Source organism: Prevotella sp. FD3004 (assembly GCF_000746155.1).
Taxonomy (GTDB): domain Bacteria; phylum Bacteroidota; class Bacteroidia; order Bacteroidales; family Bacteroidaceae; genus Prevotella.
Genome location: NZ_JQKR01000012.1, coordinates 115343 through 173013 on the forward strand (window position 1 = coordinate 115343; position 57671 = coordinate 173013).

The 57671-nt window shown below is 47.5% G+C and carries 44 protein-coding genes and 1 tRNA gene (2 of these 45 running past the window's edge); 29 read left to right on the forward strand and 16 right to left on the reverse strand.

Features of this window, described 5'->3' with window-relative positions:
- The 5 genes from argS to T325_RS04010 form a co-directional block, all read left to right on the forward strand.
- Nucleotides 1-1743, forward strand: the 3' portion of a protein-coding gene (gene argS / locus T325_RS03985) for an arginine--tRNA ligase (protein WP_036910619.1). It extends 39 nt beyond the left edge of the window; the window shows 1743 of its 1782 coding nt (coding positions 40-1782); its start codon lies off the left edge, out of view; the stop codon is at nt 1741-1743.
- Nucleotides 1743-2201: an RNase H family protein gene (locus T325_RS03990; RefSeq protein ID WP_036910621.1), complete on the forward strand. Its 459-nt coding sequence runs from the start codon at nt 1743-1745 to the stop codon at nt 2199-2201. Before argS ends, T325_RS03990 begins: the two co-directional genes overlap by 1 nt.
- A gap of 22 nt (nt 2202-2223) precedes the next feature.
- Nucleotides 2224-4038, forward strand: coding sequence for an ATP synthase subunit B family protein (locus T325_RS03995; protein ID WP_036910624.1), 1815 nt, complete (start codon nt 2224-2226; stop codon nt 4036-4038).
- Nucleotides 4039-4505: 467 nt separating this feature from the next.
- Entirely contained in the window at nt 4506-5834 is a 1329-nt protein-coding gene (locus T325_RS04005) for a serpin family protein (RefSeq protein WP_051949687.1), read from the forward strand.
- Between the two features lie 203 nt (nt 5835-6037).
- Nucleotides 6038-6685, forward strand: coding sequence for a porin family protein (locus tag T325_RS04010; RefSeq protein WP_036910628.1), 648 nt, complete (start codon nt 6038-6040; stop codon nt 6683-6685).
- A 345-nt stretch (nt 6686-7030) separates the two neighbouring features.
- On the opposite strand, the gene T325_RS04015 is transcribed toward T325_RS04010, so the two are convergent.
- Nucleotides 7031-8278, reverse strand: a complete 1248-nt coding sequence (locus T325_RS04015; RefSeq protein ID WP_036910630.1) for a VapE domain-containing protein — start codon at nt 8276-8278, stop codon at nt 7031-7033.
- Between the two features lie 430 nt (nt 8279-8708).
- The gene (gene ribD / locus T325_RS04020; RefSeq protein WP_036910631.1) at nt 8709-9629 is read right to left on the reverse strand and encodes a bifunctional diaminohydroxyphosphoribosylaminopyrimidine deaminase/5-amino-6-(5-phosphoribosylamino)uracil reductase RibD; all 921 of its coding nucleotides are present in this window, start codon (nt 9627-9629) and stop codon (nt 8709-8711) included.
- A 37-nt stretch (nt 9630-9666) separates the two neighbouring features.
- Between ribD and prmC the strand changes: the two genes are divergently transcribed.
- From prmC to T325_RS04075, 11 genes are all read left to right on the forward strand, one after another.
- Nucleotides 9667-10497 carry a peptide chain release factor N(5)-glutamine methyltransferase gene (prmC, locus tag T325_RS04025; protein ID WP_036910634.1) on the forward strand — a complete coding sequence of 277 codons (831 nt, stop codon included), beginning with the start codon at nt 9667-9669 and terminating at the stop codon, nt 10495-10497.
- Nucleotides 10494-10994 (forward strand): regulatory protein RecX, encoded by a 501-nt coding sequence (locus T325_RS04030; protein ID WP_036910636.1) that lies wholly within the window; start codon nt 10494-10496, stop codon nt 10992-10994. The genes prmC and T325_RS04030 overlap by 4 nt, the downstream gene beginning before the upstream one ends.
- The gene (locus T325_RS04035; protein ID WP_036910638.1) at nt 10981-11682 is read left to right on the forward strand and encodes a ComF family protein; all 702 of its coding nucleotides are present in this window, start codon (nt 10981-10983) and stop codon (nt 11680-11682) included. The genes T325_RS04030 and T325_RS04035 overlap by 14 nt, the downstream gene beginning before the upstream one ends.
- A gap of 79 nt (nt 11683-11761) precedes the next feature.
- Nucleotides 11762-12391, forward strand: a complete 630-nt coding sequence (gene pyrE, locus T325_RS04040; RefSeq protein WP_036910640.1) for an orotate phosphoribosyltransferase — start codon at nt 11762-11764, stop codon at nt 12389-12391.
- Nucleotides 12392-12413: 22 nt separating this feature from the next.
- Complete coding sequence (locus T325_RS04045) at nt 12414-12845, forward strand: SRPBCC family protein (protein ID WP_036910641.1); 432 nt, start codon at nt 12414-12416, stop codon at nt 12843-12845.
- A gap of 40 nt (nt 12846-12885) precedes the next feature.
- Entirely contained in the window at nt 12886-14217 is a 1332-nt protein-coding gene (gene argH, locus T325_RS04050) for an argininosuccinate lyase (RefSeq protein WP_036910642.1), read from the forward strand.
- 6 nt (nt 14218-14223) lie between these two features.
- Nucleotides 14224-14772 (forward strand): hypothetical protein, encoded by a 549-nt coding sequence (locus T325_RS12320; RefSeq protein ID WP_156097631.1) that lies wholly within the window; start codon nt 14224-14226, stop codon nt 14770-14772.
- 82 nt (nt 14773-14854) lie between these two features.
- Nucleotides 14855-14940 (forward strand) — tRNA-Leu (locus tag T325_RS04060).
- Nucleotides 14941-15012: 72 nt separating this feature from the next.
- Nucleotides 15013-16674, forward strand: a complete 1662-nt coding sequence (locus T325_RS04065) for a tetratricopeptide repeat protein (protein ID WP_036910643.1) — start codon at nt 15013-15015, stop codon at nt 16672-16674.
- 17 nt (nt 16675-16691) lie between these two features.
- Entirely contained in the window at nt 16692-17726 is a 1035-nt protein-coding gene (locus T325_RS04070; RefSeq protein ID WP_051949689.1) for a DUF4369 domain-containing protein, read from the forward strand.
- A gap of 39 nt (nt 17727-17765) precedes the next feature.
- Entirely contained in the window at nt 17766-19313 is a 1548-nt protein-coding gene (locus tag T325_RS04075) for a YifB family Mg chelatase-like AAA ATPase (RefSeq protein ID WP_036910644.1), read from the forward strand.
- Nucleotides 19314-19316: 3 nt separating this feature from the next.
- On the opposite strand, the gene T325_RS04080 is transcribed toward T325_RS04075, so the two are convergent.
- Nucleotides 19317-21230: an AsmA family protein gene (locus tag T325_RS04080; protein ID WP_036910645.1), complete on the reverse strand. Its 1914-nt coding sequence runs from the start codon at nt 21228-21230 to the stop codon at nt 19317-19319.
- A gap of 119 nt (nt 21231-21349) precedes the next feature.
- Between T325_RS04080 and T325_RS04085 the strand changes: the two genes are divergently transcribed.
- From T325_RS04085 to T325_RS04095, 3 genes are read left to right on the forward strand one after another with little or no spacing between them, the layout of a single operon-like run.
- Nucleotides 21350-21769, forward strand: coding sequence for a Fur family transcriptional regulator (locus tag T325_RS04085; RefSeq protein WP_036910646.1), 420 nt, complete (start codon nt 21350-21352; stop codon nt 21767-21769).
- Entirely contained in the window at nt 21766-22455 is a 690-nt protein-coding gene (locus T325_RS04090) for an HAD family hydrolase (RefSeq protein WP_036910648.1), read from the forward strand. The genes T325_RS04085 and T325_RS04090 overlap by 4 nt, the downstream gene beginning before the upstream one ends.
- Nucleotides 22452-22850 (forward strand): acyl-CoA thioesterase, encoded by a 399-nt coding sequence (locus T325_RS04095; protein ID WP_036910650.1) that lies wholly within the window; start codon nt 22452-22454, stop codon nt 22848-22850. Before T325_RS04090 ends, T325_RS04095 begins: the two co-directional genes overlap by 4 nt.
- On the opposite strand, the gene T325_RS04100 is transcribed toward T325_RS04095, so the two are convergent.
- Complete coding sequence (locus T325_RS04100) at nt 22847-25726, reverse strand: two-component regulator propeller domain-containing protein (RefSeq protein ID WP_036910652.1); 2880 nt, start codon at nt 25724-25726, stop codon at nt 22847-22849. The genes T325_RS04095 and T325_RS04100 overlap by 4 nt on opposite strands.
- A gap of 199 nt (nt 25727-25925) precedes the next feature.
- Here T325_RS04100 and T325_RS04105 point away from each other — a divergent pair, with 199 nt between their 5' ends.
- The 6 genes from T325_RS04105 to T325_RS04130 all read left to right on the forward strand — a co-directional run bounded on the left by T325_RS04105 (nt 25926) and on the right by T325_RS04130 (nt 36129).
- Nucleotides 25926-27038: a glycoside hydrolase family 43 protein gene (locus T325_RS04105; protein WP_036910654.1), complete on the forward strand. Its 1113-nt coding sequence runs from the start codon at nt 25926-25928 to the stop codon at nt 27036-27038.
- Nucleotides 27039-27083: 45 nt separating this feature from the next.
- Nucleotides 27084-30137, forward strand: coding sequence for a SusC/RagA family TonB-linked outer membrane protein (locus T325_RS04110; RefSeq protein WP_036910656.1), 3054 nt, complete (start codon nt 27084-27086; stop codon nt 30135-30137).
- A gap of 18 nt (nt 30138-30155) precedes the next feature.
- Entirely contained in the window at nt 30156-31829 is a 1674-nt protein-coding gene (locus T325_RS04115; RefSeq protein ID WP_036910658.1) for a RagB/SusD family nutrient uptake outer membrane protein, read from the forward strand.
- A gap of 168 nt (nt 31830-31997) precedes the next feature.
- Complete coding sequence (locus T325_RS04120; RefSeq protein WP_081911036.1) at nt 31998-33113, forward strand: glycoside hydrolase family 88/105 protein; 1116 nt, start codon at nt 31998-32000, stop codon at nt 33111-33113.
- Nucleotides 33110-34846 carry a heparinase II/III domain-containing protein gene (locus tag T325_RS04125; RefSeq protein ID WP_036910662.1) on the forward strand — a complete coding sequence of 579 codons (1737 nt, stop codon included), beginning with the start codon at nt 33110-33112 and terminating at the stop codon, nt 34844-34846. Before T325_RS04120 ends, T325_RS04125 begins: the two co-directional genes overlap by 4 nt.
- Nucleotides 34843-36129 (forward strand): DUF2264 domain-containing protein, encoded by a 1287-nt coding sequence (locus T325_RS04130; RefSeq protein ID WP_036910664.1) that lies wholly within the window; start codon nt 34843-34845, stop codon nt 36127-36129. The genes T325_RS04125 and T325_RS04130 overlap by 4 nt, the downstream gene beginning before the upstream one ends.
- 198 nt (nt 36130-36327) lie before the next feature.
- On the opposite strand, the gene T325_RS04135 is transcribed toward T325_RS04130, so the two are convergent.
- The 8 genes from T325_RS04135 to T325_RS04170 form a co-directional block, all read right to left on the reverse strand.
- Nucleotides 36328-38277, reverse strand: a complete 1950-nt coding sequence (locus T325_RS04135) for a RagB/SusD family nutrient uptake outer membrane protein (RefSeq protein ID WP_036910666.1) — start codon at nt 38275-38277, stop codon at nt 36328-36330.
- A gap of 24 nt (nt 38278-38301) precedes the next feature.
- On the reverse strand, nt 38302-41343 hold the full coding sequence (locus T325_RS04140; RefSeq protein ID WP_369794034.1) for a SusC/RagA family TonB-linked outer membrane protein: 3042 nt from the start codon (nt 41341-41343) through the stop codon (nt 38302-38304).
- Nucleotides 41344-41513: 170 nt separating this feature from the next.
- A complete protein-coding gene (locus T325_RS04145) occupies nt 41514-45425 on the reverse strand; it encodes a two-component regulator propeller domain-containing protein (RefSeq protein ID WP_036910671.1) in 3912 nt (1303 codons plus the stop codon).
- A gap of 95 nt (nt 45426-45520) precedes the next feature.
- On the reverse strand, nt 45521-46123 hold the full coding sequence (locus tag T325_RS04150; RefSeq protein ID WP_036910673.1) for a WbqC family protein: 603 nt from the start codon (nt 46121-46123) through the stop codon (nt 45521-45523).
- A gap of 10 nt (nt 46124-46133) precedes the next feature.
- The gene (gene lepB, locus T325_RS04155; protein WP_036910675.1) at nt 46134-47564 is read right to left on the reverse strand and encodes a signal peptidase I; all 1431 of its coding nucleotides are present in this window, start codon (nt 47562-47564) and stop codon (nt 46134-46136) included.
- 80 nt (nt 47565-47644) lie between these two features.
- The gene (dapB, locus tag T325_RS04160) at nt 47645-48358 is read right to left on the reverse strand and encodes a 4-hydroxy-tetrahydrodipicolinate reductase (protein WP_036910677.1); all 714 of its coding nucleotides are present in this window, start codon (nt 48356-48358) and stop codon (nt 47645-47647) included.
- A gap of 80 nt (nt 48359-48438) precedes the next feature.
- Nucleotides 48439-49563, reverse strand: a complete 1125-nt coding sequence (dprA, locus tag T325_RS04165) for a DNA-processing protein DprA (protein WP_036910679.1) — start codon at nt 49561-49563, stop codon at nt 48439-48441.
- A 2-nt stretch (nt 49564-49565) separates the two neighbouring features.
- Nucleotides 49566-50861 carry a DUF2851 family protein gene (locus T325_RS04170; RefSeq protein ID WP_036910681.1) on the reverse strand — a complete coding sequence of 432 codons (1296 nt, stop codon included), beginning with the start codon at nt 50859-50861 and terminating at the stop codon, nt 49566-49568.
- Nucleotides 50862-51041: 180 nt separating this feature from the next.
- On the opposite strand from T325_RS04170, the gene T325_RS04175 reads away from it, so the two are divergent.
- Nucleotides 51042-51623: a hypothetical protein gene (locus T325_RS04175; RefSeq protein WP_156097632.1), complete on the forward strand. Its 582-nt coding sequence runs from the start codon at nt 51042-51044 to the stop codon at nt 51621-51623.
- A 13-nt stretch (nt 51624-51636) separates the two neighbouring features.
- A complete protein-coding gene (locus tag T325_RS04180; protein WP_143058311.1) occupies nt 51637-52182 on the forward strand; it encodes a hypothetical protein in 546 nt (181 codons plus the stop codon).
- An 81-nt stretch (nt 52183-52263) separates the two neighbouring features.
- Here the strand turns inward: T325_RS04180 and T325_RS04185 are convergent, their stop codons facing one another.
- The 4 genes from T325_RS04185 to T325_RS04200 all read right to left on the reverse strand — a co-directional run bounded on the left by T325_RS04185 (nt 52264) and on the right by T325_RS04200 (nt 56333).
- Nucleotides 52264-53526, reverse strand: coding sequence for a porin family protein (locus T325_RS04185; RefSeq protein WP_036910687.1), 1263 nt, complete (start codon nt 53524-53526; stop codon nt 52264-52266).
- Nucleotides 53523-54068, reverse strand: a complete 546-nt coding sequence (locus tag T325_RS04190; RefSeq protein ID WP_036910689.1) for an RNA polymerase sigma factor — start codon at nt 54066-54068, stop codon at nt 53523-53525. The genes T325_RS04185 and T325_RS04190 overlap by 4 nt, the downstream gene beginning before the upstream one ends.
- 9 nt (nt 54069-54077) lie before the next feature.
- Nucleotides 54078-54713, reverse strand: coding sequence for a hypothetical protein (locus T325_RS04195; RefSeq protein ID WP_036910691.1), 636 nt, complete (start codon nt 54711-54713; stop codon nt 54078-54080).
- Between the two features lie 129 nt (nt 54714-54842).
- Nucleotides 54843-56333, reverse strand: coding sequence for a vWA domain-containing protein (locus T325_RS04200; RefSeq protein WP_036910693.1), 1491 nt, complete (start codon nt 56331-56333; stop codon nt 54843-54845).
- A gap of 143 nt (nt 56334-56476) precedes the next feature.
- On the opposite strand from T325_RS04200, the gene dusB reads away from it, so the two are divergent.
- Together dusB and T325_RS04210 are read left to right on the forward strand one after the other, a co-directional pair.
- The gene (dusB, locus tag T325_RS04205) at nt 56477-57433 is read left to right on the forward strand and encodes a tRNA dihydrouridine synthase DusB (protein ID WP_036910695.1); all 957 of its coding nucleotides are present in this window, start codon (nt 56477-56479) and stop codon (nt 57431-57433) included.
- Nucleotides 57434-57454: 21 nt separating this feature from the next.
- Nucleotides 57455-57671 carry the start of a DUF3332 domain-containing protein gene (locus tag T325_RS04210; RefSeq protein WP_036910697.1) on the forward strand. 338 nt of this gene lie beyond the right edge of the window, so only the first 217 of its 555 coding nucleotides appear in the window; its start codon is at nt 57455-57457; the stop codon falls past the right edge of the window.

Here is a 57671-nt window from a genome sequence, read left to right on the forward strand (position 1 = left end):
GCCGTGAAGGCGCTCTATGGCATGGATGCCACAGAAAAGATGCTGCAGCTGCAGAAGACGAGAAGTGAGTTTGAGGGTAACCTGACACTGGTAGTATTCCCATTTGTAAAGGCCGCTCGAAAGAGCCCTGAGCAGACCGCTCAGGAGATTGGCGAGTATCTGAGTGCCCACTGTTCGGCCGTAGAGAAGTTCAACGTTGTAAAGGGCTTCCTCAACCTGAGCATTGGCGACGGCGCATGGGTAGAGCTGCTTGGCGCCATCGATAAGGACGAGCACTTCGGCATGAAGCAGGCCACCGACGATTCACCCCTCGTGATGATCGAGTATTCTTCACCCAATACCAACAAGCCCCTCCACCTCGGCCATGTGCGCAACAACCTGTTGGGCTGGTCGCTGGCCCAGATTATGGAAGCCAACGGCAACAAGGTGGTAAAGACCAACATCGTGAACGATCGCGGCATCCACATCTGTAAGTCGATGCTTGCCTGGCTGAAGTACGGCAACGGCGAGACACCAGAGAGCTCTGGCAAGAAGGGCGACCATCTGATTGGCGACTACTACGTAGCCTTCGACAAGCACTACCGCGAGGAAGTGAAAGAGCTCGTGGCTCAGGGCATGGACGAAGAGAAGGCCAAGCAGGAAGCCCCCCTCATCAAGGAGGCTCATGAGATGCTGGTAAAGTGGGAGCAGAACGACCCAGAGGTGCGCGCCTTGTGGGAGAAGATGAACAACTGGGTATATGCCGGCTTCGACGAGACCTACAAGAAGATGGGCGTAGGCTTCGATAAGATCTATTACGAGAGCCAGACCTACCTCAAGGGTAAGGCAAAGGTAGAAGAAGGCCTTGCCAAGGGCCTCTTCGAGCGCCACGACGACAACTCCGTATGGGCCGACCTCACCAACGAGGGCCTCGACCAGAAGCTGCTGCTCCGTAGCGATGGCACCAGCGTTTATATGACTCAGGACATCGGTACGGCTGAGATGCGCTTCCAGGACTACCCCATCGACAAGATGATCTACGTAGTGGGCAACGAGCAGAACTACCATTTCCAGGTGCTCTCTATCCTCCTCGACCGTCTCGGCTTCAAGTGGGGCAAAGAGCTCGTCCACTTCTCTTACGGCATGGTAGAGCTGCCCAACGGTAAGATGAAGAGCCGCGAGGGAACCGTAGTCGACGCCGACGACCTGATGCAGCTCATGGTAGAAGATGCCTACAAGACCTCGATGGAACTGGGCAAATTCGACGATATGACCGAGGAAGAGCGCCGCGAGATAGCCCGCATCGTAGGTATGGGCGCCCTGAAGTACTTCATCCTGAAGGTCGATGCCCGTAAGAACATGCTCTTCAATCCAGAAGAAAGTATCGATTTCAACGGCAATACAGGCCCCTTCATCCAGTACACCTATGCCCGTATCCGCTCCATCCTCCGCAAGGCAGGCGACCAGGCCAACATGGGCACAGCAGCCATCAGCCTCAACGAGAAGGAGGTAGAACTCATCCAGAAGATGAACGAGTTCGGCGCCGCCGTCGAGCAGGCCGGCAAGGACTACTCGCCCTCAGGCATTGCCAACTACTGCTACGAGCTCACCAAGGTGTTCAACCAGTTCTACCACGACTACTCCATCCTCAACGAGGCCGACGAGCAGAAGAAGCTCTTCCGTCTGGTTCTGGCCAAGAACGTAGCCAAGATCATCAAGAACGCCATGAGTCTGCTTGGCATCGAAGTTCCTGAGCGAATGTAATGCAGAACCCTCCAGACTATAGACACGACACCGTACTGCCCTTACCTCCCGAGGTAAAGGCAGACGCGTGGGCTGTCGACGCCGCCTGTTCAGGCAACCCCGGCCCCATGGAGTATCAGGCCATCGACCTCCAGACGGGCTATCAGGTGTTCCACTACGGCCCCGTCCACGGCACCAACAACATCGGCGAGTTTCTCGCCATTGTCCATGCTTTGGCATTAGCATGGCAGCAAGGTCTTCACGACAAGACCATCTATTCCGACTCCTACAATGCCATCCTCTGGGTTCAGAAGCGTAAGTGTAAGACCAAGCTGGAGCGTACGCCCCAGACAGAGCCCCTGTTCCAGATCATCGCCCGCGCCGAGCGATGGCTTCAGACCCACAACTACCGCAACCCCATCATCAAGTGGGAAACCCAGAAATGGGGCGAAGTCCCCGCCGACTTCGGCAGAAAGTAGCATCGCTTTTTGTATCCGAGATATGAAAACAACCAAGACCATCATCATCGTCATCCTCTTTGCGGCAGGCCTGCTGGCAGGATGTGGAGACAAGAAGACAGACCAAGCGTTGTCTTATATCGACACATTGATGAGCCATCAGCCAGACTCTGCCCTTCACGTGCTCGACTCTCTGATGGTCGAGAAGCCCCACTGGGTCAGAAGCCAACGTATGCGCTACGACCTGTTGCGACTCAAGGCCGAGAATAAGGCCTACGTTCCTTTTTCTTCCGATTCCATCGCCCAAGCCCTCGTCAGCTATTACAACTTCTGGGGCAATGCCAACGAGCGCATGATGGCCAACTATCTTCTCGGTTGCGTCTACCGCGACCTTGGCGATTCCCCTCGCGCCATCGACGCCTATCAAACCGCCATCAGCAAAGCAGACACCACCAACAGCAACTGCGATTTCTATACTTTGAGTAGTATCTATGGGCAAATGGCAGATGTGTTCTATAATGAACTATTGTTGTCAAAGAGTATAGAAGCCCGAAAACATTCCAGTCACTACGCATACTTAGCAAAAGACACTTTCAATGCAATCTTTAGTCTAGACAAATCAACATCAGCATACATTTTACTAGATAAAAGAGATAGCGCAGAAATAATTCTTAAAAATGTTCGGTGTTGGTATTTACAAAACAACTATATTCAGAATGCCCTGCAATCTTCAACAAAGATGATGTTGATTTATGCGCAAGACACAAGTAAATTGTCTGACACAAAACAGCTAATAGAAGAATATGAGGCAAAATCTGATTTCCTGAGAAATAATCACGAACTTCCACCTGTAAAGCGACAATTCTACTATTATAAGGGAGAATATTATGATCAAATCAATAATTTGGATTCAGCAGAATATTATTATCGGAAAGTGTATAGACCAGATATGTCTTTTGCAGAACAAGACCCAATGTTTAGAGGGCTTTTAAGTATCTTCCAAAAACGCCATCAAGCCGATTCTATCGCAAAATATGCCCAGCTCTATTGTGAAGTAAATGATTCTTCTATTGCAAAGAAAGATCAGGAGATTACTGCCAAAATGGCTGCTACATACAACTATGGCCATTACCAAAAAGAAGCATTGGAGAGCGAGTCAAAGGCCAACATCACTCGGATAATTCTGCTTTCTTTTATCTTTCTTGTAATTATTGTCACTCTTTTCTTATGGAACAAATACCAAAAAGTCAAGAAACAGCGGCAACAGGAATTAGAGAATCTTAAGGCCGAGCATGTTCGTGCCACAGATGAATATAGCCGCAATCTCTATACCATGCAACTATTAGACAAGACCCGCCAACAGGACATTGCATTAATGCAAAAAGATAACATCGAGTACGAAGAACAAATGGCTGAGCTCAAAGAAGAGAATCGCAGATTGGCGAAACTTATTAAAAACATAGAACAGCAAAACGGTATATTGAGATATTTAGAGAACACGAACGAGTTTATGCAAACGCGGATTGTTAAGCGGCTAAAGATGCTGGAACTCAATCCCCTCTCAAGTATGAAAGAGGCAGACTGGGCAGAACTTGACGCAGAAATCAGGAAGTTCTTCCCTGATCTGATAATCGATATTCATAACGCTCCAAACATTTCAAAGCAGAAAACCCGAGTATGCTTCCTTGTGATTCTACAAATATCCGACAGTTGTATTGCAAACTGGCTCAACCTGAAGCCCAGCCGAATCAGCAACATCAAATCAGAACTGAACGAAGTCTTTTTCGCAGAAACGTCTGCCCGCACATTATACAACAATTTAAGACAGAAATACAATATCATCTCTAGCAGAAAATAGCTCATCAGGGATTAAAATCCCCAAAAGTGAATTCGAGTGAATTATTTTTTGGAGAAGAACTGCTTAAGTCCAAGAAAACCAGTATATAAAGGACAATACAGAATTAACATTTCTGCTTTAACATTCCAAAGTGAATTGGAGTGAATTAATAAAGCATCCTCTGTTTTAAGGAGTTTTTCATATCGTCTATTTTTGCAATCGCAAATAACTTTAAATTGCAAAAATATGACAAAGAAAAAACTATTAGTAATTTCGTTAATGACTGCACTGCTTTCATTATCAAGCGTACACGTAAATGCGCAAACCCCTAGTATTATTGACTTAGAAGTTGGGTATTATAATGAAATATGTATTTTTCATACGTTTTCTTTTGTCAAACTGCAAAAAAACATTAACTTTGCACAGAATCATGCAAGATTTTGGCATTCACGCAGTTCTATATAAAAAACCATTAAAATTATAAAATAATGAAAAAAGCTATTATAAAACTCGGAGTATTTCTGTTGGCCGTTCTTCTTCCAATAGGATGCAGCAGCGATGATGAGCCGATTAATGAGAAGCCAGAAGTAGAGACTCCGACAGATCCCGATCCTGAGGAGCCTGAGAATCCAACAACTCCGTCCGACAGTATGGTGGTTGAGATGCTGCCCCAGACTCGTGCCATAGAGCTGACACAGGAGCAGAAGGCGTTTGTGGCTATGAACAACGACTTCTCGTTTAACCTCTATCGAGCCATTCAGGCGGCAGACAACAAGAAAAGCAACATCACCTCGCCCCTCAGCGTAGCCTATGTATTGGGGATGCTCAACAACGGCGCTACCAGCATCACAGCCAAGGAGATTGCAAAGGTGCTGGGCTTTGGCGATGGCGATAAACAGGCCATCAACAACTATTGCAAGACCTTGATAGAGCAGGCTCCCATAACCGACCCGTCAGTGACGCTTCAAATAGCGAATATCGTCGCCGCTAACCAGAATGTGAATCTGGAGGACACCTATAAAAAGAATGTCACGGACTATTATTCTGCAGAAGTGGCATCGCTCGACTTCTCACAGAAATCATCCGTAGACTATCTGAACGGTTGGTGCAACGAGAAAAGCATGGGTATGATTCCTGAGATTATAGAAAACCTGAATCCTCAAGACCTGCTGGTACTGATGAATGCGGTGTATTTCAAAGCCACATGGACTAAGAAGTTTGACGAGAAGGAGACTAAAGACGAGGCCTTCACATTGGCTGACGGCACCAGCACGAAACTGCCCATGATGCACTGCAAGGCCCTAATCCGATATTGCAGCAACGACATTTATTCTGGCATCAGTCTGTCTTTTGGCAGTGGTGACAAGTGGGACATGAAGGTTCTCCTGCCTGAGAAGGGAAAGACGGTTGACGATATTATCAACAGTCTCACAAGCAACTCCTGGGGGCTGAACTTCGGAGGGATTGCCATCGTAGACATCAAGATTCCGCGCTTCACCACCAAGAGCGACGTCACGCTCAATGACATGATTGCTAAACTGGGAGCGCCATCGATATTCGATCCCCAAAAGGCAGACTTCTCACTGATTAGTAAGAATCAGAAACAGTTCTTCGTGAGCCAGATAAAGCAGAAGGCGGCCATAGAGGTTTCCGAAGAAGGCACTAAAACAACAACTGTTACTGTAGAAAGAGGCAATGGATTTGCTCCTTTGGAGCTATTAGAATGTGACTTCCACGCCAACCGTCCGTTTGTCTACGTCATACAGGAGGCCAGCAGCAATGTCGTCTTCTTCATCGGTACATTCCAAGGCAACTAGTTGTATAATATAATTCTATTGTCCACATGACAGGACACGAAGCTATTCAGCTAAAGGCGCCATCCTTCATTCAAACAGGATGGCACCTTTTTATACATATTCTTCCCGAAGCATACGCTAAAGAATCTTAAATTCACAACAGAATCATGCAAGATTTTGGCATTCACGCAGTTCTATATAAAAACCATTAAAATTATAAACTAATGAAAAGAGTATTTATTACATTATTACTTTTGTCTGCGACTATTGGTATAGAAGCACAGCACAATCACAATAGGTGGTCCTTGATTCCTCGAATAGGTATAAACTCGTCAAAGACAACAGACAATCAGTATTGGGTAGTCATTCCCGAGATAACAGAAGAAGAAATGGCTAAAGTACGAGATACGGATAAAAAAGCAGGAATTGTTGTTGGACTTGATGCGGATTACATGATCACTAAATGGTTGGGGGGCACTCTTGGAGTGACTTATTCAAACGAAGGTTTTAAGAAATACAACGTAACCCAGAACCTGAATTACCTAAATATATCTGTATTGGCAAACATCTACACCTTCAAGGGATTAGCCTTGAAAAGTGGCATACAATACGGTATTCTGCTTGGCGCCCGAAACGATGTTGAATATTCAGAAAAGATAAGAACCTTAGTTGGTTATGACTTAAATGATAATAAAAGGGACTATCGCAATGAGAACTGGTCTATTCCCATCGCCATCAGCTATGAGTATAAAAACATTGTTCTTGACTTGCGTTATAACATCGGCATAAAGAATATATACGGTTATAAAGTTGACGATGACTATAAAACCAAGTCGCTATGGCTGACGTTAGGATATAGATTAAAGATGTAATATGATATTTTGCTAAAGAATCTTAATCTTTTATGCTGATAGTGCAGTATTTTGCACTTTCTGCAGTATATATAACAGAGCAGTACATATATAATAGAATTGAGTCTTTAGTTAATTAGTAGTAACATAAGTAGAATAATTTTCCCCATGACAGAACACGTTGATTATTAATTTTAGAGCATGTGCCATCCTGAAGAAAATAGGATGGCACTTTTTTGCTGTCCATAGAGCCCAGACCTAACCCATTCGCTGGGAATGCCTTTGCAGAAAGGACATTGGGCGGGTTAGGTGTGTGGAAAAGAGGTAACCCAGACCTAACCTACACCTAACCCAACACCTAACCCTTTAGGCCGACTTCAGCGGAACGGCCTTATAGCTGACAACGTTCTTTGGAGCCGTGTGTTCGTAACCCAGCTCTTTCATCGCCATACCGATATGTACTTTCGTGCTGTGATCGCTCTTTACTGAGGGATATTCACGCTGAATGAGTTTCAGCATCTGACCGCTGCTCAGACCCTTTACCACCTCTCCCTCCTCGGGCTTGCGAAAACATGCCTGGATAATCTCTGCTATATCCTTCTGTTCTACATAGTTCTCATTCAGCTGCTGAATGCGGGCCACCTCGTCGTTGTTGAACCAGTAGGGAGCTCTCATCTCACGCAGTTCGTAGAGCACCTGAGCATAGAGCTGCTTATAGTCTATCTCGCCCGTGTTGTCGATATACTGTCCCTTGGGAATGGTAAGACAGATATAACGGCGACTGCCTGTGGCGTCTGACAGCGGATGGGGATTGTTGGTCGTTGCTACAAACGAGGCAAAACGAGGGCGGTCGTCCTGCGAGCAGCCATAGATGGGGCGCCCGTTCACCTTACTCTTTGAAAGTGTCTGCTTCAAGGCGGCATGCTGACTGGGGCGGATGGCTTCGAGCTCATCGAGGTTCACCAGCAGATTGTTTGTCAGCGCCATCTCCTTGTCGAACTTATTCGAGAGGTTCAGATGGTCCAGAAAATACTGACGAAGCTCAGGAGGCAGCATACGCACCACAAAAGTGGTCTTTCCGCATCCCTGGGCGCCAATCAGCGTAGGCACGCACTCATTGCCGTGAAGCGTATCCATCTGCAGCCAATGGGCTACAGCAGCACGCAACCAGATGGACAGGTAGTTAAGATGCTCTGTGCTGATACCAGGAAGGCGACTGAAGAGCTTTGCCACATGGTTCTGTCCATCCCATGCGGGCAGACGATCGAAGAAGTCCTGAATAGGATTGAACTCAGCCACCTCCTCAGAGTGCACAAACTCCATGATTTCCGTTTTGGGAGAGCCCTTCTCTATCACATGTTCGCGCTTGGCACGGATGATGATGCTGTTAAGGGCCTCTTGCGACAGAGGACGGTAGTTGAAATTTTTAAGGTCAACAGAGGATACTGCCGAGTCAGCATCAGTAGCCTCAGCAGGTAGTTTTGTAAACTCTATCTTTCCGTTCAACACGTTGCGGCGGAAGAGATAGTTGTCATGAAGAAACTGCTCAATCATGAGCGTAGCTTCGCTTGAGGCATGGAGTGCCTCGCCATTAATAGACAGACTTTTTGACATCTAAAAGATTTAAATCGTTAATACTAAAGTTTAAGTTTTTGCCGCGCTTCTCATAGCGTGCTTTCAATGTGCAAAGATACAAAATTTTTTTGTGTTTTGCAAGTTTTTCCCCCAATTATTCTATACTTTTTGCGACTTTTTTTCAAAGTGATTAGGTGTCGGGTTAGGTGTAGGTTAGGTCTGGGTTACCTCTTTTCCACACACCTAACCCGCTCAACGTCCTTTCTGCAAAGGCATTCCCTGCGAATGGGTTAGGTCTTGGCTTCAAAACAGAAAATTTATGCATTTTTGTTAGGATACTGATAACGGGTAGTTTGGACGTACCTAACGAGGAGGTTGTTACGTCCAAACTACCCGTTAGGTACGTCCAAACTCCATGACTTATAGGATGAAGTCAGACAATGCATGATTATACAGATCGTGCATAAACTTACGCTTTGCGGAAAGTGACGATGGTGTTACCGTTGAACTGCTGAGAGCTGGCGACGATGGCGTTGGCGGGGATGTGTGGAGCACGGGTGCCATCGGTGACAGTCATCTGCGTGTTGGTCTCCACACGAATCTCGTCCCAAAGGCCCTGAACCAGGAAGTTGCGGAGCGTCTGAGCACCACCCTCGACAATGAGTGACTGGATGTTGTGGGCATGCAGGCTCTCAAGATTCAGCGGATGGGCATGATCGACCACAAGCCGCTTTGGATTGGGACCACACCACTCACGCACCGTCAGTTGAGGGTGGTCGCGCTCTTCAGTGACACGCCCCACGAGGATGGCATCCTCCTCAGCACGCAGCTTATGAGAGAGCATCTTCGTAAAAGCATTGGAAATCTGAACGGGCTGGCAGTGATCGTCGATGAAGCCATTGGCCGTCTGCGCCCATTTCAGAATGATATAGGGGCGGTTTTCACGATGGAATGTGAAGAAACGACGATTCAGCGCCTTACATGCCTCTTCGAGCACGCCCACCTCGACCTCGATACCTGCCTCGCGGAGCTTACGGATGCCTCGACCCTGAACTTCAGCGAATTCATCGATGCATCCCACCACCACACGGCGCACACCTTTTCTGATAATCAGGTCGGCACAAGGGGGTGTCTTACCATAATGCGAACAGGGTTCGAGCGACACATAGATGGTGGCCTCGCTCAGCAATGCCTCATCCTCAGGGCGCACAGAAGCGAAAGCATTCACTTCGGCATGGCCCTCGCCACAGCGGACATGGTAGCCCTCGCCGATGATACGTCCGTCGGCACTTACGATGACTGCCCCCACCATGGGGTTGGGTTTGGCGTTCTGCTGTCCGTTCTTGGCCAGCTGTATGCAGCGTTGCATGAATTTCTCGTCGTCTATCATTATATTATCGTTTTTTTTATTTAATTTTGCAGGCGCAATGAGTTACGAAGAACTGTGGCACAGACTGACGCCCTTGTATGAGGCTGGCGAGGCAAAAGCCGTCGCCCGCTGGGTGCTTGACGTGCGCTTCGGTTTATCGATGGCCGATATTCTTTGCGGCAAAGTTACTGATTTATCCGTAAACGACCAAGCAGAACTGGAAAAAATGATGCTGCGACTGGAAAAAGGCGAGCCCGTGCAATACGTAGTGGGTACGGCCGACTTCTACGGACGACAGTTTCATGTAGAGCCAGGCGTGCTGGTGCCAAGACCTGAAACGGCAGAACTCTGCGAGTGGATACTGACGCAGAAAAGTCGTCCCTCTGCACTGCTCGACATCGGCACAGGCAGCGGATGCATCGCTATCACGCTGGCCCTGGAGATGCCAGAGACAAAGGTCTCAGCATGGGACATCTCTGACGCGGCTCTCGGCATAGCCCAGGGTAATGCCAAGACACTGGAAGCTGACGTGTGTTTTGAGAAGCAAGACGCCCTGAGCCCGCCAAGCGACAGCAGACGTTGGGACGTGATTGTGAGCAATCCCCCTTATATCAAGCCTCAGGAGCGCGATGGAATGGCGGAAAACGTACTGAACCATGAGCCCGAAGTGGCGCTCTTCGCACCAGAAGAGAACCCCATCATCTTCTACCAGCGCATTGGCGACTATGCATGGAAGAGCCTCACCTCTGGCGGACTGCTCTTCTACGAGTTGAACCCTCTGACGGCCAATGAGGTGAGCACTTACCTGAGCCGTCTGGGCTTCGAGGAGATAGAGATTCGCCAAGATCTGTTTGGCAAACAACGCATGCTTAAAGCTAAGAAGAGATGAAAAAGGAAATGACAGAACAGGAGGCCTACCTGAGGCTCGCAGCCCTCTGCGCCCAGGCAGAACACTGCGAACAGGAGATGCGCGACAAGATGAGGCGCTGGGGACTGGACGAAGCGGCGCAGGACAAAGTGGTGGAACGCCTGACGAAAGAACGCTATATTGACGAAGAACGCTACGCACGGGCCTTTGTGAAAGACAAGATACGCTACAACAAATGGGGGCGACGCAAGGTGCAGCAGGCACTATGGATGAAACACATCAGCGACGATATCCAACAACAAGTGCTCGATGAAATCGATGAAAAAGAATATCTTGACGTGCTTCGACCATTATTGAAACAGAAACGGAAAAGCATCAAGGCGAAGAGCGACTACGAACTGAACCAGAAACTGGTGCGCTTTGCCCTGAGCCGAGGCTTCGGCTTCGACATCATCCGCCAGTGTCTGGACGTAAACAAAGACGATTTCGACGAGGATCTTGACGATGAAACCGATTAGTTTCTGGCGGCGACTGCTCGACTTGATAGCACCAAGGACATGCATGGTGTGCGGTCATAGGCTGACACCTACCGAGGAGGTGATATGTGCCAGATGTAACTTCCACTTGCCACGGACAGGCTTTCTTCGCGACGCCTGCGGAAACGAGATGGCACGCCTTTTCTGGGCACAGATACCCATAGAGCGGGCTGCAGCCCTCTTTTACTACGAGCCTCAGGCCGAGACTGCTCGCATCATCTATACGCTGAAATACGATCACCACCCAGAATCGGGCGTTGTCATGGGGCGCATGATGGCCCAGGAGCTGAATGCATCGGGATTCTTCGATGGAATCGACGCTATTGTGCCCATACCTCTTGCCAGGAAAAGGTTGCGCCAGCGTGGCTATAACCAGAGCATGGAGATAGCCAAAGGGGTGAGCGCCGTCACCAGACTGCCCATCATCAGCAATGCCGTGAAGCGTACCGCGTTTGAAGGCAGTCAGACAAGTAAGGGGTTCTGGGGGCGGAAGGAAAATGTAGAGAAGGCTTTCCAACTCGTTAACGGTAAAGACATTAAGAACAAACACCTGCTAATCATCGACGACGTAGTGACCACCGGAGCCACCGTCATGGCTTGCAGCAAGGAACTGACAAAGGCCGGTGGCGTGAAAGTGAGCGTCTTAGCGCTCTGTTTCGCAAAATCTTAGATTTTTTACATTTTTACCTTTTTACCTTTCTACCTTTTTACTTTTTTTTGTATCTTTGCACCCAAATTATTTAATAGGTATGGACATTAAGAATCAATTAGCAAGAAAACTGATGGATATCAAGGCCATCAAGTTACAGCCAAACGACCCGTTCACATGGGCTTCGGGCTGGAAGTCACCCATCTACACCGACAACCGTAAGACATTGTCGTTTACCGACTTGCGCTCTTTCGTGAAGTTGGAGTTGTGTCACGCCATTCAGGAGAATTTTCCCGAGGCCGACGCCGTTGCTGGCGTTGCGACAGGTGCCATTGCCCAAGGCGCATTGGTAGCCGACCAGCTTGGACTGCCATTCAGCTATGTCCGTCCGAAGCCGAAAGATCACGGCATGGGCAACCAGATTGAAGGCGAGATTAAGAAAGGTGCTAAGGTGGTGGTAGTAGAAGACCTCATCTCTACTGGCGGCAGTTCGCTGAAGGCCGTGGCCGCCCTGCGTGACTATGGCGTCGAGGTGGTTGGCATGGTGGCTTCGTTCACCTATGGTTTCCCCGTTGCCGAGAAGGCTTTCGAGGAGGCAGGCGTAAAACTCATCACCCTGACCGACTATGAGCACGTGGTGGAAGAGGCTGCCAAGACCGGATATATCAAGAACGAGGAGAAGGCCGTACTCGCCGAGTGGCGCAAGAGTCCTGATACCTGGAAGCAGTAATTTTCAATCTTCAATATAAGTTATGGGATTATTCGGAAGTGAGAGCAAGTTTGAGAGTAGCGTGAAGCAGATACCCTACCCTCAGCAGGCCGTATACGACAATATCAGCAATCTGAACAACCTCGAGAAGGTGCGCGACCGCATTCCCGAGGATAAGGTGAGCGACTTCAGCTTCGACCAGGACACCGTAAGTCTGCAGGTTCCGCCCGTAGGCGAGTTGAAACTCCGCATCTGTGAGCGCGAGGAGCCCAAGTGCGTGAAGTTCGAGACCGTACAGTCGCCCGTCCCCTTCAACGTATGGGTTCAGGTGCTCCCCGTCGATGAGGACAACTCGAAGATGAAGGTAACGGTGAAGGCCGAGCTGAACCCATTTATCAAGAGCATGGTAGAGAAGCCCCTTCAGGAGGGTGTCGAGAAGATTGCCGACGCCTTGGCACAGGTACACTACGTGTAAGGTAAAAAGATAAGAAACAAAAAAGGTAAAAAGGGTAAAGATGAAACTCTGGGAAAAGAATTTCGAGATTAACAAGGAGATTGAGCGTTTCACCGTTGGACGCGACCGTGAGATGGATCTCTATCTGGCTAAGTACGACGTGCTCGGTTCGATGGCACACATCACGATGCTCGAGAGTATCGGACTGCTGGAGAAAGAGGAGCTGACACAGTTGCTGGCCGAGTTGAAGAACATCTACCAACTCTGTGAACGCGGTGAGTTCGCGATTGAAGACGATGTGGAGGATGTTCACTCTCAGGTGGAGATGCTGCTCACCCGTAAACTCGGCGACATGGGCAAGAAGATTCACTCTGGCCGCAGTCGTAACGATCAGGTGCTGGTTGACTTGAAACTCTTTACCCGTCACGAGCTGAAGGATATTGCCGACGAGGTGAAGATCCTCTTCGACGAGCTCATCCAGAAGAGTAATCAGTATAAGGATGTGCTGATGCCTGGCTATACCCATCTGCAGATAGCCATGCCGTCGAGCTTCGGCCTGTGGTTTGGCGCCTACGCAGAGAGTCTGACAGACGATATGCTCTTCCTTCAGGCAGCCTACAAGATGACCAACCGCAACCCGCTGGGATCGGCTGCCGGCTATGGCTCAAGTTTCCCCCTGAATCGTACGATGACTACGGAGCTGCTAGGCTTCGACTCGATGGACTATAACGTGGTGTATGCCCAGATGGGGCGCGGAAAGATGGAGCGCAACGTGGGCTTCGCCATCGCCACCATCGCAGGAACCATCGCCAAGATGGCCTTCGACGCCTGCCTGTTCAACTCGCAGAACTTCTCGTTCGTAAAACTCCCCAAGGAGTGCACAACAGGCTCGTCGATCATGCCCCACAAGAAGAATCCCGATGTCTTCGAGCTCATTCGTGCCAAGTGCAACAAGTTGCAGAGTCTGCCTCAGCAGATCATGCTGATGATGAACAACCTGCCCGTGGGCTACTTCCGCGACCTGCAGATTATCAAAGAGGTGTTCCTGCCCGCCTTTGGCGAACTGAAGGACTGCCTGCAGATGGCCGCCTACATTATTAATAAGATAGAGGTAAACGAGCACATACTCGACAACCCCATGTACGACCCGATGTTCTCGGTAGAGGAGGTGAACCGCCTGGCTGCCAACGGCATGCCTTTCCGCGATGCCTATAAGAAGGTGGGGCTCGACATCGAAGCTGGCACCTTCAAGGCCAGCCACGATATCCACCACACACACGAAGGCTCTATCGGCAATCTCTGCAACGACCAGATTCAGGCGCTGATGCAGCAGACACTCGACGGATTTAACTTCGAACGGATGACAGAGGCTGAACAGGCCCTGCTGAAATAAGCGACCATGCGGAGGAAGCACTGGCTATTAAGTATCTTTATCATGCTACTGGCTGCCTGTAGCGGCGACAGCAGCATCTCGAAGGAATATGTGTGCTACTTCATCTTCAACACTCAATTGCATCCGTTGCCTTGTCATCTGACGGGTATTCTTGGCAACCCCGGCCATTTTGTCAAGGTACAGACCAGCGTTATTCAAGGGGTAAGACACTTGCAGACCACCCGTAATTACGATCATGCTACGGAAGACGTGATACTCAGGAATGAGATTGAGAAGAGCAAGTGTGAACTGGGAGCCAACAACTGTATCATCATCGGCACTAGCAGCTATGACAACCAGCTGGTGGCCTACGACGGGCAGTGTCCCAACTGCCTGAAAGAAAAGGGAGGGACGAACTATCCGCTCACATGGCAACAGAACGGAACCCTGTTGCATTGCGCCAAGTGCGACCGCTCGTATGATGTGAATAACGGCGTTTGCAACAGTTCTGGACGAACGCTCTTAAAATACTATGCCGTTCTGGACGCAAACGGGCTCTTGAGAGCGTGGAATTAGAGACTACCTGCTATTATTTTATTAAATAATGTAGAAAAGTTTGGCTTTTCGGCTTTTTTGAAGTATCTTTGCACTCGGTTTAGCCGTGATGGTGGAATTGGTAGACACGAGGGACTTAAAATCCCTTGACCAGAAATGGTTGTGCGGGTTCGAGTCCCGCTCGCGGCACAATTTTACAGCCGAAGGCAATGTGCCTAAGCGGCGTACCAACACCGCTAGCGGCACTAATACTATAACAATATGCAGAAAAAAAACTACCTACTTATGTCAGCCGCATCACTGATGCTTCTCTCCTCTTGTTCTAAGCTTGGAGCGCTTTCTGCTGACAACTTCACAGTGACCCCTAATCCTTTAGAGACCCAGCAGGGTACAGTACCAGCAACCATCAATGGCCACTTCCCAGAGAAGTACATGAAGAAAAAGGCTGTTGTAACCGTCGTGCCTGAGTTGCGCTACTCTAACGGAACAGTTGTACAAGGCAACACCGCCACCTTCCAAGGTGAGAGTGTGCTTGGTAACGATCAGACCATCTCATACCGCATGGGTGGCAACTACACGATGAAGACCAACTTCGCCTATGCCGACGACAACAAGGCAGAGATGTTCCTCACCTTCGACGCCCGTATCGGCTCTAAGAAGGTTCAGGTTCCAGAGGTGAAGGTGGCCAATGGCATCATCGCCACATCGGAACTGTATAAGCGTACTATCCTGACTTCGCAGGCAGCCATTGCTCCTGATGCCTATCAGCGCATCACGAAGAAGAAGCAGGAGGCTAACATCAAGTTCCTGATTCAGCAGGCTAACCTGCGCAAGAGCGAGCTGAAGAACAACTCTGTACAGGAGTTTGTGAAGATGCTGAAGCAGATTAACAGCGATCATGAGGGATTGAACCTCGACAATGTAGAGGTGTCGGCCTATGCTTCGCCCGATGGTGGTTTCAACATCAACGACAAACTGGCTAACCAGCGACAGAAGGTTTCTGAGCAGTATGTGAATCAGGAACTGAAGAAGATCAAGATGAAGGCCCCCGTCGACGCAAAATACACAGCTCAGGACTGGGAGGGCTTCCAGGAACTGGTAAAGGCCAGCAACATCCAGGATAAGGACATTATCCTGCGTGTGCTCTCTATGTATAAGGATCCGCAGGAGCGCGAACAGCAGATCAGAAACATCTCTTCTGCCTTCCGCGAACTGGCTGACGGCATTCTGCCCGAACTGCGCCGTGCCCGTCTGACAATCAATTACGAGACCATCGGACGCAGCGACGAGCAGATCTTAGAACAGATGGCTGCCGACCCCAAGAAGCTGAGCATCGAGGAACTGCTCTATGGCGCCACCCTGAAGGAGACAAGTGCCGAAAAGGAGAAGGTATACCAGTTGGCTGCTCAGATCTATCCTAACGACAGCCGCGCCTTCAACAACCTTGCCACACTGGAATATGCCAAGGGCAACTACGATGCTGCCAAGCAGTATCTGGAGAAAGCAAAGGGACTGCCCGAGGCTAACGCAAACCTGGGACTGCTGGCTCTGAAGAACGGCGACATTGCCGCTGCCGAGCAGCTGATTGCCAGCGCTACCGGTGCCAACGGTCTGGCAGAGGTGATGGGTAACCTGAATCTGGCCAAGGGCAACTACGCCCAGGCAGAGCAGGATTTTGCCGACATCTACACCAACAGCGCGGCTCTGGCCCAGATTCTCAACAAGGACTATGTGTCGGCTGCCGTGACGCTGAAGTACGTCAAGAACCCTGACGCAACAACAGAGTATCTGAAAGCGCTGATGAATGCCCGTATGGGAAACGCGGCCGATGCGAACGAAGCACTTCAGAATGCTATCAGCAAAGACCCGACGTTTGCAAAATATGCAGCCAACGACATTGAGTTGGAAAAGATAAGAAAATAAAAAAAAAGGAAGGTAAAATGGCAAAAAGCGTAATACGGACTATCTTATCATGGGGTGGAAAGGTCTTACCTTTTTGCCTTTTTACCTTTTTACTGTTAAGTTGTGGCGGCGACAAAGGAAAGTTCAAGATAGAGGGCAGTTTCCGTGGTATGAACCAGGGAGAGCTGTATATCTATGACATGAGCGGTGCACATAAGCTGGACACGATTGGTCTGGCCAGAGGAGAGTTCAACTACCAGGTGGCACTCGACGAACCGGCAACCTTTGTCATCGTATTCCCCAACTTCTCTGAACTGCCTGTATTCGCGGAGCCTGGAGCTACCATCAAGATCAGTGGTGACGCCACCCATCTGAAAGAAACAGAAATCAAAGGCACAAAGACCAACAAGGAGATGACGGCCTTCCGTCTGCAAACAAGCAATATGACGCCACCTGAATACAACCAGGCGGTGGTTCAGTATATCAAGGAGCATCCCACCTCTCCTATCAGTCTCTATCTGCTTAACAGGAACTTTATCCAAACGGAGGTACCAGACTTCCGACAGGCACGAGAACTGACGGAGATAATGAGTCAGGCCATGCCCGACAACAAGCAGATAGCATCGCTCGCAGAACAGCTTTCAGGACTGCAATCGCTGAAAGACGGAGAGAAAATGCCCCATTTCAACGCAACAGACATCAATGGCAAGCACGTTTCTCTGGCAGACATGAACGCCAAGGTGAATGTCATTATGCTCTGGGCCTCATGGAACTATGAAAGTGTGAACCTGCTGAACCAGATTCACAGAATGACGACACACTATGGTGAGAACCTGAAAGTGATTACTGTCAGCATTGATGCGAATATCAAGGACTGCCGACGCATTGCAGAACGCGACTCCCTGAAATGGAGTACTGTCTGCGACGGACTTATGTGGGAGTCGCCCATGATCAGGAAAACAGGGCTCTCGTATCTGCCCGACAACGTAGTCTTCGACAGTCAAGGCAAGATACTCGGACACTCCCTGAACTACCAGGAACTGGTAAGAAAACTAGACGAGAACATCAGATAATAATTAATAACCGCTCATAAACCTGTTACCACCAATACTATGCTTGTAAAGACATTCTGTGCAGCCGTCATGGGGCTGGAAGCTACGACAATCACCATCGAAGTCAATATGACAAGGGGCGTCATGTTCCACTTGTCGGGTTTGGCAGACACAGCTGTCAAAGAAAGCTATGACCGCATTCGTGCGGCTATGACCAACATAGGTTTCAAGCCACCTACAGCCGACCTGACCGTTAACCTCAGTCCTGCGGATATCCGCAAAGAAGGCTGTGGCTACGACCTGCCTTTGGCTATCGGCATTCTGGCTGCACACGGGAAAGTGAGCGACAGTCTGTTGTCGGACTACATGATGATAGGAGAACTGGGACTGGACGGAAAGCTGAAGCCTGTGAGCGGTGCGCTCTCTGTGGCCATCCGTGCCAGGAAGGAGAAGTTCAAGGGATTGTTCGTGCCAAAAGAAAATGCCCGCGAGGCCGCCGTTGTGAACAATCTCGACGTCTATGGCGTGGATAATCTGTGCGACGTGATTAGTTTTCTGAACGGTAGCGACCAATACGAGCCAACCTTCGTTGACACCCGTAAGGAGTTCTACGAACAACAATATGCCTGCGACCTGGATTTTGCCGACGTCAAAGGACAGGAGAGTGTGAAACGAGCCCTGGAGGTTGCTGCCGCCGGCGGTCATAACCTCATCATGATAGGTGCGCCTGGCAGTGGAAAATCGATGATGGCCAAACGCCTGCCTGGCATCCTGCCCCCACTCTCGCTGGCAGAGAGTTTAGAAACAACGCAGATTCACTCTGTGGCTGGAAAGCTGAGCAGCGGTACATCACTCATCTCTCAAAGACCTTTCCGCAGTCCACACCACACCGTCTCGCAGGTTGCTATGACTGGAGGTGGAAACAGAGCTTTGCCTGGTGAGGTGTCTATGGCCCACAATGGGGTGCTCTTCCTCGATGAACTGCCAGAGTTCTCAAAATCGACTCTCGAAGTGCTGCGTCAGCCACTTGAAGACCGGAAAATCACCATCAGCCGCGCTAAGTACACGGTGGAATATCCGTGTTCTTTCATGTTCGTTGCATCGATGAATCCCTGTCCCTGCGGTTATTATGGCGACCCGACCCATCACTGCGTCTGTTCGCCAGGTCAGATAAGCCGTTATCTCTCCAAGATCAGCGGTCCGCTGCTCGACCGTATAGACATACACTGTGAAGTGAGTGTTGTACCATTCAAACAACTGTCGCAGATGCAGCCAGGAGAGCCAAGTGCTGTTATCAGGGAACGAGTCATCAAAGCCCGACAGATACAGGAACAGCGCTTTCGCGGTTTCAAGGGTGTCTACTGTAATGCACAGATGACGGAACGAATGATACACCAATTTGCCGAGCCTGACAATGCCAGTCTTGACATGCTTCGAATGGCCATGGAACGGCTGAGCCTCAGCGCTCGTGCATATAGTCGCATTCTCAAGGTGGCCCGCACCATTGCAGATCTTGAAGGCACAGAAAAGGTGCAGAGCCATCATATTGCCGAGGCCATCGGCTACAGGAACCTGGATCGTGGCGACTGGGCAGAAAGAGGTTTTTAATACCTAACGTTCTCTCTTCTTTTTCTTGTTGGCCTTCTTTTCTTTCTTTTGCCAGGGCATATGATGGAGCTTCACGTTGGGCTTCACCTTCATCTTATGGATGGAGTCGGTACTGGTAAAGGAGAAATCGCAGAGCAGATCAACATTCTTGTTCTTCTGCGAGAGGTGGCCAAGGGCGATTGCTCCGTCGCTGTTGATGGTCGCATCGACATTCTTCACTTTCACTTTCTTGTAGCTTGCTTCCATCACTGTGGCATTTACATGGCCAATAGGCAGTTTGCCACCTTTCCTTCTCCTAATCTGTGCCGTACGTGGTTTCGACATATCGAAAGTGAAGTTGGCCCGACAAGCAACAGCTCCGATGTCCTTCATCTCCAAGACTTTGCCCAGCCTGAGAGAACTGGTATGCACGCTGCCAGACACATACTTGGTCTTCTCGTTGAGCGTCAGGTTGAAGTTCATCGTGCCCACAGCCGTACGCAGTAAACCCTTGAACTGCTCTTTTTTATAAAGAACGGCCAAGTCGCCTGTGTAGCCTATGGTGCCCAAGGCCTTGAGCTGTTTCATCATAAACTTCTTCACGGCAAACTGGTTAATGATATCCACTGCTGTCTTGGTTGGGGTGGTCATATTCTTGACATGGAAACGGATGTCTAACAGTTCTTTTTCTTTCAGATGTCTGATACTGCCATAAGCATCGAGTTTCAGCTTCTGGTCTGCTGTATTCACATGGATATCGCTAAACTGCATCGTACTGTCTGTTCCATTCAGCTTTACCTTCAGTTCCAACGGAATCGTAAAGTTGGACAGAACAGGCGCAAACGGACGGGAGATATCCTTAAGTTGCGTTTTACCAGAAATCTCTGAGGTGTTATAGACTAATTTCCTTCCTGTTTTCTTACTTGGAAGGATGACTTCACCATGATCGAAGGTCAGGATGGTACCTTCCTGTTGGATAGTCACGTCGCTGAGATGTACCTTATCTTTATTAATTCCCGCCGTAAAACGCAAGTCTTTGACGTCAAAGCCCGTCAATGAGTCTTTTGCCACAAAGCTGGTCATGGTGATATTGGCTGTATCTTTGCCGTAATGATTCACAGTGAACTGCATGTGGGCAAGCACATCCAGATGGCCAGCATCGAAAGCACCGCGGTGGGGTCTGCCTGTGTTCTTACGGGGCTGGTGATTGTTGAGGATATAATGCAGACTATCAACACTTACAAGCAACTGGCCTTTTTCTTCTGTTAGCTTCAGACACGATAAACCCATGCGACTTGTCAGCATCTTACCTTTCTTCGTTAGTCTGTCGAACTTACCTCTAAGATGGCGTATCTCACCTTTTTGATGCCCTGCCCACCCCTTACTATAATCAAGTTTCTCCAGATAGAATGTGTCTTCATTATATACGATATCGATATGAGCGACCTTCAAATCGATGACATCCAATGATAGTTTCCGCTTCTTTTCCTGCTTCTCACCCTCAGATTGCTTAGCTTTAGGTTTATCACTTTTAAAGGCGTCGATCACAAACTGATAGTTGGCGACGCTGTCTTCTGGCTGATACAGACGGACTTTCACACCCTCTATCCCTGCTTTGGAAACTTTCACCTTCCGCGCTGTCAGTTCCCACAAATCGAGAGTCAGAGCCAGTTTCCTGGCCTGTAACATCTTGCGTTGTTGCAAGTCCTCCACATCAAGTCCCATCAGATTAATATTGAAAGCCAGAAAGTTCACGCTGACGCTGTCTATCCTAACTTCCGTCTGAAGTTTCTCTTTCAACAAGCCTGTTGAATAGCTTAGCAGTTTCTGCTGAACCGAACTGGTATTCAGCAAGATGGCTGCCGTTATCAACAATATAAGCAACAAAGCGACAAAACCACCGAGAATCTTCAAGACAAGAAGTAATAACCTTTTCATCTTTTAATTGGTTTTTAGTCTATTCGGCTACAAAGATACGAAAAATTTCTTAATACATATTTATTTATTCTATATTTCTTCGTATCTTTGTGCGCAAATTCATCAATAAAACAAACAGCATGGACGAAGCAGCGTGTGTCGCATTACTCGAAGAACATGGCGTCAGACCTACCGCCAACCGCATTGTCGTGGCTAAGGCTCTTGCAAGTTCTATACAGCCCCAGTCATTGGCAGAACTGGAACGTAAAATCTCGACTATCGATAAGTCGAATGTGTTTCGTGCCCTCACACTCTTCAAAGAGCACCATCTGGTACATGCCATCGAAGGGAGCAGTGACGGCACCAAATATGAACTCTGCTATAGTCACAATCATGAGCATGATGATGATCAGCATCCGCATTTCTACTGCGAAGAGTGCCATGAGACCTACTGCCTCGACTATACCGACATGCCGGAGATTCAGTTGCCTGAGGGGTTCAAAATGACTTCGGCCAATATGATGATTAAGGGCATCTGCCCTCACTGCAATAAAAAATGATAGATTTCAGAAATATACGCGTTCTGGCTTTTGACGCCGATGACACATTATGGGACTGCCAGTCTCACTTTGAATCTGTAGAGAACCATCTCTACCGTCTCATTGCACCCTATTGTGACAATCCCGCCCATGAACTGTTCATGACCGAATCAGGCAATATGGCTGATTTGGGTTATGGCTGCAAAGCCTTCACCATCTCTATTATAGAAACCGCCCTCCGCGTGGCTGGCGACCATTTGTCAGCTGAAGAGCTTTCCGATCTTCTCAGCGACAGCAAATCACTGCTCCATCTGCCTGCGACCCCACTTCCTGAGGTTAAAGAAACACTCCAGCGTCTGCAGGCCTGGCCCTATCGGCTTGCTGTCTTTACTAAAGGAGAATTGCAGGATCAGGAAAACAAACTCCATCGCAGCGGACTTGCAAAATACTTCTCACATGTAGAGATCACATCGAACAAGACAGAAGTAGAGTTTCAGCAACTCTGCGAACACCTGGACATTCTACCCGAACACCTGCTGATGATCGGTAACTCGCTGAAGAGCGACATTGCACCAGCCCTCAACATCGGAGCTTCTGCAATCCACATCCCCTTCCACGTTACATGGCAGCTGGAACACTCTGAAGACATTGAGCACGAACGCCTTGTTAAAATAACCCATTTCAACGAAATACTTAAACTCTTATGAACTATATTTTCGAAACCCGCATGGAAGTGCGCGACTATGAATGCGACATTGAAGGCATTGTTAACAATGCTAACTATCTGCATTATGCCGAGCATACCCGCCACCTGTTTCTCCGCAGTCTTGGCGTCAGTTTCGCTGCCTTACACGAAAAGGGGGTTGATGCCGTCGTGGCTCGTATGAATCTGCAGTTCAAGACACCGCTACGTTGCGACGATGAATTCATCTCACGTCTGGCTCTTGAGAAGCAAGGAATCAAATACGTTTTCCATCAAGCCATCTATAGGGCCTCTGATGAAAAACTCTGTTTCTATGGCGACATCACGCTCGTCTGTCTCATTAACGGCCGCCTTGCACCCAGTCCAGACTACGACGAAGCCTTCAAAGAGTTTATTTAAATCTCACCTCCCTGTTCTGCGTACTCACTGGGAAGAACACCAAACTCTTTCTTAAAAAGCTTGGTAAAATACTTAGGTGTATTGAAACCTACTGCCATTGAGAGTTCCGTCATCTTGATGTCGGGGCGCTGTCGCAGAATGCGACAAGCTTCCTTCAGACGGATACTATTGATGAAGCCCGTAACGTTTTGATCGGTCAGTGCACGGAGCTTATTATATAAGGTCGAGGAAGAAACACACATGTCAGAAGCAAACTGCTCACGGTCGTAGTCTGCATCGTCGAGATGCTGCTTAACACAATCGATAGCCTTGCTAAGGAACAATTCGTCGGGCGAGGAATGCTGCTGCTCTTCTGCTTCTAATGCCTTGCGAGCTCCCTCATACTGGCGGATTACCATCAGTTCCCGATAATGGAGAAGTTCGCTGACACGCTGCTGCAGACGAGCACGACGGTTGACACGAGCCTTATACCACTCTTTAACACCATAGACAGCTGCTATCAAGAGAACAAAATAAATAAGGTAAGCCCACCAAGTCAGATACCAAGGGGGCAGCACGCGCACATGGATGGAATAAGGCAACTCTACCAAACGACCATAGCTATCATAAGCACGGAGTTTCAACTCATAGCTACCAGCAGGCAGGTTCTGATAGGTAGCGCGGCGGTTTTCGGCGTCGGTGTTGTGCCAATCACGATCATAGCCCTCCAGACGATAGGTATAGCGACACTGTTCCTGATTCTGATAGGCCAGAAGCGAAAACTCAACAGAGAACTTACGGACATCCGATGGAATGGTGATCTCTCGCGTAAAGAATGGGGTGTTTGGGGAAATCGTCTGGCGACGGACAGAGTCGAGCCAAAGATAGGTATGGTCGTCGATGAGCAAATCGGTAACCACAAGTGATGGCATTCTGCCTTGTTGCCAGCGCTCCGTCTGAGCGGCATCAAATGAGAAGAAACCCGTGGCACTTCCATAGAACAACTCATTACCATAATGGAAAGCGCCATTGGGAGAGAAGCGGATGGCCTCGATACCATCTTCCATATTATAGTAAGTAGTGGTGGCATGTTTGCCAGAAAGCATCAGTCGTACCAGTCCCTTATCGGTCGAGAGCCAGATTGCACCAGTGTCGTCGCCCTGAATACTATAGAGTCCGCCCGTACCAATATGATAGAGATGGTTTACAGGCAAGAAAGTGTCGGTTTCATCGTTATAAAGGAAGAGTCCGCCACTTGCAGAGATGGCCCACAGACGATAGGCCTGGTCTTCATAAACGGCGGTTGCCTCGTCGATTGGATAGTTATTGCATGCGGGCGCATACTGATGACATGAATAGGACTTAGGCTGATCAAGACGACCTGTGATGCAGATGATACCCTCACCCTCGGTGGCAATCCAGAGACGGTGCCCATGGTCTTCGAAGATAGCCTGTACGTTACAACGACTAAAATCGCGCCCATCTTCAGTCAGCGACAGCATACGTCCCTTTTCTTCAGAGAGAGCAATACCCAGACCATTGGTCTGTCCTACTAACATGGCACCGCTAGGCAACTTATGGAAAGCCTTAACCTCTTCATCACTGATATAGGGCATACTGCTTCGAGACAGATGGCGGGAAGGTTCACCATCTTTCCATACGACAATTCCATGAGAACTTGCCATCCATACTGAGCCATCGGGTTGTTGCTGAATATCAGAAATCGTCTGGACATAGATTCCCTGTGGTCCTGTCATCTGAGCCATTCCTGGTATCTGGGTGTTATAGGCCACCTGCCCTGAAGAGCGCTCATAAAGAGCCAGGCCATAGGGCTGAAGTCCCAACCAGAAACGATTGCCATCGGCAGTAAAAACGGTCTGTATGCGGTTGACTGGCAGTTCAAGTCCTGCCGGGTCGAGATGGAAGAATCGGAAAGGCGACTGGCGGGTACTAAGATGAACGATACCCTGGTTGCGCGTGATGACCCAAAGATTACCCATTCTATCGGTAATCATATCGTAGCAAAAGGTGAGTATGGGGTAGTTGTCTACCTGAGTATAATCATCGATATCGACACGCGTGAGACCTTCAATACAACAGCCCCAAACGGAATGACTCACAGAATCTTCTACCAAGCGGTGAAACGTACGGAAATCGCGGCGTCCTTCGTTCATCCAGTGCATAACAGGAGATTGCTCGTTCTCGGGATGATCAAGGCGCACGATACCGTGCTCCCAAGTGCCCACCCACAGACGGCCACGACTATCCATCAGCAACGTCTGGGCGGTATTACGCTCACTGAGTCGCGGATAGCTCACCATGCGCCCAGTCTTCTTATTCAGGCGCAATAAACCTCCTTCCCATGTTCCTATATAAAGATTTCCATGACGATCCTCGGCAAATGAGATAGCTGCCTGAGGCATGTTGATGTCGATGAAATCGTCGATTGTGGCATCATAGCGAGAGACACCAGCATTGGTTCCTGCCCAAACCGTTCCGTCGCTGGTGGTATAGAGAGCACTGATAAGACGAGCCTGTTCGCCACGCAGATGATAGGTCTTGAAGGTTCCTTTTCTGCGATCATAACGGGCCAGACCATCACGGGTACCAATCCAAAGGCCGTCGTTATGGTCTTCAGTAATCGAACGTACATAGTTATTGGGTATGATTCCTGGCGAATAGGCATCACTGCGAAAAGTCTTGAATGCATAACCATCGAAAACCCGAAGACCTTGGTCAGTACCTACCCACATCAGTCCATAATGGTCGAACATCAGGCTACGCGCCTCCTCAGTCCCCTGAACAGGAGTCTGAGACATGATTCTGAGCGGCACACGTTGCGCCGAAACCGTTATACTCAGCATCATCACAATCGCCAGTAACAGCCTTTTCGTCATTAGTTAGTATTCTTGCTGCAAAGATAGTGAAATTTCTCATAAATTATCCAAAATAACAAAAAAAAGACTCTTCCGAGGCCAATTGGGGGTAAAAATAGGCTGTTTTCACGATTTGTTCCCCCAAAATCACACAGAAGAGACATTGATTTAAATCAATTAACGTACTTTTGCAAGCAGAAACTCTAAATAACTAACAACAATGAGAAAAGAACTCTTCCTTACGGCAATACTGATAACTTCTATTGCATCGGCCGAGAATAAGACCATCCGTTCTGGCGAAATCTGGCCAGACGAGAATGGCAAGCACATTAACGCCCATGGAGGCGGCATGATGAAATACGGGAACACCTACTATTGGTTTGGTGAACATAAAGCCGATACCACATCAAGTGCAATGGTCGGTGTGATGTGCTATGCATCGGAAGATCTTCTAAATTGGCGCAACTGCGGCGTTGCCCTGTCCGTTAGTAATGAGAAAGGATCGGATATAGAGCGTGGTTGTGTTTTGGAACGCCCGAAGGTTATATATAATAAGGTGACGGGGAAGTTCTGTATGTGGTTTCATCTGGAATTAAAAGGTAAAGGTTACAGTGCCGCCCGCTATGGCGTAGCTGTAAGCGACAAACCAGAAGGCCCCTACAAGTTCCTTTACTCACAACGAGCTAATGCCGGCACCTATCCCGTTGAATTCGGCCAAAAAGAGCTTGCCATCGTCGATACGCTCAATATAGACCATTTTAAAGAGTGGTGGAAACCCGATTGGCGCAAAGCAATCAAGCAGGGACTCTTCTTAAAGCGCGACTTTGGCACAGGACAAATGGCACGTGACATGACGCTCTACATTGACGATGACGGACGAGCTTATCACATCTTTTCTTCTGAAGACAATCTGACCCTGCATATTGCAGAACTCACGGGCGACTATCTTCACCACTCCGGTCGCTATACGCGAGTAGCTCCTGGCGGACAAAACGAGGCTCCAGCCATCTTCAAGAAAGACGGAACTTACTGGATGATTACCTCGGGCTGCACAGGATGGGCTCCCAACGAGGCTCGTATGTTTTCCGCTCCAAGCATCTGGGGACCATGGACACAACACCCCACCCCATGCGTAGGCCCAAAGTCGGAAATCACTTTCGAAGGACAGTCTACTTTCATTCTTCCTTATGGCGACCGTTTCATCTTCATGGCTGACATCTGGCGCCCAAGACATCCAAGTGACGCCAGATATATCTGGTTGCCCATTGAGTTTGAGAATGGGAAACCTGTCATCAGATGGCGTGATTCATGGAATCTCGACGAACTACGATAATTCACCTTACTAACAATTATAACATTAAACTTAAAACAGTAACAAATGAAGTATGCTAATTTAACTCTCCCATCTCGCAAACTATGTTTCGTGGTGGCGTTGGCTGCGGGGATTATGTCATTCCCTTTGTCGACTAAGGCAGAACAGGCCGTTCAGAACGTCCAGCAGACTGGCGTGGTAAAAGGCCAAGTGACTGACAAGAATGGTGACGCCGTGATTGGTGCTACCGTAAAAGTCAAAGATGCACAATCAGGTACCGTTACCGATTTCAATGGTAATTTCTCACTCAACGTGCAGAACGGTGGTACCCTTATCATCTCTTACATTGGCTATCTGACAAAGGAAGTAAGCTTCACTCCTGGCCAAAGCCTTAACATCACTATCGAAGAAGATGCTACTGCTCTTGAAGAGGTGGTTGTAGTAGGTTATGGTGTTCAGAAAAAGTCGGATGTGACCGGTTCTGTTACCTCTATTAATAAGGAGCGTCTGAGCAAACTGCCCGTAACCAACGTTCTGCAGGCTGTTCAAGGCGCAGCCGCTGGTGTAAATATCACGCAAGGCAGTTCTATTCCTGGTGATGCTCCCTCTGCATTGATTCGTGGACGTAACTCTATCAACGCAGGAACTGGCCCTTACATCGTTGTCGATGGTATTCCCATCTCGAAGAGCGGTGGTTCGCTGAACGATATCAACCCCGCCGATATCGAGTCGATGGAAATTCTGAAGGATGCCTCTGCTACCGCTATCTATGGTACCAACGGTGCGAATGGTGTAATTCTTATTACCACCAAGCATGGTAAGGATGGTAAACCTACTATCAGCTATAATGGTTATCTGGGTGTTGAGGACTTTGCTAAGAAACTCGACTTCTGTAATGGTGCCCAGATTACACAGCGTTATAAGGACTATGTAGCCCAGAATGCCGGTGAGACCATGTACAACGACTATGTAAAGAACGCCAGCGAGGCCGCTGCACAGGCTGCAGGACAAGAGACAGACTGGCTGTACGACATGATTTCGCAGACTGGTATCATCCAGGATCACAACGTAACCATCAACGGTGGTGCCGATAAGGTGAAGTACTTCATCTCGGGCGACTACATGAGTCAGAAAGGTGTACTGAAGGGCTTTAACTACAAGCGCTACTCACTGCGTATGAATGTAGATGCTGACGTAACAGACTACTTGAAGATTGGTACTAACAGCTATATCGTTTCGCACAACCGTGACGGTGGCCGTGTGAACTTCCTGATGGCCGAGGCCATGTCGCCTTACGGACAGGTTTACGATGAGGACGGCAGCTACTGCCAGTATCCGATGTACTCAGAGACCCTGTTCTTCAACCCTATGCAGAATGTTGGCCAGGATCACGAGCGTCGCCAGTGGAACATTAACCTGAACGGTTATGCCGACATTAACTTCGAGAACATCTGGAAGCCTCTGGCTGGACTCCACTATAAGTTTAACTTCGGTTACTCTTACGTTCCTAAGCGCGAGAACTACTATAACGGCGAAGCTCAGTTCAACACATCTGGTGGTTATGGCTACATTTTCAATGCAGAGACACAGAGCCGCACCGTTGAGAACATCCTGAGCTATGCTAAGGATATTCAGAAGCACCACTTCGACATCACGCTGCTGTACGCTTCATCACGTAAGAAGTATCACGACAACACCGCTACTGGTGCTAAGTTCATTAACGACGAGCTGTCATGGCACAATCTGGGTGGTGGTAGCACACAGACTTCTAAGTCGTATACCGACCTGTACAAGACTGTATCACAGATGGGGCGTTTGAACTACTCTTACGACAGCCGTTACCTGTTTACTTTCACTGTACGTCGCGACGGTTCATCGGTATTCGGTGATGATAACAAATATGGTACATTCCCATCAGTAGCTCTCGGTTGGAATATCACTAACGAGAAGTTCATGGAGAAGACACAGAGTTGGCTGAACAACCTGAAGCTGCGTCTCTCTTACGGTAAGGCCGGTAACGAGGCCATCGGCGTTTACGAGACACTGGCTAAGATGTCGAACTCAGCCATCACTATGGATGGTGCTTCCGCAACAGCTCTTAATCCAAACAGCCGCATGGGTAACTCTGGACTTGGTTGGGAGACTACCAAGACCTTCAACGTTGGTATCGACTTCGGTATCCTGAACAACCGCATCAACGGTAACATCGATTTCTATACATCGACCACTACCGACCTGCTGTTGCAACGCAACCTGCCAAAGATTTCTGGTTACTCTAACGTATATATGAACATGGGTAAGACCGCTAACAAGGGTCTTGAGGTAACTATCAACTCAAAGAACATTGTTACTAAGGACTTTACATGGGGTACCAACCTCGTATGGTCATGGAACAAGAACGAGATTAAGGACCTGTATGGCGACAAGAAGGATGATATCGGTAATGGTTGGTTTATCGGACAGCCTATTAGCGTCATCTACGACTACGTGATGGAAGGCATCTGGCAGGAGGACGAGATTGCTGCCGGCAAGCACTTGCAGCAGGATCCTCAGGCACAGGCTGGTGACGTGAAGATAGCTGACCTGGATGGCGACGGTAAGATTACACCAGAGGGCGACAAGAAGATTCAGGGCCAGACCACTCCAAAGTGGACCGCTGGTTTGACCAATACCTTCTCATACAAAGGCTTCACCCTGAGCGTATTCATCCAGACTGCACAAGGCCACAAGCGTAACAATTCACTTTTACGAATGGCTGCTGATGAGCAAGGACGCCGTAACTCTACCACCGAGGTTGGCTACTGGACTCCTGAGAACAAGAGCAACGAGTATCGCTCACTGAGCAAGACTTCTAACCGCTGGGGCTATGCATTCCCACGTAGCGCAGCTTATACCCGTATCAAGGACGTAACACTGAGTTACCAATTCCCTGCACAGGTTCTGAATGCACTCCACCTGAGTGCTCTGACAGCTTACGTAAGCGGACGTAACCTCTACACCTTCACCAGCTGGAAGGGATGGGATCCAGAGGCTGACATCACTCAGCGCGGATGGAGTGGTTACGAAAACAACTACCCCATGACCAAGAGCTTCGTATTCGGTCTTAACGTCACATTCTAATTATAAGGAGATACAATTATGAAACTAAAAAACATTATATATTCAGCACTGGCTGTCAGCGCACTGACTCTGACCTCATGCAGCGACAGCTACTTGGATGAGAAGATGTACTCATCATACGGCACCGACGTGACTGACGTCGAGGCTAAGATTATCGGCTTGCACCAGAAATTTGCCGACCTCTGGGGATGGAGCGATCAGCAGGGATTCGTTGGCTGCTTCCAAGATGGTACCGATGTAGGAGCCCCTGGCTCTACACAGGGTGTTGAGGTACCTTTCTATCAGTATGGCTCACTGAATGCTGAGAACAGTGGTGTAAGCAAGTTGTGGACATCACTCTACAGTATCATTAATAGTGCTAACATCATTATTAATACAGAGAATGTTGATGCTGCCGCCAAAGGCGAGGCAGAGTTCTTCCGTGCATACGCTTACAACCTGCTGGTAACACTGTGGGGACCAGTGCCCCTGCTTACCGAGAGCAAGGCTGAGCCACGCACCGACTTCATACGTAACGCTGTATCAGAGATTGACGCTGTGATTTTCGCCGATTTGAACGATGCTATCGCCAACCTGCCTGAGGTAGGTAAAACCAAGACACAGAACCGTATCAACAAGGACTGTGCCCGTATTCTGGCTGGTGAGGCTTTCAACCGCATGGGCAAATATGCCGAAGCCGAGGCCGCTGTATCAGCTACTATCAACAGCGGCAACTACAAGCTCATCTCGGAGCGCTATGGTAAGTTCCTTTCTGATGCCGGCGACTACTACAGCGATATGTTCCGTTGGGGCAACCAGCGCCGTTCGCAGGGTAACACCGAGGGTATCTGGGTATTCCAGATGGAGTACAACCGCGACGTAACAGGTGGTATCATCAATGCCCCACAGCAGCGTCGTAACTGGGTGGCTGCTTTCCACAAGCTGACCGATTTTATGCAGAATGCCGACTCTCTCGGCGGTCGTGGTAACGGTCGTCTGCGTCTGAGCAACTACGTGAAGTATGGTATCTGGGAGGATGGCGATATCCGTAACTCAAACCACAACATCCGTCGTATCCTGTATGCCAACAAGCCAAATGTAAACAAGGAGATTTCGGTAAAGGATGGTTTCCGTGTTGACGATGGCACATCAGGTGCTACCAAGATCACCATCAAGACCGGCGATCGTATCTACTGGAAGACAAGCGATACTCTGGAAGTCATGTATCCTCACCCAACTAAGTGGGGTGCTTACGACCCAACCGACGACTTTGGATGGGAGATGGTTAAGGACTGGCCTCTGATGCGTTTCGCCGAAGCTTATCTGCTCCGTGCCGAGGCTCGTATCAACCAGGGTAACACCGCTGGTGCAGCCGAGGATATCAACGTACTGCGCGACCGTGCTTTCAAGACCTATCGTGCTGAAACAGGTAATGCTAATGCTGGTAAGGTGACTGCTGCACAGATGACTATCGACTTCCTGCTCGACGAGCGCATCCGTGAGATGGTTGGCGAGGAGAACCGTCGTTACACCCTGTGCCGTACAGGCAAGCTGGCTGAACGTGTAAAGATGATGATGGATAAGTGGGCTGAGGGAACCGACAGTAAGAAGATTACCGGTTTCGATGCTTCGAAGCACACCCTGCTGCCTATTCCTCTGTCAGAGATCCAGCTGAACAAGGATGCTGACTTACAGCAGAATCCTGGTTATTAAGACATTAATATTTCATTCATACATAATTTAGGTTATTAGTTAGTATTTTCTAAGGCGGAGGGGCAGTCTGCGCGATGTAGGCTGCCCCCTTTTGTAAGAATTAACAAGCTTAGAACCTATATTATGACAGATTCTTAGTATCTTTGCAAACAGCTAACATAACAGATTATGAAAAGACTACTGTTAACACTCACATTGCTCTCGGCCCTGACTCTACAAGCAAAACGTTGGACGGCCAATGAGGTGAAGGATGTTATCAGAAAGGTAAACACCTACTGGCAGACAAACAATCCTGCTGAGGTGCGCTCCTTTTGGGACAACGCCGCCTATCATACGGGCAATATGGAGGTATACAAAATACTGAAAGACGAAAAGATGCTCGACTATAGTATTCAGTGGGCAGAGCATAACCAGTGGAAAGGTGCCACTGAGCCGGATCCTTCGAACTGGAAATACAAACAATACGGAGAAGGACAGGACTATGTTCTTTTCGGCGATTGGCAGATTTGTTTCCAGACATATATCGACCTCTATAATCTTGAAAAAGATGAAAAGAAAGTTGCCCGTGCCAAAGAGGTAATGGGCTATGAAGCCGACTCTAAAGCACATGACTACTGGTGGTGGGCCGATGCTCTCTACATGGTGATGCCCGTGATGACAAAGATGTATAAACTCACTGGCGATGAGAAATATCTGCGTAAACTCTATGAGAATATCTGTTATAGTGACTCTATTATGCTAGATCATGAAACGGGGCTTTACTTCCGTGACGGTAAGTATATCTACCCGAAGCATAAGACCGCAGCAGGTAAAAAAGATTTCTGGGCACGTGGCGACGGATGGGTGCTGGCAGGATTGGCCAAGGTTCTACAAGACATGCCTCAGACCTATGTGCGCCAACCTTTCTTCGCAGAGAAATTCACTAATCTGGCCCGTGGCGTAAAAAGATTGCAACAACCTGAGGGGCATTGGACCCGCTCGATGATGGATCCCAAACAAGCTCCCGGCTATGAGACCAGCGGTACTGCCTTCTTCTGCTATGGACTGCTTTGGGGCGTTAATCATGGCTACCTGCAAAAGAAAGAGTTTGGACCAACCATCGAGAAAGCATGGAACTATCTGACTACTATCGCACTACAGAAAGATGGTAAGATTGGATATGTTCAACCCATAGGTGAACGCGCCATCCCTGGTCAGACGGTCGATGCAAACTCTCAGGCCAATTTCGGCGTTGGCGCCTTCCTGCTAGCCGCGTGTGAATACATAAGATATATTGGACAATGAATCTGCTATTGACGATAACTCTCAGCATAACCAGTCTGTTGCCGCAGGCTGACGACAACTTCTGGCAGGATTCTATTCCCACAGAAATGCGCCAGAGTTATATAGCTTATGGCGAACAATACCTTGATAAGCCTTGGACGGCATTACCTTTTACCGTCTTCGCAGAGAACAAGCAAACGGGCAACCGTGTGAACTACGAAACCATCTGCTTTGAGAAACGTCGTCAGTTGGCAGCTCTCGTCATGGCTGAGATTATAGAAGGTAAAGGTCGTTTCACTGGCAAAATCATCGATGGAATAGGCAGCTTTTGTGAGGAAACGTGGTGGGGTATCCCTGCCCACTACGCCAAAGCCATTCCCTTGGCAGAGCTTCAGGAAGTGGACCTCTTTAATGCCGAGACCGCCAATCTCATCGTGTGGACCAAATATATGCTTCAGAAACAGTTTGATGACTTTTCACCCGACCTCTGCCAGCGCATTGATCGTGAGATAGAACGACGTATCCTTGTGCCGGCCTTGAAGAAAGACTATTGGTGGAAAACGGCTGGCATGAACTGGAATCCCTGGATATGCAGCAACTGGCTGGCATGCGTGTTGCTCTGCGAGCACGACGAGGCCCGTAAAGCTGAAGCTATTGCCCAGATAGAGAAAGCCACACAAGCCTTTATCGATGCGTATCCTGACGATGGAGGCTGTGACGAAGGCCCTGGTTACTGGGATCGTGCTGCCGCCTCGATGTTCGAGGTACTGAGATTGATGCCTGATTTCCCTGACGATGCTGATAAAATCGGTAGGATGGCATCCTACGCCTATAAGACCTACATAGGCAATGACTACTGCGTAAACTTCGCCGATGCACATGAGAACAAGGCTGTGCAACAGGTGAACATTGTCTATCCCTTCGGCCTCTGGCTCGGCGATCAGACCATGCGAGAGTTCGGAGCTTACTTAGGGCGCCAAAAGGGAGTGCTCACCAATCCTGCAGCTCTATACGATAAGAGCGGTAACTTTCCCACACTCAGCCGTGAGCTCTTCTTTCTTCGAAATATCCGCCATTTCATCGAAGAACGACCATGCGAACCATTATTAAAAGATGTGTGGCTCCCCAACCTTCAGGTTATGACGGCCCGCAGAGGTAATCTGTTTATAGCCATGAAAGGAGGGACCAATGGTGAGAGTCACAACCACAATGACGTGGGGTCTTTCATTGTCTATGCTGACGGCGAGCCATTATTTATCGACCCTAGCGTAGGTGAATATACAGCCAAGACATTCAGTAACGACCGATATAGCATCTGGACTATGCAGTCACAATATCACAACCTGCCTCAGATTAATGGCATCGATCAGAAGGACGGTAGGCAATATGCAGCCAAAGTCATTAGCCATAGAAACGGTCAACTGACACTTGACATTGCAGGTGCCTATCCCGACGAAGCAGGAATAAAGACATGGAAACGTACGGTTTCATCGAGCAAATCTGCCATTACTATTACTGAGGATTATGAACTGAGCGAATATTGCCATCCAACCCGTCTGATGTTCATCACCCTCGACCGCAACGCTTTGAGCCGTATTCACTTCGACACCAACCAACTCTCAGCCACCATTGAAGACATCAGCGACCTGCTTGACCCACTGCTACAAGGCATGTGGGGAAAACAAATATATCGTATCGTTCTAACTGTCAAATCACAAAAAACAAACAACAAAATTAAATACACCATCCAATGAAAAGACTTATTACCTTGATGACAGCCTTAGCGCTACTTCTGCCACTCCACGCTAAAAAAGTAAAGCAGCAGACCGATCGTGACTATTGGTGTTCTCTGGCCTATAAGATGGCACAGCCCGTATTGGAAAACATGGCCAAGGGAGAATTGCAGAAGAACATGAAGACAGAGTTCTCCCCATCGTTCGACAACCGCGATCGCTCTGTTGTCTATATGGAGACCTTTGGACGCTTAATGGCAGGTATTGCCCCTTGGCTCACCTTACCCGATGACAACACACCAGAAGGTTTACAACGAAAACAACTTCGCGAATGGGCTCTTGCTGCATACAAGAATTCTGTCGACCCCGAATCTCCAGATTATTTGTGTTGGGGCAAAGCTGGGCAGAATCTGGTAGATGCAGCCTACATCGCTGAATCGTTCCTCCGCGCCTGGGACACTCTATGGATACCACTTGACGATATCACGAAACAGCGATATATCAAGGAATTCCAAGGCATGCGCAAGATAGACCCTCCTTACACGAACTGGTTTCTATTCTCGTCGACTATCGAGAGTTTGCTGGCCAAGGCTGGAGCACAGTTCGATGAGTTCCGTGTCAACACCGCCTGCCGCAAGGTAGAAGAGTGGTACGTTGGCGACGGCTGGTATGCTGACGGCCCAGTGTTTGCTTTCGACTATTATTCGAGCTATGTTTTCCATGCCATGTATCTGGAAACGTTGCAAGCGATGGTCGATGCCAAAGTCAACTCGCGCCTGGACTACCAAAAGTATCATGATCGTGCCCTGAAGCGTGCACAGAAGTTTGCTATCATCCTTGAACGTTTTATCTCGCCAGAGGGTACCTTCCCCGTCATTGGCCGCTCTATACCATATCGCATGGCAGCCATGCAACCTTTGGCCCTAATGGCATGGTATCAGAAACTTCCTGAGGAGTTGAGCAATGGTCAGGTACGTGCAGCCCTTACAAAGGTATTACATCGTATGTTCGATATTCAACAGCACTCGGCCCAAGGAGACGCTTGCCTAAGCAAGAATTTCAACGACGCTGGTTATCTGACTATCGGTTTCTGTGGTTCACAGCCCGAGATAGCTGACTGGTATACCAATAACGGCTCGCTCTACATGACCTCATTAGCTTTTATGCCCCTCGGTTTGCCTGCCAACCATCCTTTCTGGACAGATGCTCCGCAGCCTTGGACGCAAGTCAAAGCCTGGGAAGGGCAGCCTTTCCCTAAGGATCACCGCTGGGGCGACGATATCCACACCCATGACAAGTGGTAAGTCAACCCCTAGTTCAGATTGAAAATTCTCCTTGTTTTTTGAAATCCCACACTTTCCGCACCTAAGTCGGGTGTGGGAAGTGTGAGAAGTGTGGGATGTTTCTCGGATATAACAACTATCACGTGAGTAAGGAATAGAAAACACGGGTCGTCATCAACGACGGCCCGTGTTCTACACAGAAAAGATACTAACTTAAAATTAATTCCTATATGCGGGATTCTGATATGCATCCTTCTCCTCCTCGGTCATCTCCATACCCTCCAGCTGTCCCTGTGGGATAGGACGGATATAGTAACCAGCAGGAATATCGCGCTTAACTGTCTGCAGATCCTTATCGGTGTAACCAGCACCAGCGATGCGGTATGTACCAGCACGCTCAGCCCACTTCTGAGTACGAACGAGGTCGAACCAACGGTATCCCTCACCCCAGAACTCACGGCTACGCTCGTCGAGGATGAAATCGATAGTGATCGGGTCCGGTGTTGCAGCAACCATAGCGGCGCTGTTATCAACAGAAACGGCTACGTTGTCGTTCTGAGAGAATGTCTGCTTACCGGCACGGGCACGGAGTACGTTAACCAGAGTCTTAGCATCGGCCTGCTTACCGAGCTTAACAGCAGCCTCAGCACCGATGAGATAGAACTCAGAGAACTTAGCAACGTTCCAAGGACGTGGGCTACCACCATTAACCTTTGAACCAAGACCACCAGCATTGTCAGTACGATAGATACCAATCTTCCAGTTGATGGGGTACTTCTTACGGCTGATGTGGTTTACAGCAACTACGAAGTCAGGACGGCCTGCCATCTCACCGAAACCAAGCTTACCATCGGCACCAGTGTAGTTAATCTTGCTGTCCTCGCTCTCAGGAACCCAAGAGAAGTAAACCTCGTTGGGATATACCTTCTCACCATTAGCACCAAATACATAAGGCTCGGTGTTACCACTCTTCTGCCAGTTGGTATGATAGCGCAGGGTGAAGGTTGCATCGTAACGAGAGTCGATAGCCTTAACAGCATCTTCCCAAACACCACCTTCCATGAAGTTGTCGGCGATAGGAGCCATACGAGTCCAAGGACGACCGAGAGCCTGAACTGCCTCACGCTGAATGGGGTTAATAGAAGCACCAGAAGCAGCCTTTGCAATCATCTCGGTGTAGTTCCAAGTCTCCATCCAGTAAGCGAAGTTCTCAGGAGAACCACCGTTACCCCAACCATAGCCAGCACCACCGTTACCATACTTCTCGTCCTCGTCGTGATCAGCGTAGAGCATGATTTCAGAGTTGCGGTCGTTGGTAGCTACGTTTACATCATAGAATGTAGGCTGCAGAGCGTATGGACCAGGATTGTTGATGGCCTGCATAGCGGTATCGTAAGCCTTCTGGAAATAGCTCTGGGCCTCACCAGAATTACGACTACACTCAGGATAGGTAGGAATATTGTTTGGGTTCTCCAACCACCAAGCGTATGTCAGATAAGCCTTAGAGAGGTACAAGCGAGCCAAGTTCTTAGTAGCAGTACCAGTAAGACGTGGAGTCTCTGGCAGATCGGCAACAGCTTTCTCAAGGTCGCTGAAGATTGCTGCATAGACTTCAGGAACAGTATTACGTACAGAAGTACGAGCAGTAGAGGTGTTGAACTTCAGTTCGCCAGCACCCAGATCCAGGGGCACACCACCGTAGGTCTGCACCAGGATAAAGTAGTCGAATGCACGGAAGAAGTAAGCCTCGGCCAGCAGAGCTGGATCAATGCCTGCCTCAGCACCATTCTCGATAATACCGCTGGCGGTATTGATGTTAGCAAACAGGGTACCCCATGCGCCACCAGAAACGGTGCTTGAAGGAGTAACAGAACCTACACCTGAGAGGTCGGCATCCTTAAAGTTACCATCGGCACTCTGTGCGTATGTGTACTCATCGGTACCTGTCTCAAGGGTGTTCAGGTAGTAACCGTTGCCATAGAAATAGCGCAGGTGAGCGTAGAGCGATGTCAGACCGCCCTCAATACCCGCCTTCGTATTAAAGAAGGTTGGGTCGAACTGGCTACGAGGCTGCTCGTCGAGCACGTCGTTGCAGGATGTCATGGTAGTTGAGAGACCACAGCATACGAGACCCGCAGCAAGAATATATTTGATACTTTTAGTTTTCATAACTCTTAATTCTTAAATGATTCTTTAGAATGTTACGTTAACACCGAAGATGAAGTTGCGGGTTGAAGGTGTGTTATAACCTACGATAGGCATTCTGTGACTACCGAATGAGTAACCTACAGCCGTATTCTCGTTTGACCAAGAGTTGGTTTCTGGATCAAGTCCGCTCTCGTTGTTGTATGGCGAGAAGAGCACGAATGGATTCTGAACGGTAGCATATACACGCAGACGGCTGATACCAAGATCCTTTACAGCCTGCAGCTTATCGAAGTTGTAACCCAGAGTGATGGTGCGGAACTTCAGGTAACCAGCATTGAAATAACCCAATGTAGAACCGTACTTGGGGTTATCGCTGCTCATAATGCCACCTGGTTTTGGATATTTTGCACCAGTGTTCTCCTCGGTCCAGTAGTCAACGTCGAGGTTGTTACGACGACCAGAAAGCATGTTCAAGTAACCATTTGAAGAGTGGATGGCAGAAATCAGCTTACCACCAACCTGGAAGGCACCGATAACAGTCAGATCGAAGTTCTTGTAACCAACAGTTGTATTGAAACCACCGATCAGGTCAGGCTCCATGCTCATAATCTGACGGTCGTCGGGACCAATCTGGCGGCTTGGCGTTACACCGTCCTCCAGGAAGTCGCCCTTAGAAGCATCACCACGATACTTAACCTTAATCATACCTACGTTTCCACCTGGCTCAAGAATGTTCATGTAGGGATCACCCTCCTGCCACAGACCTTCATATTCGTAGTCGTAGATAACATCGATTGGATGACCAACGAACCAGAGGTTTGCCTCATCCTGATCCTTGCCAGAGGCCAACTCAACCAGCTTGTTGCGGTTCTGATAGAAGTTGACACCAGCCTCCCAATTCCAACCGTTCTTGTTGTCGAGGATGATACCGTTCAGAGAGAACTCCCAACCCTTGTTCTGAGTCTTACCGATGTTACCAGTATAGCTGTTTACACCTGATGTATCTGGAAGCTTTACGCTGAGCAGGATATCGTTAGTTTTCTGAGTATAGTACTCGAACGATCCAGACAGACGACCATTGAAGAACGAGAAGTCGAGACCGAAGTTCCAAGTCTTAGAGTACTCCCAACCAAGCTCAGGGTTAGGCAGAGAGTTCACATAGTAACCTGACTTATAGGTAGAGCCGAAGTTATAGTTACGTGTAGCCAGACCTCCAAGAGTAGAATATGGGTTGATACTCTGGTTAGAAGTTTCACCATAACCTACACGAAGTTTCAGGTTGTCGATCCACTTCAGATCCTCCATAAAGCTCTCACGGGCAATGTTCCAACCGGCACTTACTGCAGGATATGTGTGCCACTGATGACCCTTAGCCAGACGTGAAGAAGCGTCCGAACGGAGGGCAGCCGAAATCATATACTTATTATCATAAGAGTACATGACACGACCCATCCAAGAAATCAGACCGCTCTGCCAGTAGTTGTAACCAGTGAGGTTAGCCTGACCAATAGCCTTGTCAAGTGCATAGTACTGGAAGTAGTCGGCAGGAATATCCTGTGCTGATGCACCACTCTGCTCATAAGTTGTCTGCTCAGCAGAGTACATGGCAACAACATTCAAGTTGTGCTTCTCGGCGAAAGTACGATCAAATGTGAGCAGGTTCTCAACAGCCCAGTTACGGGTCTGGTTCTCATAGACAGAACCGCTGTTAACAGCGTTGGCATCCTTATTGTTAATACCAGTACCTGTGAAAGAACCACTCTTAGAAGAACGGAAGTTAAGACCTACGTTTACACGATAGCTCAATCCCTCGATCCATGGGCACTTCAACTCGGCAAACAGGGTATTATACGAACCGATACCCTTGTTCTCGCTCAACCATATATCCTTGTCGCGCTCTACTGTCTCCTTTGTAACCACAATCTGGTCGTCGGCAGGCAGAGCGTTGTAACGCTTCAGGTTACCATTCTCGTCGTATGGGCTTGACAGAGGTGACGAACCCAGTACAGCGTACATGTTGTTCACACCCTGAGTTTTACGATAGCTATTGTTGGTGCTCAAGCCGAAACGGAACCATTTTCCAACCTTCTGGTCGAAGTTACCACGGATAGAAACACGGTCGTAACCCTCGGTAGGAACAACAGATTCATCCTTATAATAACCAGCGCCAAAGCTGTAGCTACCGCCATTGGTACCACCAGCAACACTCAGGTCGTGGTTATAGCTGATACCTGTCTGATAGTACAAATCCTGCCAGTCGGTATTGGTGGTTTCGCTCTCGTCGAGTGAATTCTGGTACAGACCTGCATACTGACGCATCTTAGAGAACGTAGGTCCATCCATCATAGGATACTTGTGGAAAACCTTCTTAAAGCTTACATAACCATTATATGTAACCTTGGCAGGTGTGCCCTGAGCTCCCTTAACGGTTGTGATGATGATAACACCATTAGCACCACGAGAACCATAGATGGCTGTTGCAGAAGCATCCTTCAGGATATCCATTGACTTGATGTCAGCAGGATTGATATCAGAGAGCTGACCCATGAATGGAATACCATCGAGCACGATCAGAGGGTCGTTACTTGCGGTCAGTGAGCGCTGACCACGAATACGAATCTGCATCTCAGCACCTGGCTTAGACGATGTCTGTGTCATGAGCACACCAGCTACACGACCTTGCAGGGCCTGGGCAGCGTTAGTAGCAGCAATCTGATTCAGTTTCTCACCACCGATGTTGGCTACAGAACCTGTAACGGCTTCGCGGCGCTGGGTACCATAACCGATAACAACCACTTCGTTAACTACGTGGCCGTCTTCTTTCAGGTTTACGCGTACATTATCACCAGCCTTTATTTCCTGTGGTTTGTAGCCGACATAAGAAATAACGAGCGTAGCGCCTGGCTTAACATTAAGAGAGAAGTTACCTTCAAAGTCGGTGACTGTACCATTGTTGGTACCCTTCTCCATGACCGTGGCACCAATCAGTGGACCCTGAGAGTCTGAGACCTGACCAGTAGCCTGCTTCGTTTGCTGAACGGAAGCTACAGATTCGGTAGCTGCCGAAGCCTGCTGTGCAGTGATCATGCCCAAGAAGCACAATCCTACCAACATGGCTGTTTTCTTTGCTTTGAAACTCATACGTTTTGGTTTTGTTAGTTAATAATCAATTAATTTAATAAAAAAATCTGCCGCAAAGGTAGGCAGATTTCTTTTTAGAGGCTTTAACGTATGTTTCACTTCATTTCATTTTTGTTTCAACCTTGTTTTTTGGCTACTTTTTGCTCCATATACTCTGTTGGCGAGACTCCAAACTGTTTACGGAAGACCGTAGAGAAATGCGCCAAATTACTGAATCCTACAGAATAAGCAACCTGCGTAACATTGATTTTCTGTTCTTCTAACAGACGTACTGCCTGTTCCAAACGGATGTTACGTATAAACTCGCTGACTGGCAGACCTGTCATCTCCTTCATCTTACGATGCAGCTGAGCCCGACTGATACCCACCTCCTTCGTCAGCACTTCAACATTGAAATCGCTGTCATCCAAATGTTCGTTTACAACTTTCATGATTCGCTCCATCAGAGCCTCATCATTTCCCTTCACCTGTTTCTCCTCGACCTTGTCTTTCTGCTGTTGGGTACCAGAATACTTGCCTTTCAAGCGTAAGTTCTTACTTATCAGATTATTGATAATCACATGTAGCTCATCCATATCAAAAGGCTTTGCAAGGAAAGCGTCGGCCCCTTTCTCAAGACCTTCCAAACGATTGGCCACATCCGATTTTGAAGTCAGCATCACCACTGGGATATGTCCAATATTCATGTTCGATTTAATCATTCTCAGCAATGTAAAGCCATCCATTTCCGGCATCATCACATCAGACACCACAAGGTCGAACTGCTTATCCTGATCTACTGCCAGCAAAGTCCGAAGCGCCTTTCTTCCACTAGTTACAGCAGTAATATGATAAAAAGCTCCTAATTCTTGCGAGATGTACTCGCCAATCTCAACGTCATCATCAACAACTAATACATGATAATTTGACTGCGATTTTGGCTTTGCCTGTCGCTCTTTTTCCTCGGCTACAAGCAATTCATCTTTTGTCAGGTGACTGTTTCCTAACGGCAAACGTACGGTAAACACACTACCCTGTTCGTTCTCACGATTTGCAGCCTCAATAGTTCCATGATGCATCTCAACCATCATCTTACAGAGGTTCAAGCCGATTCCAGTACCTTCAATATGCAACGAGCGTGAACTACTACCCTGATAGAAACGGTCAAAAATTTTATGTACATCACCCTTGATTCCCATACCATTATCAAGGACTTGCAACTCCGCCGTCTGACCTGGGCCTTCGGCTACACGCACCTCTATTTCGCCTCCATCATAGGTATACTTGAAGGCGTTGGAAAGCAGGTTGTCAATCACCTTATCTATTGAGGTGCGATCGAACCAAACCTTCAACTGGTCTATTGCCGGTACGTATCTGAAACCCATGCCTCTTTCTTTTGCAGTATATTCATATGACTTCAGGATATTACCAACATACTGTACCATATCGGTTTCCTGACATTGCAACTTCATCTGCTGTTTGTCTATCTTACGAATATCAAGTATCTGGTTTACCAGATTCTGAACACGCTGGGCATTGTGCTCAATCGTCTTCAGTTCCGATTTCAAATCACCATCTAATTCGCGCTTCAACAGTTTATGTAACGGACTCATGATAAGTGTTAACGGCGAACGGATATCATGGGTTGCATTTATCAGGAATTTCATCTTCTCCTCGTCAAGTTCCTGCTTACGTCTGCGAATATACGCCCAAATAAGTACGCCAACCACAAGAAGAGTTGCTAATATATATATAAGGTACGCCCACGATGAACGGTACCATGGCGCACGCACAATGATGCGATACACCTGCGAATCTGTATAAGCACCGTTATCATAAGCTCTAACCTCCAATACATAAGAACCTGGCTGCAGATGTGTAAAAGAGATACTATTACTGCCTGCCGCTGTCTGCGTCCACTCCTTAGAACCGTTTAAACGATATTCATAAACAACATTTTCTGTATTCGAGTAGTTTAATAATGAAAACTCCATTGTAAAGAAGTTGTCGAGATATGACAATTGAAAACGGTTGCTTTGCTCCAAAGCCGTCGTAATCACATACTCGTCATCAGATAAAGTCTTGCAGTTAACTGGAATTCCACCTAAAAGCAGCCCTGTCAAATGAACAGAATTCTGCCTGTCTTGTCTATTTCTCAAAGTCGCAGGTTGGAACAAGGTAATTCCATCACTAATTCCGAAACAAATGGTACCATCAGCTTTCTTAATAGCAATATCAGACACGTATTCACGTGTTATCAACCCGTTGCCATAGACATGTGCAATAAATCTGTTTTTATTGGCCTGATACTGCCATATACCCATAGAAGAACTACACCACAAATCACCAAAGTCATCCTGCATAATGCCACAAATAACCTTACCTGCCAGAACCTCTGCTCCAGGATAAGGTACAAAGTTCCCTCTTTTGCTGTCATAAAGAAAAAGTCCCGTATCTGTGCCAGCCAAAATCCGATGAGTCGCATCTTCATAAAGCGCAGTTACACCCTTACCCTCCAACTGCACCTCCCAGCCATAGGGTCTAAAGAAATCATTCTCAGGATCATAGCAACACAGATTTGAGGAAGTGCCTAACCATAGTTTTCCATTGCTGTCTACCATCATCGACATAACCCAGTTATTATGCAACCGCCCCTTTTCTTTGTTTGTTTGCTGCATGTTATAGTTTCTCAGCTCTTTTGTCTTCTGGTCATAAGAACAGAAGCCTTTCGAATAGGTTGAGAAATAAAGAAGCCCCTTGCCATCGTCTGCCATTACGTTAATGTAGTCGCTATCAAAATCCACCTCTTTCTTATAAGCGCCTGTCTGTGGGTTATAGGAATAGAGCCCCTTGCCCGTACCAATCCAGTAGTTGCCTTGTTTGTCACGATAGATTGAATATGTGTCGGACGGAGAAGCCGGATGAGCTACAACCTTTCCATTAGCATCAAGGCCATAGATACCATTGTTCTGCACCGCACACCACGTCATACCATTATCACCTTGACACACGGAGGTTACAGAGCCGCCAATACTGACATTCTGTGCAGAGAATTCCCAAGTAGTGAACTGAGGGTCATGCTGAGGCAGCAACAGCAGTCCACGTTTCAAGCAGCCCACCCAGAGGTTATCCTGGTTATCTTCAAACAAAGCCCATACATTTGAGGTGTTCAGGTCAAAGGATCCGCTAGTGTATTCATAACGTTGAAGTTGACGGGAACCGCGTGGTATCCAACAAAGTCCCTGCCCGAGAGTCCCTATAAACAGGTTACCAGCCTTGTCGAGGAATGCACTACGTAACTGTACATTCTCACTGCCCAAAATGCTGATATCAAAGAAATCGCACTGCAACTTTCCATTTCGATAAAAAGCCAAACCTTTTTTACACACCATCAAAACTCCTCCTTCATAACTGATAAAATCAGTCACCGTTCCAACGGGCGATTCAAAAGTCCGGATGGTATGACGCCTATCATTCTGTCTGATTGTGACTATTGGAGCAGAACCTGCCTTCCAGAAATTTCCCTTTTCATCGATCATGATATGACTGAAATAGTCTTTATCGTCAGCCTTGGAATAGTTGTTTACTGCCACAACCTCGAGTGTCCTGATATTCACCCGAAACAGGCCGTATCCCGCCGTTCCAATTAACAGATGCGAGTCATTTTCTTGTATAATGTCATTCACACGAGCCGATGCAATCTCAGGGAATTGGACTCTCTCAAATTCGTCGTTTGCACTATTATACCTGCAAAGTCCAGTACCACAACCGACCCACATAGAGCCCATGTTGTCAACAAAGAGCACTACGATATTATTACTGTTGACTGAGGCGGGGTTATTTTTATCATGCAGATAGTTTGTAAAACGATAGCCATCGTATTTGTTCAGGCCATATTCTGTGGCTATCCATATATAACCCGTCTTGTCCTGACAGATGTCTGTAATCTGGTTACTCGACAGTTTATCAGATGTATAGAAATGCTGTGTCTGACTTGATACGGTCAGATTAAAAATGAAACACAAAGATAATAAGACAAATTTCCTCATTGTTTTGGTTTTTAAGTTGGTGCAAAGGTAAGCATAATCCCTGAAACAGCCAACAAACTTACATAGAAATCTGTTTTTCTATATGTCTCAATAGTTTATAAATAATATATACCCTCTGGGCCCATATTCATCAAAAGGTCCAAAATTGAGAGATTTGGAAGGAATCCGTATTTTTCCTTATATACTTGATAATAAGGCTTTAGCAGAAAGTCTGAATCTGATACGGGATGTTTCGGACGGATTGTCTCACGATAATCTTTCTCTGAAACATCCGGCATATACATCTCTGTAAGAGACACTACAGGCTGTATATCGATTAGCTCACATATTTTCTGACGGATAGCCTCATTGAAATCGAGCAGAAACGTCCAACGCTGTTCGAAAAACGGACGAATATCATCTTGATAATACTCAAAAAAAGGTGATTCTCCATAGGCACTCTTCAAGGCATTCCAATGCAGATGTCGCCAATTACCATGATCACTGATGCGAATATCCTTTATCAGCAAACTGTCCCCATGTTCCACTGGCACTGTAAGTGTCTGAACACCATTGGTCGTAGCAATGAGACAACGGTTGCGGTAAGTCTGTTTTGAGAAATTCTCCCATTGTTCTATTTGCACAGATTTGGCCCGATGTAGTTTCTGATACCACTGCACCGGGCCAAAATATGTTGTACTTAGCAGAATGTTCTCCACCTTAGATAACTTACTTGATATTATCCACAATCCGTCCCAGCCTACTCCAGCGTATACCACTAAAGCCATGACGATCCGGATCGCTCGACCACCAGATGAAGATAGGTTTACCCACGATATGATCCTCAGGTACAAATCCCCAGTAACGTGAGTCGGCTGAGTTGTGACGATTATCACCCATCATCCAATAATAATCCATCTTAAAGGTATACTCCTTCGCTTCTTTACCATTAATGAAAATCTTACCGTCTTTAATCTGTAAGTCATTATTTTCATAAACCTTGATAGGACGTTCATAGATGGCGATATTATCAAGATTAAGCGTGATAGATTCACCCTTCTTCGGAATCCAAACTGGTCCATAATTGTCTCTTGTCCAGTGTTTATTTCCGTTTAGCGGATATATTTCTAAATCGTTTACCTCTGTATTCAGTTCAACACTCTCTACAATATCCTTTCTTGCCTTCAGCACTTCCAAAGCCCGTTTCGTCAAAGGAAGATATCCCGCGGTGTTCAGGCTCGTCAAATCTTCCATCGAAATGCCGAGATCTTCCATCATATCATCAGGGATAGCCTGCTTCAGTTTCAGACGATAGGTATACTGCACATTCTCTGGCTCTTTATTAGCCTTACCATCGAGATAGATGATATGGTTCTTTATCTGCAACGTTTGTCCTGGTAAACCAACACAGCGTTTTACATAGTTCTCTCGCCGATCCGTCGGACGGGTGATGATTTCGCCATATTCAGCAGCATTCTGACGAATCACATCACGACCTGCTGCATAGATGGCATCAAAGTACTTCACACGCATATCTGCCGACAATGAGTCGGGATCAGGGCGGTTAGGATAGAGCTGATAACCTATGCCATAACACATCTGATAGTAGTCGTAGGCCTGATATTGTGGCGCTGCGCACAGGGTGTCGCCTGCAGGAAAGTTGAAAACAACGATATCATTCAGTTCAACCTTACCCAGACCTTTTACACGTCGATAGTCCCAATGAGGCCACTCGATATAGCTCTTGCACTCTACCACAGGCAGGGTATGCTGAGTGAGCGGCATCGTTAACGGGGTTTGTGGAATACGGGGACCATAGCTAACCTTTGAGACGAACAAATAGTCGCCCGTCAGCAGCGACTTCTCCAATGAGCTCGATGGAATCACATAGTTCTGGAAGAAGAACTGGTTGATGAAGTAGACAGCCACCAAGGCAAACACCAGTGCATCTATCCACGACATGACAAACTTAACCGGCTTCTCGGCCTCTTTCCACCACTGCCACTTAATCTTCTTGGTGATATATACATCAAAGATGAAAGGCACTACGAGCAGCCCCCACCAACTCTTAACCCAATAAAGGAAGAGCAGATAGAGCACCAGCACAACGATGAACTTCGCCCACTGCACCTTCGGATTGAATTCTTGCTTCTTTACCATTTTATCAAAATTACATTCACATCGGTTTGACGCAACGATATTTAAGGAAGTTGCATCTTTTCCAGACTTTAACCTATGTTTTAGAACTTAAACATATCAGAAATTGTCAGCAGACCCTGATGATCCTTTGTGTACTCGGCAGCCAGCACGGCTCCGAGGGCAAAGCCCTTACGGCTGTGAGCATCGTGGGTGATTGTAATCAGATCGGCATCAGAATCGTAACGAACGGTATGGATGCCAGGCACCTCACCACGGCGGATATGGTCTACACGCAGCAGTTTCTTATCCGTAGTATCTTCTGCCCACGCCTCTTTACGGTCAATATTCTCTACGATTTCATCGGCCAGCGTAATGGCTGTGCCGCTGGGGTGGTCGAGCTTGTGCACGTGGTGCGTCTCCTCCATCTCTACATCGTATTGTGGAAACTGATTCATGATTTTAGCAAGATAACGGTTTACGGCTGAGAATATGGCCACACCTATCGAGAAGTTCGAAGCCCAAAAAAGTGTCTTACCCTCAGCACACGCCTTGCGAACTTCATCGCCATGATCTTTCATCCAACCCGTTGAACCGCTGACAACCTTCACACCAGCCTTCCAAGCTTTCAGATAGTTACCATAGGCCGCCTGTGGAGCCGTAAACTCGATGGCAACATCAGCCGAAGCAAAAGCAGGCGAATCAAAGTCCTGCTGATTATCGATATCGATAATACTCACAATCTCATGACCACGGCTCAAGGCAATCTGCTCTATCATCTTGCCCATCTTTCCGTAGCCGATTAAAGCTATTTTCATAATTAATTCGAATTAAAACGCTGCAAAGATACTTATTATAATTGAGAAACGAGAATCGGAAATTGAGAATTATAATATTTTTACAATAACAGATGATACATACCGCCCGCCAAGGGTTTCACAACACCCTTCATCTCCAACTGAAAAAGCAGGGCTGTCAACTGTCCGATGCTGAAGCCCGTCTTCACGCCAAGTATGTTCAGCTGTAAGTCGTTGGTTTTCTGGAGCAAATTCACAATCTGCTGTTCTTCAAACGACAATTCCGGGAAGAGATTTCTTTCGATTCCGTCGATAAAAGCCTGTTTCCTTCGAACATCATCCTGCCAACCCATGGCTTTTACAAAATCCTCTGCATTTGATATGAGGCCAGCCCCATTGTCACGTATCAGATTGTTACAACCTTTGGAGAATTCTGCCCCGACATTACCAGGGAATGCAAAAACGCTGCGATCATAGCTTTGGGCGATCTCACAAGTTATCAGGCCACCACCCTTTTCTGCACTCTCAACCAGAATCGTACAATCTGACATACCAGCCACGATTCGGTTTCTACGCACAAAGTTGGGCTTGTCGGCATTGGTCTGCGTCATAAACTCTGTGAGCAGTCCGCCTTGATTCAACATCTGGGCTGCTATCTCACGATGGTGATACGGATATATCCTATCCAATCCATGAGCCAGTACTCCTACTGTCTCATAACCATTGGCAAGTGCCTCACGATGAGCGTTCACATCTACGCCATAAGCCAAACCGCTGACTATCAGTACCTCAGGGCAGTATTGATGCAAATCGCTGATAAAACGACGTATCAGATCCTGTCCGTAAGAAGTGATGTGGCGAGTACCAACAATACTGACGACTTTTGCCTGATTAAGTTCACTATTACCTTTATAATATAATACCAATGGCGCATCAGGGCACTCTCTGAGTCGTTGGGGATAGTCATCATCATTTAGCGAAATTCCCTTGACACCATGCTCCTGCATGAACTGCGACTCAGCCTCAGCCCGTTTCATCGCATTGCTCCAGTCTTTCAGAGCCTCAACAAGACGTGGTGAGCATTCACCGATTAATTCGTCAATATGGGAGCGGTTCTCAAACAGTTGTCGTGCTCCTCCCGCAGCCTTATACAGTTCGAGAGCCTGCTGGTAGTTAAAGTTGGTCAGGCGCGTCAGCGCCATCACATAGAATAGTTCTTGTTCCATTATTATTTCTTCCTAAGATATTCATAGCCAAATCGACATCGGAGACAGTCCCTCTTATCGCAATATTCTTTCTTCAGTTGGATAAGTGCTTGCGAGTCACCAGCTGTCTGTACAACTAACCCCACCTGCTGCCACATTCTGATAATATAGTTGTTCTCAGCTCTCAACTGCTCCAGATAATCAAAGGCCCTGTCGCAAAGCGCGTCCTTTTGCTTGTGACGCCCATAAGCAAACAGCATAGGTATAGCCGTGTTGATCATCAGCAGGTTCAATGATCCATAAGCCAGATGTTTCTCATTCCTGCTACTGGTAGAACCAAAGGTATAATGCGTCTCCCAATAAGGCGTTACTTGCGATGAAAACAGGGCTTTCAACTCTTCTATGGTCTCACACTCCACAAGTTGGCTGAGTCCAGCCTTCTGCTGGTAATAAAGGTTGGCCAATTGCGAAATGCGAATATGGGGAAAGTTCTGTGGACGAAGCCTCAGAAATCGCCAGAGTTTATAATCCATCGGTTTCATCGAGAATTTGTGGGCCAGGTAGAGGTATTCATTGCGCAGTTTAGCGAAATAGCCCTCGTTCAGCGCATCCTTCTGATAATACTCCGGTATGGTGTCAAGTTCCAGCAGTCCAGCTTGTCCCATGAAGATAGCCTCTATCTGAAAGAGGTTGTCGCGATGATGAGCAACAGCATCCAAAGGCAGGTTTTGCGCCCAACATTCAAAGGCATCATTATTAATACCAAACCCATAGTTACGAGCCAACGTCATAAAGTAAGCATTCTCCCACGAGCCATTACACAGTTCCACCCGTTTGCGTATGGCCTCTGTCTTCTGTTCCAGCCGTTCCGTCTGCAGGGAAGCCATCCAGGAATGAACAGTCAGCCTTTCCAAATCAGGTATAACCTTATAACAAGGGGGATAGCTGTCTGTCCTCTGCAATTCATCGTAGTGTTCCCTCACCTTATCAGGCACGTCGAGCTGCATCTGACGGATAAATTCCCCATTGGTATTCATCACTTCAGCGTCAAGAGCCTCTGCCACATGCAGTATCACGTTGTTATAGCTGGAGTCCTTATCATGACCATGCAGATACCAGTCGCTCGACTTGTCGTGTATCTCCACGTTACCCACCCAAAGAGTATCTCCTATCCTGACTTTCGCGTTAAAGAAATCTGGCCCGGAATTGCGATTATGCAGCCCAGGGTCAAGCACCTCAACGGTCTGACCATCGCTGGTCAGTAATTCATGCAACGGAAACAATTTATGCTTCCACACATAATGAAGTAGTTGCTCCATAGTGTCAGTTCTTATGTTAGTAAAGTTTATGGATTGCAAAGATAGTACAAAATCCCGAATCTGCCAAACATTGGTATATCAAAATTCATAATAATCGTTAAATCCGCCAGGCATGCTGCAGGATTTCCATGTGTTTCAAGTTCTAATTATATAGCAAACATCTAATTATAAATAAAAGAAATGAGACAGCTAACATTCTCAGCCGCAATACTGTTGGCAATGTGTTTCTTAACAGCCTGCGACAAAAACAGTGATGTCATATGGGACATTAGTCCGATAGAATTCACCATCTTCATGACAGACAGCGAAGGACACGACTTACTCGACTCCACCTATCAGGGCAATCTGATAAAAGACATTTATGTTACCTATCAAGGTGAGGACTATTCTTTGATGACAGAGCAGGAGTATTTGGAGAACATGTACGAAAAGGCTGGTACAAGAGCCTATATGCCTCATTTCTATGGACTCATGCTTAGACAATATTGGAACCCCATAACCAGTTCACACGATTGCTATAAAATGGTTTTCGGCGAATTTGACGGCACAGACAATATTGACAGACGCGAGATCATACTTCATCTGCCTGAAAATCACCATGTTAGACTGGCATACAGCAACAATTTCAAATGGAAATCTAATGGCGAACCGAAAATCAAGCGTCATTTCTATTTGGACGACAAAGAACTAGAAGGTGGCTATTTTTATCTCCGCTATTCCAAAACTGGCGGTTGTGAATACATCACAAATGGAACAAAATAATAATACTACAAACATGAAACAACTATATTATCTTTTAGCAACAGCCATTTTTGCCTGTCTGTCGCTCTCATGCTCCGACAACAACGACGATATCGAAGCAGAGTCTTCATCAAACCTCTATGCTGTCATCAAACCCGAAGGGGCACAGCTGATTGACATCATTTCGGAGGACTATGTGCTGACCCTCGACAACATTGTTGCCGTGAATCCGGAAACTGGCGAATTTAAAATCAAGGACTCGAAGCGTATTGACGAGAAAGCCTTCCCAATACCAACGCAGTATGTCATCATGTTCTATTCAGGAAACAGTTTTCTTTTCGAAGCCAAACTCAACAGCGCCATATCCAGTGCCCTGTCAACAGGTCTGAATTTCTGCCATCTCTTCACAGACGCAAGCGGAATGGCAAGATATGACCTTGAGCCAATCAGTCTTATCAATGGAAAGGTCTCAAAAGGGAATTCTACAGATCAGCAGAAAAAGGGCATACAGCGCATGTATGACATTCTGCGAAAGGCAAGAAAAATAGATTATCACATCGATTACGACATTAATTACTAAAAGTCCAGACGGAGTAAAGTGGGAGTTTACTCGGAGTAAAGTCTGGATTTGCTCCGTCTAAACTCCCACTTTATTTTTCTTTTATTTCTTCAGATTCAGGCGTAAACCAAGTTGCAGGTTGAAACTTGTCGGCTTGTCTTTAAAGAAGGTGCTGACATTACTTCCGTTGTTGAAATAGTACTTTACGCCAGGCTCCGCATAAATGCCCAATTGCGGAATCACATCATACTCAACACCAGCTGCTCCATGAACAGAGAACTGCCAGCGATCGCGATAGGCAGGATAATCTACGCCTTGCTGCTCCATGTGAGCCCTCAGGTTATAGTCGGCTTGTCCGCCTGCAGACGCATAGACACTCAGTCGCTTATAATTCCACAACTGATACTGCACACTCAATGGAACGCCCAGATAATATAATGTCTGCTCTTTTAAAAGGGGAAATCCTCCAATAATGCTGGTAAAGTCTGAATGCAGACGGGTATAAACCAAACCAGTGGTAAACGAAAGCCGCGACGTGACAGGAATGTTAGTTGTCAAGCCAAACGAAACGGGCTGATAGTGCTTCTGGCGTTCCTTATAATCCACAAGATAGATAATTTCATTATCAGAACGCGTTCCATGGGGGGCAAGCAAATGGCCATAATAGTTATAACTGCTTGCCATCGACGGACTCATGACGACCCCATTAGTACTCATCTGACTACCCCCACCTCCTTGGGCGTATAGATTAAAACTCATACGGCTTCGCTTATTCTTCTTCGTAGTCTGTGCCAGATTCTCGTAGAACTGGTTAAGCGGTTCCTGTTCCTGATAGCTGGTCATAGCCCTTTGAGGCTCTTCAACAGGAGGTTCCGATGAAATGGGCGTTTTTACTTCCTGATTTAACACTTCTGGTGCCTTTTCTGGTGAATTCGAGTGAATTATATCCGCTTGTAACAACATCTTCTGCGCTATAAATGCATTCGGATGGATTTCATATACCTTCTCGTGCATTATTCCTGTTTCAGAAGCACGTTTTGGCGTATTCACCGTTATTTTCTCTGCCATTTGGGCGTTCTGCTCATGGCTAATCTCCCACATCAGGAAACCATTACAGGTCATCACCCCAATAATGGCTGCTGCAACAGCGATACGCTTGGTCCACAAAGACAGAAGACGGACAGGGCGCTTTGTGGCTTCAGCCTCAACCCGATTCACGGTGCCCTCTTTCTGAAGATGCGCCTCGATATCAGCCCACAAACCTGCTGGGACTGGCTTTTCGCGGTCTGCCAGCTTGCCGCGTAGCTTGTTCGTCCAATCCGCTTCTGGATTTTGTCTGCCTACCTGTGGTTTTTCTTGCTTCATATTGCTTGTGAATATCTGTATTTTCTAATCATTTCTGCTAATAACTTCTTTGCGTGAAAGAACTGTGAGGCCGAGGAAGACTCCTTGATACCCAGTCGTTTGGCTATATCCTTGTGAGAGAGTTGTTCGAAGACATACAAGTTGAGCACCGTTCTGTATCCGACGGGTAATTGTCCTATCATCGCATCAAGTATATCTGGCGGCACGTCGTCAACATCTGGCACATCATCGTCTACGACTTCCTTAGGCATATCTGATATTGTTATGTTTCTCTCATGTTCCTTAATCCAGTCAATGGCATGATTGACTACGATTCTTGCCACCCAGGCCTTCAGCGTTCCCTCGCCACGAAAATCAAACTGACGAACGTTGGTCAGAATGCTTACAAAACTGTCTTGCAAAACATCTCTGACTGCGTCATAATCAGGAATATACCTCAGCGCTATTGCCGTAGTATATCCTGAAAAGCGGTCATACAGGCGTCGCATCGCCTGACTTTCACCACTTACTATCGCATTGAGCAGTTGCTGTTCCGTCTCCACCTTACGTTCTTATTTCTTTCTGCCCGTAGTCTGGAATGACATGAGTATCGGGGAAGAACCCCCACGCAATGTTCTTGTCTCAGAAGTCTTCATATTTGTAATGGAAAGGCTATCTAATGGCATCACTCCAGACCATACATCTTTATCCATATCGTATATCAAAGCTGTCTGCTTAATTGCAGACTGTCCTGTATTTGTCCACATCTTACATTGGTAATACACATTATCCAATATAAATGCTGCGCTTGGATCTAATGAGGTATTTGAAAAATAAACGTTTTTGGTTGACAATCCGACAAACGCCAAATCCATCTGCCATGACGACCAATGATTGTATCTGAGATTTTCTTCTTTAAAGTCCTCAGGATTACGACCACTGTAAAGAATCTTCATGAAATATTCCATCGGAAAATGGGAAATAACTGGTAAAGAGAAATTATCCTGATTTGAAAATGTTGCCGTGTCTACCGGATTATTATCTATTGTCCATGCAACTCCAAAAGAACCTCTAGACATTGTCGCAATTTCCTTTAGAAGTTTATCGTTATCCTCATATATGGCGGAAGCAATATCATCAGTATCACTTTTGCTACATGACATTACCAAAGGAATGACACCTACCATAAACAAAAACAGTCTCTTCATATCCTAAATTTTGAATATATGTTTATTGTTATAACTGAGTATAGGATTAAACCTTGCATGAAAACCGCCCTTTTTAAGATTGTTTAACTATGAGAAGAAAAGCACCACCCTTGTCGGATGGTACTATATTTATTTCGTTTGAGCGGCTTTGGTGATGAGGTTTAAGAGTTCTGAGCGGCGATGATCGGGGTCGAAGCTAAGGCTGCTCTTGATAAGGCGACAGGCCATGTCGTAAGTGGCATCACCTTTGTAAGGCGAATTGCGCAAGATCATGCCGTAGGCGGCCACGCCGCTGGCGAAGTTCAGATTGGCTGAGGCCGGTTTTGCGGACTCCTCGACAGCGACTTTGAGCTGCATGGGTACACTCTCGTCGCTCAGACTGCGCTTATATCGGACATCGAAGGTACAAAACGTGCTTTTGGGATTATTCTTAAATTCATCCGTAGGTACTATCTCATAGAGGGCGGTAATAGTCTGGCCAGCCCCAATCTCACCCGCGTCCTTGGCATCGTTGTCGAAATCCTCATTATTCATCACGCGGTTCTCATAACCTATCAGACGATACTTGCTGACGAGCTTGGAATCGAATGTGAGCTGACATTTAGTATCATTAGCCACACTGACAAAGCGCTCACGCTCCGTTACGAAGACTTTCATCATCTCATCTTCGCAATCTATATAATGGTAAGCGCCATTGCCTAAGTTGCTGATACGCTCCATCATGGCGTCGTTGAGGTTGCCCATTCCAAAACCAAGACAGGTCATATAGATGCCCTGCTTGGCATACTTCTCAACGATGCCTGCTAACATCTCAATATTGGTGACACCCACGTTGAAGTCGCCATCAGTGCCTAGGACAATGCGGTTATTACGCTTTGCATCATAGTTTTTCAAAGCCTCTTCATAGGCCATCTTCAAAGCGTCGCCACCATTGGTACAACCTTCAGCCTGAAGTTTGCTGATGGCAGACTTGATCTTGGCAGCTTCACGGGCTGGCGTAGATTCAAGCAACTTCTTTACCTCACCAGAATAGGTGATGATAGAGATGCGATCGTCAGGATTCAGCTTGTAGACGAGTTCTATGAGTCCAGACTTCAGCAGTTTGAGTTTGTCGTCAGTATACATGGAGCCAGAGACATCGACAAGAAATACGAAGTTGGCCTTAGGCACCTCGCTCTTAGCAAGACTCTTACCCTTAATGCCCAAGCGTAATAACTTATGACCTGCATTCCAAGGGCAGTCGCCCACCTCGGCATTGATGGCTATCGACTCACTGCCTATAGGGTTAGGATAATCAAAGGTGAAATAGTTCAGAAACTCCTCGATGCGTACGCTCTGCGGATCGATGGTGTAACCAGAAGAAAGATAACGCCGCATAACGGCATAAGAGGCACCATCGGCATCAACAGAAAAGGTGGAAACATGCTGCTCTGCAACTGATACAAAAGGATTGTCGGAAAACTCGTCGAACTTGTCTCCTCGAGGTTTGCACTGCTCAAATGCATCCTTGTTATAGTCAGCATAGAAACTGCCAACCGTATCATCAACGTTAGTCGTATCACATCCTACAGCCAGCAGACTCATAGCTATCAGGCCCAACCTTGCAAATGTCTTATTCATTATCATCTTCGTTTTAAATGATTTCATATATCCTTATAACTGTATTTGGCTTCAGACACTGCATGAGAAAGCAATGATTTAAACTTATTTAGCAATAAATAATCTGCAAGTTTGACTATTTACTCGTACCTTTGCCACCGAATATGAAGATAGGTAATGTAGAATTTGGAGACAGACCTGTGTTTCTGGCACCTATGGAGGACGTGACAGACATCGGATTCCGACTGCTATGCAAGCGGTTTGGAGCAGCGATGGTGTATACGGAATTTGTAAGTGCCGAGGCGCTGATACGCGACGTAAAGTCTACGATTCAGAAACTCACTATCAGCGACACAGAGCGCCCTGTCGGCATACAGATCTACGGACGCGACGTGGAGGCGATGGTTGAGGCTGCCAAAATTGTAGAACAGGCTGGGCCTGACGTAATAGATTTAAATTTTGGTTGTCCAGTAAAGAAAGTGGCTGGCAAAGGTGCTGGCGCAGGTATGCTTCAGAATATTCCTAAGATGCTGGAGATCACCCAGAAGGTGGTAGAATCCGTAAAACTGCCCGTAACGGTGAAAACCCGACTGGGCTGGAATCACGAGCAACTAGTTATCACCACGCTGGCAGAACAGTTGCAGGATTGCGGCATTAAGGCATTAACCATCCACGGACGCACTCGCAGCCAGATGTATACTGGTGAGGCTGACTGGACTCTGATAGGCGAAGTGAAACGCAACCCACGCATACATATTCCTATTATAGGCAATGGCGACATCCATTCACTCGACGAGGCCGACAAAGCCTTCGACACCTACGGCGTGGATGCGGTGATGATAGGCCGCGCCACATTCGGATGTCCTTGGATATTCAGTCGTAAGCAACTAACCTTCGATCAGAAACTCGATCTACTGGAAGAACTGCTTCGTATCAATGTAGAGCGCATCGATGAAAAGCGCGGCATTCTGCACACGCGTCGACATCTGGCAGCTACACCGATATTCAAAGGTATACCCGACTTCCGACAAACACGTATTGCCATGCTCAGAGCAGAGACGATGAACGACTTGCTTGGCATACTTGAAGAAACAAGAATGAGATTAAATCAACAATATTAATCCTTATTAAATGATTTCGAAATGAAAAAAGTAACTTTGAAAGTGGCTACATGCCTCGTTGCAGGTGGACTCCTGCTTAACTCGTGTATCGGCTCTTACAGCCTGTTTAACAAGTATGCTCAGTGGGAGCTCCGTATGACTGACAATAAATACCTGAATGCCATCATCGGTTTTGTGCTTGATATTGTATGTGTTCCTGTAACCCTGATGGTTGACTCGCTGGTACTGAATACCATCG

Excerpts from the sequence above, each read along its gene's own strand:
- T325_RS03990 (WP_036910621.1), top strand. The coding sequence starts at position 1,743 with ATGCAGAACCCTCCAGACTATAGACACGACACCGTACTGCCCTTACCT.
- T325_RS03995 (WP_036910624.1), top strand. The coding sequence starts at position 2,224 with ATGAAAACAACCAAGACCATCATCATCGTCATCCTCTTTGCGGCAGGC.
- T325_RS04005 (WP_051949687.1), top strand. The coding sequence starts at position 4,506 with ATGAAAAAAGCTATTATAAAACTCGGAGTATTTCTGTTGGCCGTTCTT.
- T325_RS04010 (WP_036910628.1), top strand. The coding sequence starts at position 6,038 with ATGAAAAGAGTATTTATTACATTATTACTTTTGTCTGCGACTATTGGT.
- T325_RS04015 (WP_036910630.1), bottom strand. The coding sequence starts at position 8,278 with ATGTCAAAAAGTCTGTCTATTAATGGCGAGGCACTCCATGCCTCAAGC.
- ribD (WP_036910631.1), bottom strand. The coding sequence starts at position 9,629 with ATGATAGACGACGAGAAATTCATGCAACGCTGCATACAGCTGGCCAAG.
- prmC (WP_036910634.1), top strand. The coding sequence starts at position 9,667 with ATGAGTTACGAAGAACTGTGGCACAGACTGACGCCCTTGTATGAGGCT.
- T325_RS04030 (WP_036910636.1), top strand. The coding sequence starts at position 10,494 with ATGAAAAAGGAAATGACAGAACAGGAGGCCTACCTGAGGCTCGCAGCC.
- T325_RS04035 (WP_036910638.1), top strand. The coding sequence starts at position 10,981 with ATGAAACCGATTAGTTTCTGGCGGCGACTGCTCGACTTGATAGCACCA.
- pyrE (WP_036910640.1), top strand. The coding sequence starts at position 11,762 with ATGGACATTAAGAATCAATTAGCAAGAAAACTGATGGATATCAAGGCC.
- T325_RS04045 (WP_036910641.1), top strand. The coding sequence starts at position 12,414 with ATGGGATTATTCGGAAGTGAGAGCAAGTTTGAGAGTAGCGTGAAGCAG.
- argH (WP_036910642.1), top strand. The coding sequence starts at position 12,886 with ATGAAACTCTGGGAAAAGAATTTCGAGATTAACAAGGAGATTGAGCGT.
- T325_RS12320 (WP_156097631.1), top strand. The coding sequence starts at position 14,224 with ATGCGGAGGAAGCACTGGCTATTAAGTATCTTTATCATGCTACTGGCT.
- T325_RS04065 (WP_036910643.1), top strand. The coding sequence starts at position 15,013 with ATGCAGAAAAAAAACTACCTACTTATGTCAGCCGCATCACTGATGCTT.
- T325_RS04070 (WP_051949689.1), top strand. The coding sequence starts at position 16,692 with ATGGCAAAAAGCGTAATACGGACTATCTTATCATGGGGTGGAAAGGTC.
- T325_RS04075 (WP_036910644.1), top strand. The coding sequence starts at position 17,766 with ATGCTTGTAAAGACATTCTGTGCAGCCGTCATGGGGCTGGAAGCTACG.
- T325_RS04080 (WP_036910645.1), bottom strand. The coding sequence starts at position 21,230 with ATGAAAAGGTTATTACTTCTTGTCTTGAAGATTCTCGGTGGTTTTGTC.
- T325_RS04085 (WP_036910646.1), top strand. The coding sequence starts at position 21,350 with ATGGACGAAGCAGCGTGTGTCGCATTACTCGAAGAACATGGCGTCAGA.
- T325_RS04090 (WP_036910648.1), top strand. The coding sequence starts at position 21,766 with ATGATAGATTTCAGAAATATACGCGTTCTGGCTTTTGACGCCGATGAC.
- T325_RS04095 (WP_036910650.1), top strand. The coding sequence starts at position 22,452 with ATGAACTATATTTTCGAAACCCGCATGGAAGTGCGCGACTATGAATGC.
- T325_RS04100 (WP_036910652.1), bottom strand. The coding sequence starts at position 25,726 with ATGACGAAAAGGCTGTTACTGGCGATTGTGATGATGCTGAGTATAACG.
- T325_RS04105 (WP_036910654.1), top strand. The coding sequence starts at position 25,926 with ATGAGAAAAGAACTCTTCCTTACGGCAATACTGATAACTTCTATTGCA.
- T325_RS04110 (WP_036910656.1), top strand. The coding sequence starts at position 27,084 with ATGAAGTATGCTAATTTAACTCTCCCATCTCGCAAACTATGTTTCGTG.
- T325_RS04115 (WP_036910658.1), top strand. The coding sequence starts at position 30,156 with ATGAAACTAAAAAACATTATATATTCAGCACTGGCTGTCAGCGCACTG.
- T325_RS04120 (WP_081911036.1), top strand. The coding sequence starts at position 31,998 with ATGAAAAGACTACTGTTAACACTCACATTGCTCTCGGCCCTGACTCTA.
- T325_RS04125 (WP_036910662.1), top strand. The coding sequence starts at position 33,110 with ATGAATCTGCTATTGACGATAACTCTCAGCATAACCAGTCTGTTGCCG.
- T325_RS04130 (WP_036910664.1), top strand. The coding sequence starts at position 34,843 with ATGAAAAGACTTATTACCTTGATGACAGCCTTAGCGCTACTTCTGCCA.
- T325_RS04135 (WP_036910666.1), bottom strand. The coding sequence starts at position 38,277 with ATGAAAACTAAAAGTATCAAATATATTCTTGCTGCGGGTCTCGTATGC.
- T325_RS04140 (WP_369794034.1), bottom strand. The coding sequence starts at position 41,343 with ATGATCACTGCACAGCAGGCTTCGGCAGCTACCGAATCTGTAGCTTCC.
- T325_RS04145 (WP_036910671.1), bottom strand. The coding sequence starts at position 45,425 with ATGAGGAAATTTGTCTTATTATCTTTGTGTTTCATTTTTAATCTGACC.
- lepB (WP_036910675.1), bottom strand. The coding sequence starts at position 47,564 with ATGGTAAAGAAGCAAGAATTCAATCCGAAGGTGCAGTGGGCGAAGTTC.
- dapB (WP_036910677.1), bottom strand. The coding sequence starts at position 48,358 with ATGAAAATAGCTTTAATCGGCTACGGAAAGATGGGCAAGATGATAGAG.
- dprA (WP_036910679.1), bottom strand. The coding sequence starts at position 49,563 with ATGGAACAAGAACTATTCTATGTGATGGCGCTGACGCGCCTGACCAAC.
- T325_RS04170 (WP_036910681.1), bottom strand. The coding sequence starts at position 50,861 with ATGGAGCAACTACTTCATTATGTGTGGAAGCATAAATTGTTTCCGTTG.
- T325_RS04175 (WP_156097632.1), top strand. The coding sequence starts at position 51,042 with ATGAGACAGCTAACATTCTCAGCCGCAATACTGTTGGCAATGTGTTTC.
- T325_RS04180 (WP_143058311.1), top strand. The coding sequence starts at position 51,637 with ATGAAACAACTATATTATCTTTTAGCAACAGCCATTTTTGCCTGTCTG.
- T325_RS04185 (WP_036910687.1), bottom strand. The coding sequence starts at position 53,526 with ATGAAGCAAGAAAAACCACAGGTAGGCAGACAAAATCCAGAAGCGGAT.
- T325_RS04195 (WP_036910691.1), bottom strand. The coding sequence starts at position 54,713 with ATGAAGAGACTGTTTTTGTTTATGGTAGGTGTCATTCCTTTGGTAATG.
- T325_RS04200 (WP_036910693.1), bottom strand. The coding sequence starts at position 56,333 with ATGAATAAGACATTTGCAAGGTTGGGCCTGATAGCTATGAGTCTGCTG.
- dusB (WP_036910695.1), top strand. The coding sequence starts at position 56,477 with ATGAAGATAGGTAATGTAGAATTTGGAGACAGACCTGTGTTTCTGGCA.